We start from the raw sequence: 57,671 nt of genomic DNA, 5'->3' as shown, positions 1-57,671 counted from the left end.
CCCGGTTCGCCTTCCACAATCACCGTCGGCACATTGTTGCAGGACGACCGCCATCAGGCACCCGCACAACCGCAGCAGTCCGACACCGGTACCGCGGCGGCCGAGGTCTCGGACGACACGCCCGATCCCGATCGCACCGGTTCCGCTGACATCGTGGCCGCTGGCGACGTGGATCTTACCCCGGAAGTCGAACCCGATGCTGACCGGACCGCCAATCACCCGCAAGCGAGTGTCTCCGGCACCGCAACCGGTACAGGATCGACCAAACCGCAGCCCTCACATGGCGCTTCCCATTCTTCGGTGACGATCACGCTGAAGGAACTCCTCAGTATGAACGGGCATAGCGGCACGACGTCAACCGACGCTTCCCCTGCGTCTCAATCCGCCGCCCCGACCGACGATGCGGTGAATGACGATACTCCGGACAGTCTCGTTCAGCACGGAGCCTCGAGTGCCCAAACCACGGTGATTCCGCTGCTGGAGCGGGAAGAACGCGCTCTGCGCGATGCCCGTGCCGGGTTGGACGGGTATGACAGCGAGGGCAATCCGCTGGCCGAATCATCCGCATCATCCAAATAATGTCGTGTGCGGTGTTCCGCGCCACGCCGAGCGCGTAACACCGCACATGACGACGCAGACACGCGGCACAATAGAGTACAGAACCTCGGCCGGCGACGGCCACTTACCATGATGTTCGTCACAAAGACGGCAGAACAAGGAGCCTTATATGGATATCGAACTGGGCATTCAGAACGTGGCACGACCGGTGAACTTCAGCACCGACGAATCAGCCGACAATGTGAGCCAGGCCATCGCGCAGGCCGTGGCCGACAACGCGACGATCGATCTGACCGATGACAAGGGCCGTCGCATCATCGTGCCCGCCAAGGCACTCGGTTACGCGATCATCGGCTCCGAAACCAAGCACGCCGTCGGCTTCGGCACGCTGTGACCATGAATCGCGCATAAGCGTCCTTGAGCATTTTCTCGAGGACGCTTTTCTATTGCCGAATCACCGATATAGCGGAAGCACGCCGCGATGAACGATCTCTTCGACAGTGGCCTCATCGGTGAGGTTCTCCCCCAGTTTGTTCGGTTTGCCTTTGCCATGCCAGTCAGATCCACCGGTGACCAGCAGCTGGTGCCGGCGGCAGATGGTGAGCAGCCGTTCTCGTTGCTCCGGTGAATTGCCACGGTGCCATACCTCCAGCCCGTCCAATCCCTCGCTGATCAATGCCTCGATCTGGTCATCGGACAACAGTCTGCGGTTACGGCTCACGTCACCGGCATGGGCGATCAGAATCACACCGCCCGCTCCCTTGACGGCGGCCACCACTTCATGAGAGGTCGGCGAAGGCGTGGGAATATAGTATTTGGATGAGGCGCTGACCGCATCCGCAAACGCTTCCGAACGAGTCCGATATACGCCGGCACTCACCAAAGCATCAGCGATGTGAGGCCGGCCAATGGTGGTTTTGCCACCCTCTTTGACTTGGGCGAGCACGGATTGCCAGGTAATCGGATAATCACGAGACAACAATTCGACCATGCGCTGCGTGCGTTGCAACCGTGCGGCTCGAGTATCGGCGAACAAGTCCGTGATGTGCTGATTCATGGGATCATACTGGTAGCCGAGCATGTGTACGGAGACGTTCTCATCCGTGGCGGTGATTTCGGTGCCGCGGAGCAACGGCAAACCGACCCTATGGGCTGCGGCTTCGGCCTCCGGCCAGCCGGCGGTGGTGTCATGATCGGAAATGGCCACGCCCTTGAGTCCCAATGCCTTGGATCGTTCGGCCAATGTGACCGGCGTTTCCGTGCCATCCGAGAAGACGGTATGGCAATGGATGTCCCACCCGACGGCGGGCGGCTCCAAAGGCATCACATATCCAGTCATACCTTCCATCGTAACCTCATCTCAGCATTCCCACGCAAGGCGCAGACAGGTCGTCACCTTCTGCCAACGGCCAAGACCAGACATTCGGCACTCAGCTGACAACCGCAGAGGCTAATCTGGAGCGCAGCGCTATCGAAAGGGGCATGATGACTCGTAACACCGCAACCGACACATCATCCAGCACCACGAACACCACGCCGCTTGGCTTGGCGGAGGCGCGACCGTTGATTGGATGGCGCCACAGTGCCACTTGGACATATCTCATCATGCTGGTCGCCTCGGCAGTGGCATTGGGGGCCTCGCTCATTCTGTCCGCCGAGACTTTGCAGTTGGCTAGGCATCCGGAGTCCGCGCTCGGCTGCGATCTGAACTCGGTGGTGTCCTGTTCGGCGGTGGCCCAGTCCTGGCAGGCGGAAATCGTGAAGTTCGGCGGGCTGAGCTATCCGAACGCGTTCTTCGGCATCGCCGCCGAATCGGTGTTCATTACCATCGCGGTGATTGGTTTGGCGCGTGTGAAGGTGCCGCGTTGGTTCGCGACCTGCACGTGGCTGGGCGGACTGGCCGCTTTGGCCTACTCGTACTGGCTGAGCACGCAGTCACTGTTCGTGATTCACGCGCTGTGCCCGTGGTGCCTGACCCTGATGTTCTCCACCACCATCCAGTTCATGGCGTTGAGCCATGCGACCGTGGCCGTGCAGGGATTGCCGTCACGTAAGGCTGTGGCTGCTGATGATGGCGACGGTGAGGTTGAGGTCGCGGCGGTGCCGGCCGGACTCAATAAGTATTACCGCCTCAACATCGACCTCATGGTCGATATACTGTGGATCGTGGCGATCGTGGTACTCATCATCGTCACCGAAGGCGCGGCCCTGTTCGCTGCCTGATTCCTTTACAACAAATCGATATCGGCGACCAGCGTGGCCGCGCCGGTCAGCTTCACGTCACTGTCGGTGACGTCCACGCGCAAGGTGCCGCCACGTACGGTGATGTCCCAGTGGCTGATGCCGGTCTTGGCCCGCAGCACAACGCCTGTGGCGCATAGGCCGGTGCCGCAGGACAGGGTTTCGCCGCAGCCACGTTCGTTGACGCGCATCGTGGCTTCACCCACGCCGGTGTTCTGATCGATGTCGTCGACCCGCACGAATTCCACATTCTGGTCGGATTCGATGGTCGGGCTCACCACGGGCTTGATGACCAGATCCAGCGCCTCGACCACCGGCAGGGACGCGAAGGCGTCCTCGATTACCGCGACCACATGCGGGTTGCCCATATCCACGAACGTGCCGCGCGCCGAGCCCTCAGCGCCGGGGATGGTGACCTCGTAGGCGTCGGTTTCGCCGATCTTCCACTCCCCCATTTCGACCTGGAACACGTTGGCTCCGTACGGCCTCATATTGCCGCGTGGCGTCAGAATCTTGACGCCGGCACGGGTGCCGAGGCGGAACGGCTCGGTGGAGTCGGCCACGCCCTCGCGCTGAGCGAACAAGGTGATGGCGCGTGTACCGTTGCCGCACATCTCCGCCAACGATCCATCCGCATTGCGATAGTCCATGAACCATTTCGCGCCCCCGGCCAGTACGTCCGAAAGCTGATCATCGCTTAAATCAGACACGAAATCAGGCCTGGTCAGGCGAATCAGGCCGTCACCGCCAATGCCGAAGTGACGGTCGCACAGGAATCGGACCTCATCGGCGGAAGGCTCGAATTTGCCGGACTTGTCGAGGTACACCACGAAATCATTGCCGGTTGCGTGTGTCTTGGTTACTCGTTGCGGAAGACTCATGGCTTTCAGAGTACTCTAGGGAGCGAAACAACACCGCAAAACAATCGGCTTTGTGATCGGTCGCGGCAACATACGGTTGCAGGCATGGCTATAGGGAGGATTCAGGCATGAGCTCTTCGGCTCCAATCGGCGTATTCGATTCGGGTCTTGGCGGTATTTCCGTGGCTCGCCAAATCGCCAAGGATATGCCGGCCGAGCATGTGCTGTATTTTGGCGATTCGGCCAACGCCCCGTACGGCGTCAAGACGCCTGAGCAGGTGAGGGCCCTGAGTTTCGATATTGTCGAACGGTTCGTGCGTCAAGGCATCAAGGCCGTGGTCATCGCATGCAACACCGCCACTTCCGCCGCGGTGAACGATCTGCGCGAACACTACGATATTCCGATCATCGGCATGGAGCCGGCCCTGAAAGTGGCGTGCGACCGGGGTGACGTGCCTTCCGACCCGCATCATATTCCCCAGAGGGTGATTGTGGCGGCCACTCCCCTGACTTTGCGTGAGCGGAAGTTCGCCAAGCTGATGGATCGATTCGATTCCAACAACACGATTTTCAAGGAGCCTTGCCCCGACTTGGTGGAGATCGTGGAATCCGGGCGGCTCGGCGACCATGACCTGGTGATGCGCACGCTGCATGGCTACTTCGACCAGTACGACATGGAGCACATCGATTCAGTGGTGCTGGGCTGCACGCATTTCGTGTTCTACCGCGACTACTTCCGCGAGCTGCTGCCCGAACGGGCCGCCGTCATCGACGGCAATGAGGGCACCGTGCGCCATCTGGGCGTTGTGCTGGAGTCCCTGGGCAAACTGGCACCCGAAGACGCGACCGGCGGCGTGGAACTCGCCAATTCCGATCTGTCCGAACGTGTTACACGGCTTTCACGCGACCTGCTGAATGCGTGATCGGATGCATGATGATGAATAGGAGGCTGATATGGCACTGAAGACGGCAATGATTGATGTGGGCGGCGGGTTCCGCGCGATTTTCGGATGCGGCGTTATGGACCGCATGCTGGAGGACGGCATCGACGTGGACATGTGCTACGGCGTTTCCGCCGGCGCGGCCAATATGACCTCGTTCATCGCCCGCCAGCACGGCCGCAACCACACCTTCTACACCAGATACGCGTTCCGTAAGGAGTACGCGAGCGCGGAAAGCTTCTTCAGGAACCACAACTTCGCCAACCTCGACTACATCTATGGCACGCTGAGCAATCACGATGGCGAGAATCCGTTGGATTTCGCGGCGTTCGAGGCCAATCCGACCGGGTTCACCGTGGTGGCCTGCAATGCCGAGGACGGCTCGACCAAGTACTTCGACAAGTCACGCGTACGTTTTGATGATTTCGACATCATCAAGGCCTCGTCCGCCGTGCCGGTGGCCTGCGAGCCGTATGTGGTGGATGGCGTGCCGTATTTCGATGGCGGCATCGCCGATCCGATCCCGGTACAGAAGGCGCTGGATGACGGCTATGATCGCGTGATTCTGATTCTGTCCCGCTTGCGTGACGAAGTACGCAAGCAGCAGAAGGATCTGGCTCCGGCCCGCATCCTCGAACGCTCCCACCCTGCCGCAGCCGAGAAGCTGCGCATGCGCTACAAGACCTACAACGACGAACTCGAACTCGCCAAGCATTACGAGGCAGAAGGCAAAGTGCTGATCCTCGCACCCGAAGATTTGTACGGCCTCAACACCCTGAAGAAGAACTTCGAGGGTCTGGAGATGATGTACCGCAAGGGATACGCGGCGGCTGAAGCCATCCCGGCGTTCCTCGGGAAGTGACGGCACCGGCGAAGTACCCGTTCACGCCAAACCGTATAGCCGTTCCGCGTTGGCATGCGCGATGGCGTCGATAACCCGTTTCGCCTGATTCGCGTTCCATGCGCCATCCGATACCCAGTCGATGGCGATTCGCGCAATATACCTGCGGAACAGCACCGCGGCCAGATAATGCAATTCACTGATGCCGACGCCGTCCGACGCATAGAGCAACTTGTCAAATGCGCACCACGCCAGAACATTGCGCAGCACTTCCCTCACCTGCGCTCCCATATACGTATTGGCAAGGCTGACATCCATGTATACGTTGGCATGCACCGAGCAGAGAAACGCCGCTTCACGCTCGTATGGCACGCAATGCAGAAGCGGAAGTGTCAAGGTGCAGGCGCAGATCGCCGGACACGTTGAATTTCTCGTTTTCGGCGAACGAGTTGTCCGCGCCGAACACCACCCAGACCAGGGCGGCGCCCAATCCGTTGCGTTCGAAGGCTTCACGCCTGCGGGCGGGAACGGATTTGGCACGGGTCACGCCGGCATAGTCCACATAGGTGCCGGTGACGATGTCCACGGGCTTGCGTTCTGCGGAAACGGTGTTGGGAATGAAGTTGGACATGGCGATTTCCTTTACTGGTAAGAAGACAATGAATGGATTGTTAGTAAGTTATCGATATGAGTAGCTGAGGCGGAATGCGGATGGACGACAAGCCCGATTCAGGCGAAATACTCCTGAAGGTTCTCGCTGGCACCCAGCTTCTTGCGGAAGAAGCCGGTGCGAATCGCAATGATGATCAGGCCGACGACCAACCTCTTTCTGTGTTTCCCCAAACCATCGGGGGAGGAACGTTGTGGTCCACTGTAGTACCCGCGACCGGCTGATGGGGCCGTGTCTTTATTCGAAAATCATCGCTTCTGATATAAGGCGCGCCATCTCCCGGATATCCAACGCGACCCGCGCTATGATCACTCGCGCGAGCCTCGTCGGACGAATCTGTCGGCCGGCCACTGAGTTTTCAACAATCAACCGGATATGCCATCGAGCTCATTCGAGGCTGTCGTGTGCGAGCCGGGCGAAGGTGCCGTTGCGGTCGACCAGTTGACGGTAGGTGCCGGTTTCATTGACGTGGCCGTGGTCGAGGACGATAATCCGGTCCATGCCGGTTAGCACGCGGGGCCGGTGGCTGATGCCGATCACAGTGGTGCCCGCCGGACGGTTGGCGATCAGATCATGGTAGATTGCGGCCTCGGCGGTGGCGTCGACCGCGGCGGTCGGCTCGTCGAGTATCCACAACGGCTTGCCGGACAGGAACGTGCGGGCCAGCGCAAGCCGCTGCCATTGCCCGCCGGACAGGCCAACGCCGCCCCACTCCTGACCGAGCTGCGTATCCAAGCCGCCGGGAAGCCCATCCACGATGTCGAGCGCGCGGGCGCGACGCAACCCGTCACATAACTCATCGTCCGATTGCCGCAGAGCGGGATCGATGAACTCGCGCACGGTCACCTCGATGTGCGTGAAATCCTGGAACACCATGCTCGACGCGCCCAACCGTTCGGCCCACGACCCCAAGGTACGACCGTTCCCGCCGTCCGCGCCCGAGGGCAGGGTCACGGTGCCGTCCGGGGCGTCGAGGATGCCGGCGATGAGCTTGACGAGCGTGGTCTTGCCTGACCCGTTCTCGCCCACCAGTGCGACGATCGATCCCGCTTCGACATCCAACGACACGTCGTCCAACGCCGGAGTCTGAACGGCCGGAACCGACGCTGCCGACGCGTCATCCGCGTCATCGTCATGCTTTGCAACAGTCGGATACGCGTACGTCAGATGCTCCACGTGCACGCCGACCGGACCGGTCGTTTCGGGGATCGCGGGGTTCGCGCGCAGCAGGCCCATGAGCCGTTCGTAGGCAAGAATCATCGGCGTGGACGCCATGAGGTTGCCGAACGCCTCGCCAGTGGTGCGCGTGACCGACAATCCCGTCATGATGCCCACCAACGCGGCCGGGATGCTCGACACGGACGCATGGCCGGACGTCAGGATCAGCCAGAACGCGCCGCCCGTCAGCACGGCGAACACGAGCGAACTCACACCGGTCAACTGCACCGTGCGCCACGAGATACGCTCCCACATGCCGGCCATATTGAAATAGCGCACGCGCGCCTGCGCAGGGATGCCGAACGAACCGGCCGTGGCCGCGATCTCCGTGCTCGACGGTGGATAATCCAACAACCGCTCGAAATAGTTCGCCCGACGCGACTCCCTGCCGCGCTTGGGCCATAACTCGTTCGTGAGCTTCTCCACGCCGAACTGGGCCAACAGCTCCGGGACCATCGCCAACGCGATCATCAGCGCCGCCAACGGATGCATATGCCACAAGGACGCGGCCAGCATGACCATCGACGCCAGCGCGCCCACCACTGAGGTCGCGTCCGCGGCCTGCGAAGCCACGTTGTACGGGATCGCGTCGCGCGCGGCCCGCACCTGCGTCGTCACCTCGTCGTCCAACGTCTGCGCGGGAGTCAGACGCGCCAGCGCGTCGGTCAGATCGGACTGGTATTCGGCCATCAATGGCTCCTGCAACAAGTCACGCATGTTCTGCGCCAACGACGACGACACCGACATCAACACCGCGCCCACCGTCAGCACCGCCAGGATCACCGCGAACCGGCCCACGCCCAGCCCCGACCCCATACCAAGCCCGTCCGGGCCGCACGCCCAACCGATCAGCCACACCTGCAACGACGGCATCGCCATCATCACCAACATCGACAGCCACATCACCACCGTACGCACCGGACGCCTACGCAACGCATACGCACTCGTCCGCCACGACGTCGCCACCGCATCACAAAACGGCCGAAATCCCGCGACAATCGGCATTTACAACGCCTCCCCACAATAGCGAAACACAGATGTAATGATAGAACACTATGCTCTCGGCAAAGACACCACCCTACATACCGCAACTTTCCAATGACGCCTCATGACCAGCTCGGAACCGGTCCGACAACAGAATCGTTGAGCACCTCCTTATCGACCGCCATCACAAATATCGCCTGCATCGCACCACCAAGGCACCGATCACTCATTAACCAGCATCGTGAGCATATACATCGGCAAATATGTGACGCCTTCCTCTTGGAACACGTTGGTTTCCGCGAACACCATCGCCTTGTCAATGGTGTAGCCGTCAGCGCTCAACGCATTGTCAAGCGCCGCATGAGAACGGTAATATCTGCCCGACTTAATCTCCAGGGCCAAAACATCACCATCATCGGTCTCTATCAGGAAATCCAGTTCGCCAATTCCTTTTTTCGTAAAGTAATACAGATTGGTGAATCCATGCGCGGTAAGTTCCTGAGCCACGACATTCTCATAGACTCCCCCCATGTTCATCGCAGCCTGACCATCCAGTATGCCCAGTGCTGACTTTTTTCCATACGAGCTGGTCAGCAATCCAACATCGGAATAGAACAGTTTTAGCAATCGACGTTCTTTGCTGGCTCTCAGCGGGGCCACGGGGGCGGCAACATTAAATACGGGCAGCGCAACATTAGCACGGGTAAGCCAAAGGAATTCATCTTCAATCTGCGAGAATCGTTTGACTTCGGCAATAGAACTGACTTGGAATCTGCGATTTTGACTTTGCAGTTCACTAGGGATAAGTCGATACATTTCTTGAATGACCAGTCTCTTATCCTTCGGCGCATACTGCTTAATGTCATGCTCATAGTATGCGCGAATATTGGTCTGAATCGCACGCACTGGATCGATGACCTTGCTCTCAACAAACGAAGTCACTGCAGCCGGCATACCACCGACTAACAGATACCGGTGGAACAAATCCGTCAAACGCTGATGGACAAAATCAGGAACGGGTTTTACGGCACCGTAACTGTCACGAACAATGTCGAAGACGGTTTCCGACAGCCCCAGTGCCCAACAGAATTCTTCAAAATCCAGTGGATACATGATAAATTCATCCAAGTATCCGACAGGCAGGGAGCGCACATCCTCCAGTTCTACGCCCAATAATGAGCCGGAAAGAATATAGTCATAGTCTCCCCGGTCCACCAGTCCTTTGATAAAAGTGACAATCTGTGGGCATGCTTGAATTTCATCAATGAAGATAAGCGTCTTCCCTACAACCAACGGCCCTTGTGCAGCAACAGAAATACGCAGCATCAAATCATCGGGACTGGTGGCTTGCGCAAACGAACGACGCACGCTGTCGTCAAGCAATAGGTTGAACTCAGCCATATGCTCATACTCGTTCTGCCCAAATTCCTCAACCAGATATGTCTTCCCAACCTGCCGTGCACCGGTAATGAGCAATGCTTGGTTGGTCTTATGCTCTTTCCAGAAAGCAATACGCTGATATGCCTTGCGTTTCAACATGTTCCACCCCTTCGTTTCACACTCGTCTGATTTTGTAATATCCTGTATTTTACACTTATCGAGTTCTGTAAATGCCGTATTTTTGCATTCGTCACAATCTATAAGTAGATGATTCTCACACTCGTCACAATCTGTATACGGCCCATTTGCGCACTTGTCGGAATCAGCGCGGAACGCAGTGAAGCCCCTCGCTTGGAGGGGCTTCACTATCGATGGATGAGGATTTGCAAACGGGGTGATTACTTCGTCTCGGCCGCGGTGAGCATGGCCTTGGTGACCTGCTCGTAGAGGTCCTGGTAACCGCCGGGCGTGGAGGCGGGCAGCACCACGGTCTTGGTGTTGTTCGATTCGGACAACGAACGCATCACGTCAAGATACTGGTTGAACAGCACCACGTTGTTCACATCGTTGATGTCCATGCCCACGGCCTGCAGACTCTTGATCTGATCGACGATACCGTTGGCGATTTCACGGCGGTAGTTGGCCTGGCCTTCACCCTGCAGACGGGTTTTCTCCGCGTCGGCGGCGGCCTGCGTCTCGATCTGGATGCGCTGGGCTTCGGCACGCTGGCGGGTGGCCTCCTTCTCGCGCTGGGCGGCGTTGATGGAGTCCATCGCGTTCTTCACCTGTGGGCTCGGATCGATGGCGGTGATCAGCGTCTTGACCACGGTGAAGCCGAAACGGCTCATCTCGGCGCCGACGGTTTTCTGCACGTCGAACGCCACGTCGTCCTTTCGGGCGAAGGCGTCGTCCAAGGTCAGAGCGGGAATGGCGGAGCGCAACGCATCCTCCATGTAGCTTCTCAACTGACCGGCCGGATCGCGCAGCTCATAGTAGGCGGTGGCCACGTCGTTCGGGTTCACGCGGAACTGGGTGGAGGCCACGACGGTCACGAACACGTTGTCCAACGTCTTGGTTTCCAGCTGCACGTTAAGCTGGTTGACTCGCATGTTCGTCTTCATGGCGATGCTGTCGACGAACGGTATGCGGATGTGGATGCCGGCGAACTGGACCTTCAGGAACTTGCCGAAGCGTTCGATGATGTACGCCTGCTGCTGCGGCACGATGAACAACGAGGCGAACAGCAGCACGATAAGAACGACTAATAGAATCAGCACCAACAGCATGGTTCCGCCCAACATACTTGCGATGGTCATATAAAACTCCTCTCACAAGGGTCAAGCACGGCATATCGTTGTGCCGCGCCCCAACACCATCCATGCTACCAGCGCACGCCCGGTAACTGATAGCTCTCACAGGCAAGTCCAAGAAAGCGAACGTCAGATTTCATGTTCCATTCACTCCGGCAGCCACATCTTGTGCACTAATGCTTGAATCAGCCAAGTCGCACGTCAGGAACAACAAAGTCGGGCATTTCAACCAAGGAAACACCCGACTTGAATCAAGCACTGCCGCCATATAAACACATCAGAAGTGTTCGTTGAGCTTCTTCTCGCAGTAATCCTGAAGCCATCCAAGCAACGTGCAGAAGAGCAAGTAGATCAAGCCCACTTCAATGTATAGGACCAGCGGCTCGTAGTAAATCGCCACAATGCGCTGGGCCGTCATGAACATTTCCACCACGGTGATGTTCGCCGCGAGAGACGTGTCCTTGACCAATGCAATGAAGGAGTTGAACAATGCAGGGAAGGCGGAACGGAATGCTTGCGGCAGAATAATGCGGCGCATAATCGTCACATACGGCATGTTCGCCGCCAAGCCAGCTTCAAGCTGTCCCTTAGGCACGGCAAGAATCGCACCACGCAATGTTTCGGCGGCATAGGCGCCCACATTCAGCGAGAACGCGATTACCGCGGAAGGCAATGCCGGAATCGTAATGCCAACGGACGGCAATCCAAAGAAGATAACGAACAACTGCACCAGCAACGGCGTACCACGAAACACCCAAATGTAGAACCACGCGATTTGGGAGGCCACAGGTACTTTAGCCACACGCACCAGCGCCACCACAATCGCCAGTATCAAACCGAGAGCGAAGGAAATCAGCGTCAGCGGAATGGTCACAGTGATACCGGGAATCAGTAGCTTAGCAAAGGAATCTACGACTATTCCCCATACTCGTGCGTCCATTGGTCATCCTTTGTTGTGTGGTATATGTTGCGTCTGCTCGTAATCTTCACGAGGCCAGCTCATATTTCCCGGCTCCCCTAATTACAGGAGAGCCGGGAAACATGTCACTCCTGAGAGAAGTCCTCGCCAAAGTACTTTTCGGAGATCTTGGTCAATGTGCCATCCTTCTGCAGCTTGACAATGGCTTTGTTGACTTCCTTGACCAAGTCATCGCTGCCCTTGCGGAACGGCAGGTAGGCGGCCGGAGTCTTCTCGGACTTGGCGGCAATCTTGATGTCCGCATCCGGCTTCTGCTTCAGGTAGTCGAGCGCAGCAAGGCCATCGTTCAATGACACATCTGCACGACCGGACGTGATGGCATTGACCTGCTGACCGAAATCGTTAACCTGAACGATAGTAGCGCCCTTCTCCTGAGCGGTCTTGTTCCAGTTGGAGGTACCGGTTTCAGCGGCGCGAAGCCCCTTGACGTCATCGAACGAAGTGACGTTCTTCGGGTTCTCCTTGGAGGTAATGACGACACCGTAGGAGTAGGTGTATGGTTCGGAGAAATCATACTTGGCCTTGCGCTCGTCGGTGGCGGAAATCTGATCGGCAACCGTATCATACTTCTTGGCATCCACACCGGCAAGCAGGGAGTCGAAGCTGCCCTCGGCAAACTCGGCCTTGATACCGACCTCCTTGGCAATGGCCTTGGCCACCTCGACATCGTAACCGGTCAGCTCATTGGTTTTGGAGTCATGGTAACTGAACGGAGCATAGGTGCCCTCAGTGGCGAACACGATTTTGCCGGCCTGCTTGACCTGCTCCAATGCACTGGAGTTGGAAGCGGAAGCCGAACCGCATGCGGCAACCGAAACCAGCACGGCGACACCGGACAGCAAAGCCGCAGCCTTGCGAATCACTTGATTATTGAACATGACAAACCCCTCTCTTGATATTGTCACAATTAATTACAACAGCCGTGAAACGCCTCTACCGAGTCACCGGAATCATCAGCACATTGTTGGTTGAAGACAGGAACTCGACGGTACGCTCCTCCTGCGGATGTTCGAAGATCCGCTTCGGATCACCCTGCTCGACCACATGGCCTCCTTCGATGAACACCACATGATTCGATGCCTCATAGGCGAACCGCATCTCATGGGTGACCATCAGCATGGTCATGCCTTCGCTACCGAGTTGCTTGATGACCCCCAGCACCCCGTTGACCATTTCCGGATCCAATGCCGAAGTGGGCTCGTCAAGCACCAACAGCTCAGGATTCATAGCCACGGCGCGGGCGATGCTCACACGCTGCTGTTGCCCGCCGGACAGTGTGCTCGGATACCGATCATGAAAATCGGCAAGTCCCACACGATCGAGTTGCTCAATAGCGATCTTGCGGGCTTCATCAGGCTTGATTCCCTTGGAATACACCAACGGTTCGGTCACATTCTGCAATGCCGTCTTGTTCAAAAACAGGTTGTAGTTCTGAAACACGAACCCGATTTTCGAACGCACCTTGTGAATGTCGGCAGATTTGGTAGTGGTCAAATCCACAAGACCATCACCGAAATCGACGGTACCGGAATCCGCGTGCTCAAGGAAATCCAGAATGCGCAACAGTGTGGATTTACCGGAGCCTGAGGGGCCGATGACAGTAACCACATTTTGTCGAGGAATGTCAAGATCAAGCCCATCCAGCACGGTGGTGTCGGCAAAGCTCTTGCTCACTCCCCTAATCCGAATCATCCCGATACTCCCTTTTCGCTGCTGTTATGCACGTCAACGCTCGTTCGCGAAGCACAATCCCTTACCGTAGACGCGCTTGCTCACCTGTGTTTCGGCGTGGTTATATCCAGTGCCTATGGAGTGCTATTCACACCATACAACAACCCAAATTCACAACGCCTCAAGAATAACAGCGCAGGTTTTTCTCAGAACGAACAATTATCCGCATACGTAAGCGATACACGTCAGTATGCGTTGGCAATGGCTTGGTCAAGGTCCGCAATCAAATCATCGACGTTTTCCAATCCGATGGAAAGTCTGATGAGATTATCGCTGACTCCGGCGGCGATGCGCGCATCCAAAGGAACCTCGCGATGCGTGATGCGCGCAGGATCGACGATCAGCGAACGCGCGTCTCCGATGTTCGGCACATAGGAGAATACCTCGGTTCCGTCGAGGATGCGTCTCACGTTGTTCTCATCGCCGTCGACGAGGAACGACAGTATCGTGCCGATTCCTTTGGGGAAGTATTTGGCGACCAGATCATACTGACCCGTGTTGCCCAAACCGGAATAATTGACCTTGAGCACATGCGGCGCATGCGTGAGATGCTCGGCAATACGCATGGCCGATTCGACTTCCTGCCGTTCACGCACAGCCAGTGTCTCCAATCCCACCATCGACAGGTATGTATTGAACGGGCTGGGCACCGCGCCGAAAGTGCGCAGATATTTGATGCGTACACGGCGAATGAACGCCTCGCGGCCGAATCTGCTGGCGAAGCTGCGCGCTATTCCTTTGCGTTCATCGCTGACGACCAGTTCGGGAGTGGTGAACTGCGGGAATCTGCCGTTGGCCCAATCGAAGTTTCCGCCGTCGATAACCACTCCGCCGATGGCGTTGCCGTGCCCGGTGATGCCTTTCGTGGTGGAATGCACCACGATATCGGCTCCGAACTCGATGGGCCGGAAGAGGTACGGGGTGGGCACGGTATTGTCGACGATAAGCGGAATACCGTTGCGATGCGCGAGTTCCGCCAATGGTTCAATATCGGTGATTTCAGTGGATGGATTTGCAACGGATTCGGTGTAGATGGCGCGGGTGTCCGGCCCGATCTTCGAAGCGACCTCATCGAGGTCGTTGATGTCGCGCACGAAATCGGCATGGACTCCGAACTGCGGGAAGAAGGTCTCCATGGCATCGACGGAAGCGCCGTACAGGTTGGTCGGAGAGATGATGCGACCACCACCTTCGGCGGCACACAACAGCGCATACGACACCGCAGCCATGCCGGAGGCGACGGCCACCGCGCTCATGCCACCTTCGAGTTCCGCCAAACGACGCTCGAACACATCCACAGTGGGATTCGCCACACGCGAGTACGAGAAGCCCTCGGCTTCGCCGGCACCCAGCGCGTCACCATGCGCGGCGCTGACCATGTCAAACGCCGCACTGGCGTAAATCGGCGGGTTCGCCGCCTCACCGTGAGCCGCCCGGTCATAGCCGCCGTGAATAGCCGCGGTAACGAAATCCCTCGCCATGAATTATCCCCTCAATGTCATGCCGCCGTCCCTTAGGGAACACCGACGGACGCCCATACTGATACGGCACCAGTGTAGGAATCGAAGCACCGTAACACGTGCTTGCGGGTACAGGCATTTCTTATCGTTCGGTATCAACCGGAATGATAGGTGGGGTGCGTTCATCGTAACTCGTTGAGCGCTTTCTGCGCGATGGCCGTGAGAAAGCGTATGCCGTAGCCGATGGCGGCCGGATTCGGCCGGAACGTCGGCCCATGCGCGGCACCGGTCTCACCGGCACCGATGTGCACGAACAGGCCGGGCTTGCGATCAAGGTAATATGAGAAATCCTCTCCTCCCAGTTGAGGATGATCATCATCCGCGTGAAGCCCCTGCTCGGCGATGACTTCTCGTCCGATGCGGGTCCATCCGGCGTCGTTGAACACGGAAGGCGATCCGAAGAACCACGAGACATCGGCAGTGGCACCGTAGGCGGCGGCCGTGTTGTTGATGATGGCGATGGCGCGCTTCTTGGCGAGAACCCGGTCCTGCGGCTCGGTAGTGCGCACCGTGCCTTCGAAGAAGGCATCCTGCGGAATCACATTCCACGAATTGCCGGCTTCTATATGCGTGACGGACAACACCCGCGGATGGCGAGGGTCGAGATTGCGCCCAATGACCGCCTGCAACCCCTGCACCACGTTCGTCAGCACGGTGATCGGGTCGATGCCATCCTCCGGTTCGGCTGCATGCGCGCCCTTGCCGTGAATGGCAACCTGGAATTTGTCGACCGCGCCGGTGATGCCACCCTCACGTATGAGTATGGACCCAACCGGTCCGGCTGCATCGTGCGTGCCGAAAAACGCCTCGACATCGTCCAGCACACCCGTGTTCAGCACCTGCACGGAACCCGTGGGGCGCTCCGCGGTAGCACGACCTTCCTCTGCCGGCTGGAAGATGATCTTGACGGTACCAGGCAATGAGGCACGCCGTTCATTGAGCAGAATCGCCGCGCCCAACGCCACGGTGAGGTTGAAGTCATGACCGCAGCCGTGCATAACTCCGGCATTATCCGAAGCGTAGTCAAGTCCGGTATTCTCGGTGATGGGCAGCCCATCGATGTCACCGCGCAGGGCGATGACGGGCTTGGCGCTTGCGCCGCGCACGATGGCCACCACGCCGGTCCTGAGTCCCGATTCGAGGATTTCAACGCCATGCGATTCCAGAATCTCACGGATGCGCGCCGTGGTGCCGAACTCTTCATAGGAGAGTTCAGGATGACGATGGAACCAGCGGTACCATTCCTGCACATCAGCGTTCAGAGCATCGGGAAGTGCTACGAACGCCGTCGGGGATGCGCCCGATCGGGTTGTTGCTGCGGTCACCGGAACCTCCTTTGCGTGACGGCGATGACGGACGGATGCGAGGACGTCTCAATCCCTTCGGCTTCGCTCATTGTTTCACTCCTCCCAAATACGCCTCCTGCACCCGCTCGTTGCCGAGCAGGTCGCCGGCTTTGCCGTGCAGCCGGATACGTCCGTTCTGCAGCACATAACCATAGTCGGCGATCGAGAGAGCCAGCTCGGCCTGCTGTTCGACCATGAGCACGGAAACGCCCAATTCGTCACGCAGTCGCGCTATCTGTTCGAGTACGTCTTCGACGAGTTTGGGAGACAAGCCCATCGTCGGCTCGTCCATGCAGATGATCTTCGGGCGACTCATCAGGGCTCGCGCGAACGCCAGCATCTGCTGCTCGCCGCCGGACATCGTGCCGGCCTGCTGCATACGACGTTCCTTCAAACGCGGGAAACGATCGTACATGGCTTCCAGATCGCCGGCCACACCCTCCCCGTCGTGTCGCGTATAGGCGCCAGACAACAGATTCTCCTCCACCGTCATCTGCGGAAACACGCGCCTCGCCTCGGGCACGGCGGCGATACCGGCTTGGACCCGTCTGCGCGTGGACAGTCCGGTCACATCCTCGCCTTGGAACCACAGCGAACCGGTCTTCGGATGATTGATGCCCAAAATCGTCTTCATCGTGGTCGACTTGCCGGAAGCGTTGCCTCCCAGCAGAGAGACGATGGCCCCTTTGGGTACGCAGATCGACACGTTCTGCAACGCGTGGACCTGCCCGTAATACACATTCACTCCATCGAGCGCAAGCAGGGCATCCCCGCCATCATCCAACGTCCCGGTTTCATCTCGTCCGGTACCGGCACCGGTGCCCTCGACTTCGACGACGGCACCAATGGAGTTCTGCATCGCAAGCACATGCGACTGCCCGGCGACCCGGGTATGGTTCATCTCACGCCGCTTGCCGAGATACGCCTCGACCACCTGCGGGGCATTGCGCACATCATCCGGGGCGCCTTGCGCGATGACGCGGCCGCCATCCATCGCAAGCACACGGTCGGACAATGCAGTGACCAGATCGATCTTGTGCTCGACCAATAGGATGGTATGTCCCTGCGCTTTCAGATACTGCAGTTGACGAAGCACTTCGGCGGTCTCCGACTGGTTCATGCCGGCGGTCGGCTCATCGAGCAGCAGGATCTTCGGTTCGCTGATGTGGGCACGGGCGATTTCGGTACGACGACGATTCGCGTACGACAACGTGTAGGTGCAATCCCGTCGACGCGCGCTCAGTCGTTCACGGAAACGGTCGATCTCCCGATCCACGCGGATGTTCACCTCATCGGCTTCGCGCCGAGTCCGCGGTCCGGGAACCAGCGCCACGCCGGTCTCGGCGAGCAACGACAGCCAACGCGCGATCGGATACCTTTGCAGGCTTTTGAACGGGCGTGCCGCGACGAGTCGCCGGTGATATCCGAGATTGATGTTCTCTTCGACGGTAAGACCGCCGAACACACGACCGTTCTGGAAGGTGCGTAGCAGTCCCCGTTCAGACATGTCCGCAGGGCTCAGACCGGCAACCGGCTCGTCGGCAAGATCGATGAGCCCGGAATCAGGCTGCAGAAAACCGGAGATCAGGTTGATTGTGGTCGATTTTCCCGAACCGTTCGGGCCGATGATGGAAATGACCTCACCTTGATGCAGGTCGAAAGAGACCTTGTTGACGGCATGCAGCCCCTCGAAGGACTTGTCGAGCTCGCGCACGCGCAGCATCACCGGCGCGTCAAGGACGGCCTGGCGGTGTCTTTCGGAATATTCAGCCAGATCATCCGCGTTATCGAGGCATTCGTTGTCGATATCGATGCCGGTCACGGCGTCTACGGTGGAAAATACGGTCTCGGAATCGGTCATGGCGACTCAGCCTTTCCGGGCGAACAGGCCCTGGGGACGGAACAAGATGACAAGCACCAGCAGCACGCCATACAGCAGGATGCGCGCATCGGAGGCGAAACGCAGCAACTCGGGCGCTCCGATCAGCACTATGGAGCCAAGCACCGCGCCGAGCGGAGAGTTCATACCACCAAGCACGATGATGGTCAGGATGAGAATCGACATGTTCGAGTTGAAGATCGTCGGATCAATGTACGTGTACTGGTGCGCGAGCAACGAACCGGCGAGACCTGCGAAAAACGCGGCAAGCGCATACGCGAGCGCCTTATAGGCGCCAGTGCGGATGGACAGCGCCTCCGAAGCCTCGCGATCCGATCCCACGGCCTCGAACACGCGCCCCAGATGAGCGGTTCGGATACGCATGACGATGACCAGCGTGACAAGCAGCACGATCACGTCAAGCAGATACATCATCTGCTGCGTGTACAGCGTGACGCCGAACACCTTCGGGAACGGAATGCCCTGAATGCCAAGAGACCCCTTGGTCAACGGCTCGGCGAGGCGAATGATCGCCACCATCACCGCACCTACGCCGATGGTGGCGATGGCGACATAATGGCCGGAAAACCTCCATACGGGGAAGGTGAGCACCGAGGCGGCAAGCGCCGCGATCACACCTGCGGCGGGCAACGCCACCAGGAAGGGCCAATGCGCCTGCGTGGCCAGAATCGCGGAGGCATAGGCACCCACGGCGAACGGTCCTGCCATGCCCAGAATCGTTTGGCCTGCGGAGCCGGAAATCAACGTCAGTCCCACGGCGGCTATGGCATAGATGGCGACCTGAGTGCCCACGCCGGACAGGTAGTCATTGAAGAAGAACGGGGTGGATACGAGTGCCACGGCACCGATGAGATTACCCCACCAAGGCAGCGCGACCGCCCTGCCGCCTCCCAGGAACGTGCCGGTAAGCGGCTCGGATTTGACATCGGTCTTCGGCCCAAGCAGACCCTGCGGCTTCACGATGAGGATGATGATCAACGCGCCGAAGGTGATGAGGTCATGTGCACCGTCTCCGAATAGAGAGATGCCGAACGCTTCCACCACACCGAGCACAAGACCGCCGACCACGGCTCCCGGGATGGAGCCTAGACCGCCGATCGTGGCCGCCACGAACGCCGTCATACCAATGGTGCCGCCGTTCATCGGATTGATGTTGCCGTTGAACAAGCCCACGAAGATGCCGGAAACGCCGGCGAGTACGGCACCGATCACAAAGGAGAGGTTACGGATGGCCTTCACCGGGATGCCCATCTGCATGGCGGCTTCGGGATCCTGGGAAGTGGCGCGAATGGCCTGCCCCGCTTTGCCGAACTTGAGGAATGCCCATAAGCCAAGCATCGAGAGGACGGCAAGCGTCACCATCACGATGTCCGAAGTGCCGAAGCGCACGCCGGCGACTTGCAGGTTATAGGTCTGCAGCAGTTTCGGGAACGGTCGGGTCTGTGGCCCGAAAACGATCTGCAGACCATTGTCGAGCACCTGGCCGACGCCAATGGTGGCGAGCAGCGCCGCAATCGGTTTACGGCCTTCAAGCGGAGCGATGATCGCCACGTTCATGATCAGCCCCAGCAGTGCGGTAACCACGAGCACCGCCACGAATGTGGGCACGATTCCCCATCCCCATGACGAACCGAGCCACCAGGCGATCATCATGCCCACGGCCACGATGGAACCTTGGGCGAAGTTGGCCACGTTGGTGACGCCGAAGATCAGCGACATGCCGACTGCGACCAGCGCATAGGCGCTGCCGTGTATCAGTCCGGCGAAAAGAACATCAAACATTGTGTGCGTTACCTCGTTCGTGGTGTATGGGAAAGCCCGGGGAATCAACCTTCGTATTGTTCGAACTTGCCATCTTTGACGATGAGCAGAATCGGATCGATGTTATCGGCGCGACGACTCTGCCGATTGAATTTGAACGTGCCGCCATTGCCCTGGTAGAGCGGGAAATCCGTCACGGTCTGCAGCGCCTTCTGTATGCCTTCACGGGTCGGTTCGGTCTTGTTGGCGGCATAGGCCAGATCGATGATCGCCTCGTAGGCGGTCACTTCGAAATTGCCCGGGTTGTTGCCGTACTTGGCCTTGAAGTCCTTGACGAACTGCTGGGCCTTGGCGTCCTTGGTGCCGGTGGCGGAGAAGGATCCGGTGATGATCGAACCCTCGGCGTTTTTGCCGGCGAGATCGAGGAACTCCTTGGTTTCCTGACCACCGAAGTACAGGCCGTCGTACCCCAGCTTGTCGCGCAGGGTATTGATCACCAGAGCGCCGTCCGGCCCGTAGCCGATGTCGACCACCGCGTCAGGCTTGGCATCGCGCGCAGGAATCAGAATCGGCGACAAGTCGGTGGAATCGGGCAGATAGCTGGACTCGTACACAATCTGGGTACCGTTTTTCTCGGCCTCCTGCTTGAAGTACCGATAGGCCTGTTTGCCCCAGTCGTTCTCGATGTAGACCACCGCGATCCTCTTGGCTTTTTTGGCCACTATATCCGCGTTAGTCTTCTGATACTTGTCCTGACCGATTTGGGGAGTCCATACGTGGTCCCCGGTATCGGTAAAGGTGGGTGCCGAATTATTGAAACCGTAATGCACGAGGCCGGCCTGCTGGAAGATGGGCGACGCGGCCGAGGATGCGGGCGAGGCATAGTCACCCACCACGGCGATGATCGACTTGTCCGACACGATCTTGGGAGCCACTGCGGCGTCTTGCTTGGCATCGGACTGCGTGTCATAGTATCGAAGACCAAGCTTCTTACCCTTGACGCCGCCATCCTTGTTCACCTTGGCAACCGCCAGATCGAAGCCTTGCTGGAACAGTTTGCCGTATTGCGCATATTGCCCGGTCTTCGGATATATGACTCCGATGTTCACGGTGTCGTCGCTGGAACCGCTGGCGGCATCCCCGCCAAGGCCGCATGCGGAGACGCCAATCAGTGTTCCCGCAGTGACCACGGATGCGATCGCCGTACGGATGATTGTCTTGATGGTCATGATGTTCCCTTCTCTATTCGAATAATCATGAAGCGTAAATGGGGACCGGCTCAGCCCACGCGGATGTCGCTCAATGCCTGCAGCGCTTCGTCGCCCGCCGGGGTCGGAACCGTGCAGCTTGGTGCCAGCAAAAACGGTTTGCCCGTACGAAGCGCGATGGTCTTGGCCAATTCGCGGCGCACCTGTTCGACGTCACCGTCCGGCGTGAACAGGTCGTACGGGGCACCGGCGACCGGCACAGCCGTCAGGTCGGCATCCACCTGCGGGTTTCCCGGTTGATACTGATCCCACTGCAGCAGGTCCACACCCTTCACGTCGAACCAATTCGGGTGGGATTCAGCACGACAGGTGTGCAGCAGCACCACGGCGTCCGGGTTGGCGCGATGCACCGCGTCAATCACGATGCGATCGTATGGTTCGGAGAATTCAAGATAGCGTTGCGCGTCGAAATAACCCTCGCTCACTGTGCCGGTGAGCGCGTAGAACACGCCGTCGAGTCCCGCTCCGCCTTCGGATTCGGGACGAACCAACGCACGCGCATAGGAGGCGAGTGTGCGGGCGATGTTGGCGAGCGCCAGCTTGGCGACATCAGGCTGATTGAAGATCAGATCTTCGACGCGGAGCGTCGCGGTGGCGTAATCGTCACCCGGGTACAGCGGCAGATCGGCGATCTGCAGCAGGACGGACAATGGCGAAAAGACGGTCTGCAGCACGGCACGATCCTCAAGGCCATGCCGGATAAGGGCGGCGGCGGCCAGAGCCTCGGCGAAATACTCATTGTCACGAACGTCGAGTTCCTTGACTCCACGCACATCATCCGGTTCGGTGATCGCGGCGCCGATCTTCTTCGGCAGCACGAATCCGGCATAATCGTTGCGATCGTACCGAGAGCCCCAAGCCTCGGCATAGTATATGGCGCGCGGATTGATCTTCACCCATTCCCAATCCCAGCGATTGACGAAATCGATGGTGGCCTTGGCGAATTCCTCGGCACCGTATTCATGACCGACAAGATGCTGCCAGGCGCTAACCAGATACGGCGTCCGGGACTGATGATTGACGATGGCGTGGAAGTCGGCGCGACGATTGACCATATTGGGGTCCCTTCTTCTGATTCGCAACGTTATCCGTCATCGAAGCGCATCGGCGATGCCGATGTCAAGCGGAATGCCGCCCACGTATTACAGGCATTTCTTATAGCGTCTTATCCATCCGCGAAATCATTGCATCCTTGAAGTGCCTATCAAGAACACCTATATGCCATTTCGGAAGAAACGACGACGGTTCGGGAATCCATGCGGTATTACGGGAACTGACATACATCCGTATCCATCATCAGAAGAGGTGAACCGATGGGAGCGAACCTGTATTTCATCGGCGGAGGCAATATGCCGAGCGCCATCATAGAAGCGGTGCGACGTAAGGCCGCCGCATATCCGGTCGACCACATCTGGGTTGAGGAAATCTCACGGGAACGCGCCGAATATCTGGCATCCACGTACAACACCGAGACGGCGTCACCGACGGACGCCCCGGATGCCGACATCGTGGTAATCGCGGTGCGTCCGCAAGACGATGTCGCCGGCGTAGCCGCTTCAGTGGCGCGACGTTTCGACCCGGCGAAGACCACGGTGATCTCCATCGTAGCCGGCTATACCATCGCCAAGCTTGAGCAAGGGCTCGGCCATGGGTGGCGTGTGGCCCGCATCATCCCGAACACACTCACCACCGTGGATTACGGTTACAGCGGCGTGGCGCTGAATGGGGCCGCGGCACGCGAGGACGTGGATGCGTTCCTCAACACTTTCGGCAAAGTGCTGTATGTCGAGGAACGACTTATCGACGTAATCACCGGTTTTTACCCGCCGAACATCGTCTACCATTTCATCGACGCCTACGTGGATGCCGGTGTGCTGGCCGGTCTGCCCCGGGACGCGGCCAGAGCCATCGCGCTCGACACCATCATCGGCGGCACCGAATTCCTCAAACAGAAAGACGTGCTGCCTCAAGTGCTGCTCAATATCAACAACTCCCCCGGCGGAGTGGGAATCACCGAGGCATATACCCTGAACAAAACCGGATTCGCGGCATCCATACAATCCGCGGTGCTGGCGGCGGTCGAGCGCACCACGGCGCTCGGCGGCGATGCAAAGTAAAGGCGGGAGCCGATCATGACGCAACAATTCACCTGGGACCATACGGTCGAATTCGTGAATGACCTCAAGTCCGCCGAACGGACGTTCGCCGACGCAGGGCTGACTTCCCAATACGGCGGCAAGCATGTGGGGCATGGCACGGAGAACTCCCTGGCCTACTTCGCCGATAACTATCTGGAGTTCCTGGCATTGTACGACCGCGAGGAAGCCTTGTCGGAGACGCCGGACCATGGGCTGATATTCCATGAAGCCGGGGAGCTGCTGCCCGAGTATGTGGGATTCTATCGTCCGGCATTGCACGTGCATGGCATCGAACAGGCGGCCGAACGGCTCACGACCAAAGGCCTTGATCTTGGCCATATCGTTCCGGGCAATCGCACGACGGCCGCCGGTGAGGAGATACGCTGGCGGTTGCTATGGATCAAGGGCGATGATCGGGGCCTGCGCTATCCGTTCGTCATCGATTGGGGTGCGAGCGAATCCGAGCAACTGGCCCGCTACGAGAGCGGCGGACTGCTGCACCGGCATGCCATCGGCGAAGTGGACACCCGTCGCGCGATTTTCGCGGTGCCCGACCCCGCGGCGGTGGCCGCGCACTGGTCCGACGTGTTTGGTTTGGGTCTCACGGAAGGAGGGGACGCCGACCGGCCCGATGAGCACTATTTCGATCTCGATGTGGGAGGGCATCGTGTCTGGCGCTTCGTCCAGGGTCAATGCAACGCCATCACCGAACTGCAGTACGACGCCCCCGCCGGCAAATCCTTCGATGTGACCATCGGCCAGGCGCGATTCAGAAGCCTGTAAGTACGGTCCACACACAACCGCAACAACGCATGAGGCGTGTGCCACCAATCCAACGGTGGCACACGCCTCATGCCGTAAGAGGGCCCTGCCAATCAGTCAGTCAGCAGATTCAACTCCCGCAGCTTGTTCCTGATGTCCTTGGCGGAGGGCTCCACCTGGAAGGAGCCATCATCGTACAGCACCACCGGAATATGCTGCTGGCCGCTGATGGCCACGGCACGATCGGCGGCACCGTCCTCCTCTTCGATGTTATGCCAGATATACGCCGCACCCAGCTCATCCAACGTGTTCTTCGCCTGACGGCAATCTCCACACCATGTGGCGCCGTACACATCAATGGCCATGCCATGTCCTTTCTGCGCGCCGCGCTTCGTCCGCGGCTTCCCATCGCATCCATCGTAACGGCACATACGGCCATATCACGTCAAGCGAACACCTTCGGAGTCAATGCGCCAAGTACATCGGAGTCGATGTGGCGTTCCCTGTATCGGGCATAGGCGATATCGAAAGCCTGTCCGAGGTCTTCGATCAGATCGTTCGCATCCTCGATGCCGACGGCGAGACGCACCAGCTCATCGGTGATGCCGATCTTCAGACGCTCCTCCCGGGGCAGTTCGAAATGCGTCATGCGGCAAGGCAGTTCCGCAAGCGATTCCACGGCACCAAGGGACACAGCCAATCGGAAGATGTGCAGATTGTTGAGCACATCCGCCGGGTCCACACCAGGCACTACTTCAAAGCTCAGCACACCACCGGCACCCTTCAGTCCCTTGGCGGCAAGTCGCTGGTCACCGGCCCCCGGCAGGCCCGGGTAATGAACGGACTTGACCAGCGGATGCGCGAGCAGGTACCGCGCGATGGCATTCGCATTCTCCTGCTGCCGGTCCATGCGCAGGGCCAATGTCTGGATGCCGCGGCGCACCGAATCGCATTCAGTGGGCGCCAGTACCCCTCCAAGACGGTTCTGGGCGAAGTACACGCGATTGGCCAAATCCTCACCGGAGACGACCACGAGACCGGCGTTGACGTCGGAGTGACCGGCCAGGTACTTGGTGGCGGAGTGGATTACCACATCCGCGCCAAGGGAAAGCGGCTGCTGCAGGTACGGGGTCACGAACGTGTTGTCCACGATGGACAGCGCACCGTAACGGTGGGCTGTTGCGGAGATGGCGCGTACGTCGTTGACCTTGAGCAGCGGATTGGTCAGGGTTTCAAAGTAGACGGCTTGGGCAGGCGCGATGCCGTTCGCGCGGTCGCCCTTGACGGCGGCCTCCAACGCTGCAATGTCCTGGGTATTGACTGATTCGACCACGACGCCCCAACGGGTAAAGAACTCATTGAGCTGCGAATACGACCCACCGTAAATGTTGTCCCCTACAATAATACGGTCGCCGGGCTTGAAAATGCTGAGCACGGCATGAATCGCCGCCAAGCCGGAGGCGAACGCAAAACCGCGCGTTCCCTGCTCAAGCTGGGCGATCTGCTGTTCCAGGAAGTCACGTGTGGGATTGCCGCTGCGCGCATAGTCGTAACGGGGCATCGCATCGACCCTCTCAAAGGCATATGTCGTCGAATTGTAGATCGGCGGGTTCACGGCTCCGGTGTCATTGTCGTCAACCGGCAGTCCGTGGACGAGCTGAGTATTGAATCTGGTCATTGCGCACCCCCTTAAAATGTTGCGTCATCTGCGCGAAGCCGTTCCCGCGCGGCACGGTTACGACCTTAACGCAAAACGCCGGCCCGAAGGCCGGCGTTGCTATATGTGTTGGTTATGAAGCGATATAATCCAGTCCCCATCCGGTTCAAACGGCTGGGCGGAACCCGTCCGTCAGACCTCACCGCCTTCGACCACGATCTCGTCGGGATTGACCTCATCGCCGTACACCGGTGCCAGGGTCTCCTGATAATCCTTGTGGAAGAAGTCGTCCTTGCCGAGTTTGACGATCTCATCGTTCACGAAGTCCAGCAGTTCTTGGTTGCCCTTCTGCACCGCCGGGGCGATGGTGTCGTCGTCGCCGAGCCGAGTGATGCCGACCTTGAATCCCTTGTTGGCCTTGGCCCAGGCGAGCACCTCGGTGTTGTCGGTGGAGAAGGCGTCGCCGCGGCCGTCCAGCAGTGCGTTGTAGGCATCGGCGTACTGGTCGTACTTCTGCAGCTTGACGTTCGGTGCGTTCTTCTCGAACCAGGTTTCGGCCGTGGTGCCTTTGGCGATGATCAGGGTCTTGCCGTCCAGCTGGCCGACGTCGGTGATCGGCGCGTTCTGCGGGGAGACCACGCCGAGCGCAACCTTCATGTACGGCTTGGCGAAATCGACTTTGCCCTTGCGCTCCTCGGTGACGGTGAAGTTGGCGAGCACCAAATCGACCTTGTTGGAGGTGAGCACATCCACACGGGCGGCCGGATCGACCGACGTGTATTCCGGTTTCACACCCAGATCCTTGGCCAGTCGTTCGGCGAAGTAGACGTCATAGCCCTGGTACTTGCCGTCCTTGTCCACGTAGCCGAATGGTGCCTTGTCGGAGAAGACGGCAATCTTGATCTTGCCGCTCTTCTTGATCTCGTCGAGGCTGCGGGCCTTGGCGTTGGCGCTGGAGCTGTTGCCTGTGTCAGAGGACTTCGCTTCGCTCGGGGTGCCTGCGGACGGACCGCATGCGGCCATGGATGCCGCCATTACCAATGCCGCACCTGCGGCAATCAGTGCTTTGAATGATCTCCCAACCTTGATACTCATTGAGTTCTCCTTCTCTTGTTGTTATTGATATTTCTTCTCAAATACGTCGATATGGCACAATCGAATCACTCGAATTCGAAGGTGTGCAGGAACTGCTGCGCACGTTCGGTTTGCGGGTGTTCGAAGAATGCCTGCGCATCATACGATTCCTCGACGATGTGCCCGCCATCCAGCAAGATGATGTGGTCGGCGATGGCTCGCGCGAACTGCATCTCGTGGGTGACGATAAGCATCGTCTGCCCGGACTTGGCCAGTTCGAGCACCACGTCGAGCACTTCACGCACCATTTCGGGGTCGAGAGCCGCCGTGATCTCATCGAGCAGCAGTACTTCCGGATGCAGAACCAGCGCACGGCAAATGGCCACACGCTGGCGCTGACCGCCGGACAATTCGTGCGGCCAGGAGTCCTTGCGATCGGCAAGTCCCACACGGCCAAGCAACCGGATTGCTTCAGCCTCCACCTCGGCCTTGTCTCGCTTCTGCACGAGCACCGGCGCCATGGTGATGTTGCCGAGCACCGTTTTGTTCGGGAACAAATCATAGCTTTGGAACACCATGCCGATACGAGTGCGCAGTTCACTGGACCGGTCGGATCGTCCGGCTCGTTCCGTGCCGGGTTTTCCGGTATCGATCACCTGATCGTTGATGGAAATCGTGCCGCCCTGAATCGGTTCCAAACCGGCGATGGTGCGCAGCAGCGTCGACTTGCCCGAGCCGGAAGGACCCAGCACCACGAGCACCGAACCATGCTCCACCTTGAAGGAGATGTCGTCCAGCACCGGCTTGTCGGCATTCGCATACTGTTTGATCAGATGATCCACCTCGAAACCCTTGCAGGTCGTTTCGGGTTCAGTCATTCGACCACCTCTTTTCCAGTCGGCGGGCCACAATGGACAGCGGCCAGCACACGATGAAGTACATAAAGAAAATCACGCCATAAATCCACAAGGTTCCGGTCGGGAATTGGAATCGGTTCGCGTCGATAATCTGCTGGCCGACCTTGATGACCTCGACCACACCGAGCAGCACGGCCAACGATGTTGTTTTGACGATACGTGTCGCCAAGTTCACGGATGCCGGCAGCATACGGCGAACTGCCTGCGGCAGAATCACCCGGGAGAAAGCCTGCCACGGGCTCAACCCCAGTACGTAGCTCGATTCGTACTGCACTTTGGGAATCGACTGCAATGCGCCACGCACCAGATCGCCCAGCTCGGCGCCTCCCCACAGGATGAACACCAGCACGCAGGCACCGGTGGCATCGAGATTCCAATCGAACCATCGAGCAAAACCGTAGTAGGCAAGGAACAGTAACGCCAGCTGAGGCATAATGCGGATGAAGTCGAGGTAGATGCGCATCGCGGCCCGGATCACGGGGTTCTTCAGCGTCATCAGCCAGCCCACCAACAGGCCGACCGGGATGGACGCGCCTACGGATACGCCGGCTATCCACACGGTGACCCATAGGCCTTGCAGCAGACGTGGGAATACGCCCGGCTGGAGCAGTATTTCAGCGCCGTCCATAATCGAACCTCCTCTCCAGCCATGTGCCAAAGATGGAAATCGGCAGCAGAATCACCAGATACGCCACAATCAGCATGAACAGCGACTCATAGGTGCTGTAGTACATGCCGATCAGATCTTTGGCCATATACATCACGTCGGCGAGCGCAATGGCGGAGACGACGCTCGATTCCTTGAACAGGAAGATCACATTGGCCACTACGCCTGGAATGGCGGTGGACACCGCCTGCGGCAGAATGACTCGGGTGATGGTTTGCGTGGAGGTCAGTCCCAGTACGTATGCGGTTTCGCGCTGCACGTTGGGCACCGCTTCCAATCCGCCGCGCATCGCCTCGGCCATGTAGGAACCGCCCAGGAATCCGAGGCCGACTATCGCGCAGGTTTCGGCGGACCATACTACGCCGAGTTTGGGCAGGCCGAAGTACAGAAAGTACAGCTGTACCAGCAATGGCGTATTGCGGCTGAGTTCGATATAGATTCTTACGATTTGCCGGGCGACCGGAATACGCGCGATTTCCACGCCAGCGCAGACCAGACCCACCGCGACGGCAAGCAGTATGCCAAACACGGATATGAATAAGGTCATCAATGTGCCATTGACGAAGAAAGGCGCGTAACGCTGCACGAACGACCAATCGAATGTCATCGGGCGCGCTCCTTCCTTTGCTTCTCGTTTCTTCTCCTGCGCATAAACGGTCTTAGCCGCCCATGTACGATTTCGGGGGCGAACATACCTGCCACGGCCCCCTTGCCGTGTCATCGTAGAGTATCAGAACACGTGGCATGGCCGCTACGCTATATGCATTACTTATGGGACGTTACTCGATGGGCGAACATCAGGGCAATATTGTCGCCTAAACGGTGGATACACTGAGGCTATGAAGATTACCAAAGCTCTGACCCGTTTGACCGGTCCTGAAACCGCCCCGGTGTTCGTGCTGCTGCACGGCTGGGGATCCAATGAATACGATCTGCCCGATTTGCTGAACTATTGCGGTGCCGGTTCGGCTGATTACGCCAGTTTGCAGGCACCCATCGCCTATGGCATGGGATATACATGGTTCGGCTCGTGGACGCATGAGGGTGTGCCGGAGGGCGAATCGTTGGACAAGCAGGCGGCTGAGGCCGCCCAAGCCATTGATTCATGGGTCGCGGAGCATATTCCCGCCACTCGGCCGGTGGTTGCCATGGGATTCTCGCAGGGCGGCCTCTTGGCCGCGCATCTGCTGCGTTTCAATCCGAAACGATATGCCGCAGCCGTCTCCTGCTCTGGATGGCTGGCACCGGGGTCCGTTGCGGGCGATGCCGAATTGGCTTCGTTGAAGCCGCCCGTGTTCTACGGGCATGGTGCCATCGATGATATTTTCTCTGCCGCGCAGGTGGCGGCGATGGGTGAGTTCTGGCGCGAGCACGGCACGTTGACCGAACAGGTGTATCCGGGCATGGCCCATTCGATTAATATGCCGGAAATGCGCGATATTCAGCGATTCTTGGAGGCCAGCGGATTCATTCGTCCGCAGATTTGGTGATTCGACATCACATGGCGTAGTCTACGTGGGCGAATTCGGGGACTTTGTACCATTTGACGGGGTAGCCAGCACCGTGGGCGCAGAAGACCGAGTCGGGGGTGTTGTCCAGATCGGCTTCGGGATCGTAGGCGGCGGCTGCGATGACCTGTTCGGCGTCATGGCATGGCTTGTAGCCGCCGAAGGTGGCGGAGAAATGGCCATGGCCGTGCGTGTACTGGTTCACATCCATCGCATAGTCGCGCATTTCGGACACCGGCGCCTCGCCTTCGATCACGGCGTATTCGCCATCGGTGACCGGGGATTCGAAGGTGCCGGCCATGCGCTGGATGTCGCTCATGGCACGGCCGATCATGTCTGCGGGCACTTCGAGCCGGAATCGGTACCACGGTTCCAGCAGTCGGCAGTTGCCCTCCCCTGTGGTGTCCGGCCGGCTCTCGACCGGCGTCTCGGGCCGGCCACTGACTCCAGCTCTGGCTTCCATGAGCCCCTGACGAATTGCACGATAGGTGGCTTGGCGGAAGTCGCCGCCTTCGGTATGCTTCAGATGCGCGCGGCCAGCCACCAAAGTCATCTTGATATCGGTGAGCGGCGCGCCAACGAGCACACCGAGATGCTCACGCTCGGTCAGGTGGGTCAGAATCAGCCGTTGCCAATTGCGGTCCAAATCATTTTCGGACAGGGCCGAGCCCACAGTGACTCCGCTGCCCGGCTCCCCTGGTTCCAGCAGGATATGCGCTTCGGCATAATGACGGAGCGGTTCGAAATGACCTGCGCCTTCGACCGGCGCAGTGATGGTCTCACGGTACAGGATGGAGCCGGGGCCAAAGGACACATCCAGACCGAACCGGTCGTGCAGGGTCTGCTGGATGATTTCCAGCTGGACTGCGCCCATCAATTGCACATGAATCTCGGCCAGCCGTTCCACCCACACCACATGCAACAACGGGTCTTCGTCTTCCAGCTCACGCAATGCGGTGATGACCTTATGCAAGGTCAGATCATCGAACTGGGGAAGGGCCGGCGAGCTATTGTCCGTCTCTGCGTCTTGGCCGGCAGTGTCGTTCTCCTCATTGCGGCCGGTTCCCGACTTGGCGGCATCATGCTCGGCATCGTCCCGATTCACGCTGTCATGGCCAGTGCCACCGCGTTTGGCCGCTCCCGAGGTGCCGGCCGTATCGGATTCAGCTCCGGCGGGCAACACCGTGTAGGTCAACACGGGTTGCAGCGACGGCGATTCGGCGTCCGGTTCCGCTCCCAGCCCTTCGCCGGGGAAGGTCCGCGTCAGTCCGGTCACCGCGCATACCGAGCCGGCCGGCACTTCGGTGACCGTCTCGAATTTGGCGCCATTGTAGATGCGCACCTGATCGACTTTCTCGGACCACGCCATGCCATCATCCTCCTGCGCTGGCGACGGTGTCGACGCCGCGGCGCACGAGGATGAGGAGACGATCTCCTTGGCTTTGAGCGCACCGCCGGTGACGCGCAGCCACGTCATACGGTTGTGCTGGCCGTCGTGGGCGATCTTGAACACGCGTGCGGCGAAGGCGGCCGGCCATTCACGTTCGCGGGTGAACGTCTCCAGCCCGTCCAGGAATTCCTCGACCCCTTCGAGTTTCAATGCCGAGCCGAAATATACGGGGAACAGCTCACGTACGGCGATCATCGATCGCAATCTGCCCACGGACAGCACGCCATGTTCCAGATAGTCGTTCATCGCCTCCTCGTCCAGGGTGGCGATGTCTTCGGCGAACGCGTCCAACGGTACCGCGCTGCCCTCAGTGAACTGTTCCATTGCCGGCAACGGATATATCGCATCGCTCAGGCGTTTGCGCAACTGTGTCAGAATGGCCTCGCGGGCGAATCCGGCGGCGTCGCACTTGTTGACGAAGATGAACGTCGGCACACCGTATCTGGCCAGCAGACGCCACAGTGTCTCGGTATGGCCTTGCACGCCATCCGTGCCGGAGACCACAAGAATCGCGTAATCAAGCACGCGCAGCACCCGTTCGGTTTCGGCTGCGAAGTCCACGTGCCCCGGCGTATCCAGCAAGGTCAGTCGCAGGTCGCCGTGTTCAACCAACGCTTGGTGCGCGAAGATCGTGATGCCTCGCGCCTTCTCCAAGGAATTGGTGTCCAGAAACGCATCGCCGTGATCCACTCGCCCCAATTTGCGGATCTCACCGGTGCGGTAGAGCAGCGCCTCGGACAGCGTGGTCTTGCCCGCGTCCACATGCGCCACGATGCCTGCCACTATCTGTTTCATCAGCTGTGCTCCCTTCCCGATGCGCCGCGCAATTGCCGGCCGCCTAACCAATATATCCGAGAAAATCCGGGAGGGAAAAATTGTATCGCCAGACCGGGCTGCCGGTACAATAAGTCACCGAACACCGACTGATATGAGGAGCCTCCGTGACCACTTCCGGCATTACCGTTTTCGGCCAACCATCCCAGCCCAATCATGGTGCCGGCGGGCGAATCGCCATGGACGATGCCGTCTTCCCCACCGATTATGTGGCGCTGGATTTGGAGACCACCGGCTTTTACCCGAACAGTTGCGCCATCACGGAAATCGGTGCCGTGCGCGTGCGGAAGGGGCATATCGTCGATCAATTCCAGCAGCTGGTGAATCCCTTGCGGCCGATTCCGCGTCAGATCACCACGCTGACCGGCATCACCGATGCGATGGTGGCCGACCTCGATCCGATTGACGAGGTGCTTCCCCGATTCATCGCATGGCTCGCTACCCCGGCTGCCAGTCCCGCCGTTGAGCCGATTGTCGGTCATAACGTCAGCTTCGATCTGCGATTCCTGGATTACAACACCCGGCATATCGCCGGCTGCGGCTTTGCCTGCGCGGATTATGACACGATGCAGATCAGCCGCGCCCTGTTCCCCGCGCAGCGGCATCACCGTCTGGCCGACCTGATCGTACGCTTCGGCATCGCGGACAATGAGGAGCACCGCGCATTAAGCGATGCCATCCAAACCCAGCAGTGCTTCGAATGGATGCGGCATTATGTCACCGAGCATCACGAATCCGAAGCGATCCGTTGGAAGCAGGCGCCGGCCAGAAACAGCACCGAAATTCTCCACCAGCAGTTGGTGGTAAAGCGGTAGTTTACAGCCCGTATTATTCGCACATAGAGGAAAAACTATTAGTCGCTGGGCTAGAGTCCTTATAGTGGACGGATTCCTCTCGCATATCGGAGAAATGCGGGATACCACACGGTTAGCGGCCAATTTGGGGCCGGCGTCCCGCAACCGTGCGGGACGCCACGCACGTCAAACGATGCACACGGCTGGCATCCCGCACCCCATTCCACAGAACCATTGGAATTCTGCCAATCCCACAAACCGGCGACGGCACCGTACATCAGGTTCTGTGGGACGCCAGAGGAAAAACACCCGAAATCCGCTGGCATCCCACACCATGTCACACCGCACCTGCAGCATCGCACCACACCACATCACGCCGACACCTATTCGTGCCCCCATTTGCATAATTCGACGTTTTTGGAAGATGGCGCACACATGCATGTGCCCCATTTGCATATCAAACAGTTGACGCAACAATGGTGGCGCATGCCCCTTTGTATCGGTATGAATCAGTCCCTGCCGTCAGGCTCTCCCCCTATTGTGAGGGCCGACTGGCAGGGACTGAACACGCATAATCACATGAGCACGCCATGCCAAGCATGGACATCTCAGTACGAACAGAACCTATTCGCACACGTTACAGCCCGTATTCCTTGGCGATGACGGACCAGAGGTCGGCGGCGGCCTGATCGACGGTTTCGTTGACGATGGTGACGTCGAATTCGTTTTCGGCGGCGAGCTCCACTTTGGCGGTTTCCAGGCGACGGGCCTGCTGTTCGGCGGTTTCGGTGCCTCGGCCGATCAGACGGCGCTTGAGCTCTTCAAAGCTCGGCGGCGCGATGAACACGTACACCACTTCCAAGTCGAGTTCGGCGGCGCGCTGCTTGACGCGGCGGGCGCCCTGCAAATCGATTTCCAGAATTGTTGGCACGCCGGCAGCCAGATGCTCCTCCACCGGAGCCAGCAATGTACCATAGTGGGCCATGCCGTGCACCACGGCGGTTTCCAGGAACTCCCCCGCCGCTTCGCGGGCCAGGAACTCGTCTTCGGTGAGGAACCAGTAGTTGACGCCATCAACCTCGCCGGGGCGCGGAGCGCGCGTGGTGGCGGAAACGGACACCCACACTTCGGGGTGGTCGGCGCGCAGCTTGGCCTCCACAGTGCCTTTACCTACTGCGGTGGGGCCAGTCAGGACGATTAGACGGCCGGCATGGGTGTTTTCAGTCATGGGTTCCTCCGGAGATGATGTGGTGTGCAGCGATTATGAATCCAATGTGGTAACGGCTCACCGGCGAGATGACCGGTAACTGTTACAGCCCCGACGAACAGGGAAGAATATGAATCGTGATGCGATGTACGCGATGAGATACACACGTACGCATGCCGCGACATCTGATTCCGTTCTGATCACTGATTCTCCGCGCCTTCGGCGGTGGCCTCCATCAGGGCCTGGCGCACGTCGAGCGCAATCGACTCGGTGGCCTGGCTCAATGCGGCGATATCCGGCCCGTGCGAGGCGATGAAGCGGGACACGGTGACCAACACGTTGCCGCGCGTACCGCGGAACACGGTTTTCAGGTCCTTGGCCTCGGCGCCCTGCCAGCCGTAGCCAGGGGAAAGAATCGGGCCGGTGAACTTGGAGGGGTCCACGCCGGAATCCTGCGTCCATTGGCCGATGGTGGCGCCGATGATAAGGCCCACCGAGCCCATGCCTTCGATATCCACGTTGTGCTTCTGTGCGGTGGAGGCGATGCCGTAGGCCACAGTGCGCCCCTTGTAGTCGCCGCTCTGGCGCAGCGCGGTCTGCAGACTCATGCCTTCCGGATTGGAAGTCAGGGAGGCGATGAACACACCGCGTCCGTTTTCCAACGCTTCGGTAATCAAGCCGTTCAACGAGCGCGCGCCATAGTACGGCAGCAGGGTGATGGCGTCGGCCAGCATCGGGGCGCCGGGTTTGAAGTAGGCGTCCGCGATGGCGGAAATCGTGGTGGACAGGCCTCCATGCAGGCAATCCACGATGGTGATGACGCCCATCTGGCGTGCCGCGTACAGCACGCGTTCGAGCGCTTCGAAGCCCTTGGCCCCGTAACGCTCGAACATCGGCGTCTGGAATTTGACTGCTGCGGCGCGCCCGTTGGCGGCCTGCAGCATACGCATGGAGAAGAGTTCGGCGCCTTCGGCATCGACGTTGTATCCCCAGTCGGTGAGGAGCTTGCGATGCGGGTCAATGCCCACACACAGTGGCCCGTATTTGGCCATTGAATTGCTTAATCGCAGACCGAAATCCGAACGTTGTGCCTGCAATTCCTCACTGCTGGGTGTAGTCATCAGAACTCCCGTCGCTCCAATTCGAACAACTGCTTCGAATGCTCCTGAATGCTCATGATCTGATAATCATTATGCTTCACGGCCTCGATAGCGAGCAGTGCGGCCTGGAACTCGGTGATGGTGGTGAACTGCGGCAGATCGGCGGCAATGGCGGCGGCGCGGATGGAATACCCGTCGGACCGGGAGCCGCGCGAGTTCGGCGTGTTGAGGATCATGTCGATCTTGCCCTCCTCGATGAGATCGACCACGTTCTTGCCCACGGATCCGGCGGCGTGATGCACTTCGACCGGCGCCTCCGGATCGGTGTCCACGCGGGTGCTGATCTTATCCACGATGTTCGACTCGATGCCGTACCGGCTGAGCACGGAGGCGGTGCCCTCGGTGGCCCAGATCTTGAAGCCGAGTTCCTCGAGACGCACGGCAATCAACGGCAGCTGACGCTTGTCGGTGTCGTTCACGGAGATGAACACGTTGCCGTGGGTCGGCAGGCCACCGTCGTAGGCGGCGAGCTGGCTCTTGGCGAAGGCGTGCGGGAAGTCACGGTCGAAGCCCATGACCTCGCCGGTGGAACGCATCTCAGGTCCGAGCAGGATGTCGACGGTCTTGCCCACCGGGGTGCGGAAGCGCTTGAACGGCAGCACGGATTCCTTGACCGCGACCTGCTGGCCGGGGTGGATGTCGCCGCCATCGCCCTTGGGCAGCAGCAGACCGTTGGCGCGCTGGTCGGCGATGGTCTCGCCGGCCATGATGCGGGCGGCGGCCTTGGCCAGCGCCACGCCGGTGGCCTTGGAGGCGAACGGCACGGTACGGGAGGCACGCGGGTTGGCCTCGATCACATACAGCGTGTTGGCCATGAAGGCGTACTGCACGTTGATCAGACCCTGCACGTGGCAACCCTTGGCGATGGCGTAGGTGCCTTCGCGCAGGCGGCGGATCTGGTCGTCGGACAGGGTGGACGGGGGCAGGGTGCAGGCGGCGTCACCGGAGTGGACGCCGGCCTCCTCGACGTGCTCCATAATGCCGCCGATGTACAGTTCCTCGCCGTCGAACAGGGCGTCGACGTCGATCTCGATGGCGTCCTGCAGGAACTTGTCGATGAGCAGCGGGGAGGGCAGGCGGCCGGAGACCACGGTATCGGCCTTGGCTTCGGCAAGCGCGCGGTCCACGTACTTGGTGAGCTGCTTGTCGTCGTAGACGATTTCCATGCCGCGGCCGCCAAGCACGTAGCTCGGGCGCACGAGCACCGGGTATCCGATGCGGTGGGCAGCGTCCATGGCCTCTTCGAGGCTCAGGGCGGTGCCGTAACGCGGGGCGTTCATCTCCGCCTTCTTGAGCACCTCGCCGAACAGCTCACGATTCTCGGCCAGATCGATGGATTCCGGGGTGGTGCCGAGAATCGGCACGCCGGCGGCCTTCAGACGCGCGGCCAAGGACAGCGGGGTCTGGCCGCCGAGCTGGACGATGACGCCCTTGACCGGGCCCATCTTCTTCTCGGCCTCGTAGATCTCGAGCACGTCTTCGAAGGTGAGCGGCTCGAAGTAGAGGCGGTCGGACATGTCGTAATCAGTGGACACGGTCTCCGGGTTGCAGTTGACCATGATGGTGTCATAGTCCTTGCCAAGCTCCTGCACGGCGTGCACGCACGTGTAGTCGAACTCGATGCCCTGGCCGATGCGGTTCGGGCCGGAGCCGAGGATGATCACGGCCTCGCGCTCGCGCGGGCGCAGCTCGGTTTCGTCGGCGTAGCAGCTGTAGTAGTACGGCGTGGCGGCGTCGAACTCGGCGGCGCAGGTGTCGACGGTCTTGTAGACCGGGCGCAGACCGTAGGTCCAGCGCAGCTCGCGGATGGTGTTCTCGCCTTCATCGCCCAAGCCACGCAGGTGGGCCACCTGCACGTCGGACAGACCGGCGAGCTTGGCCTTCTTGAGCAGCTTCGGGGTCAGGGTCTCGGCCTCGCGCACCGTCATGGCGGTCTCGTTGATGAGGAAGATCTGCTTCAGGAACCACGGGTCGATCTTGGTGGCCGCGAACACCTGCTCCAGCGTGGCACCGCCCCAGATGGCGCGCATGAGCTGCAGGTAACGGTGTTCGGTCGGGGTGTGGATGGCCTCAAGCAGTTCGGCCACTTCCTCGGCGGACGGCTTTTCGCCATCCCAGTTGAAGCCCATGTGGCGCTTGTCGATGGAACGCATGGCCTTGCCGAGGGACTCCTGGAAGTTGCCGGCCAGGGCCATGGCTTCACCCACGGACTTCATGGAGGTGGTCAGGGTGGGGTCGGCGCCCGGGAACTTCTCGAAGGCGAAGCGCGGCACCTTGGTGACCACATAGTCGATGGTCGGCTCGAATGAGGCCGGCGTGGACTGGGTGATGTCGTTGCGAATCTCGTCGAGCGTGTAGCCGAGGGCCAGCTTGGTGGCGATCTTGGCGATCGGGAAGCCGGTGGCCTTGGAGGCCAGTGCGGAGGAACGGGAGACGCGCGGGTTCATCTCGATGACGATGAGGCGGCCGGTCTTCGGATGGACGGCGAACTGGATGTTGCAGCCGCCGGTGTCCACGCCCACGCCGCGGATGATGGCGATGCCGATGTCGCGCAGCTTCTGGTATTCGCGGTCGGTCAGGGTGAAGCAGGGGGCCACGGTGATGGAGTCACCGGTGTGCACGCCGACCGGGTCGACGTTCTCGATCGGGCAGACGACCACGACGTTGTCGTTGCGGTCGCGCATAAGCTCGAGCTCGAATTCCTTCCAGCCCTCGATGCCCTCTTCGATCAGGACCTCGTCGGTGGGCGAGTAATGGATGCCGGCGCCGGCGATGCGGTGCAGCTCCTCCTCGTTGTGGGCGATGCCGGAGCCCAGGCCGCCCATGGTGAAGCTCGGGCGCACAACCAGCGGGTAGCCGAACTTCTCGGCGATCTTGTCGACTTCCTCGATGCTGTGGGCGATGTCGGAGCGGGCGGATTCGGCGCCGGCCTCGTCAACGACCTTCTTGAACAGTTCACGGTCCTCGCCACGGTCGATGGCTTCCAGGGAGGCACCGATCAGTTCGACGTCGTACTTCTTCAGGACGCCGGCCTCGCCCAGCGCCATGGCGGCGTTGAGTGCGGTCTGGCCGCCCAGGGTGGGCAGAAGCGCGTCGGGGCGTTCCTTGGCGATGATCTGCTCGAGGATCGGAGTGGCGATCGGCTCGATGTAGGTGGCGTCGGCCATCTCCGGGTCGGTCATGATGGTGGCCGGGTTGGAGTTGACGAGGATGACGCGGATGCCTTCCTCACGAAGGACGCGGCATGCCTGGGTGCCCGAGTAATCGAACTCCGCAGCCTGACCGATCACGATCGGGCCGGAGCCGATGACCATCACGGATTTGATGTCGGTGCGCTTCGGCATATCACTTACCTTCCTTGGAGTTGTTCTTCATAAGTTCGCAGAAACGGTCGAACAGGTAGGCCGCATCGTGCGGGCCTGCTGCGGCCTCCGGGTGGTACTGCACGGAGAATGCGGGGATGTCCACGCACTGCAGGCCTTCGACCACGTCGTCGTTCAGATCGATGTGGGAGACGAACACCTTGCCGTACTTGCCGTTTTCAAACGGCGCGTCGACCTGCTTGCCGATCGGGGCGTCGACCGCGAAGCCGTGGTTGTGGGCGGTGACCTCAACCTTGCCGGTGGTCAGATCCTTGACCGGCTGGTTGATGCCACGGTGGCCGAACTTGAGCTTGTAGGTGCCGAAGCCGAGCGCGCGGCCAAGCAGCTGGTTGCCGAAGCAGATGCCGAAGAACGGGTAGCCGGCGTCGAGCACCTGGCGCAGCAGCTCGATTTCGGGGCCGGCCTGTTCCGGGTCGCCCGGGCCGTTGGAGAAGAAGACGCCGTCCGGGTTCAGGTTCTCGATTTCGGCGAAGGTGATGGTGGAGGGCACCACGTGCACGCGGCAGCCGCGTTCGGCCATGCGGTGCGGGGTCATGCCCTTGATGCCGAGGTCCACGGCGGCCACGGTGTACAGCGGCTCCTTGCCTTCGTACTCGCCGCACGGCTCGATGGTGTAGGTCTCCTTGGTGGACACTTCGTCGTACAGGCTCAGGCCCTGCATCTGCGGTGTGTTCTTGACGTCTTCGAGCAGCTGCTCGATGGTCTTGAGCGCGCCGGTGGCCTGGTCGGTCAGGGCGTCGCCGGAGAAGATGCCGGCGCGCATCACGCCTGCGGAACGCAGGTGACGCACCAGCTTGCGGGTGTCGATGTGGCTCAAGCCGACGATGCCGTTCTTGGCGAGGTCGTCATCAAGGCTGCCTTCGGCACGCCAGTTGCTCACGTTCGGAGAGGGATCACGCACAATGTATCCGGCAACCCAGATGCGGGAGGACTCAGGGTCTTCGCTGTTGACGCCGGTATCGCCGATGTGCGGGAACGTCTGCACAACGATCTGGCGATCGTAGCTCGGATCAGTGAGCGTCTCCTGGTATCCGGTCATACCGGTGGCGAAGACGATCTCACCGGTCGTCTCACCGAGGGCGCCGTACGGCTCCCCCACATATACCTGTCCGTCTTCCAAAACGAGGACTGCATCGTCCTTGTCATACATCGGAATTGCGATGGTCCCGGACTCGTTCTGGCTCACCAAAACCCCCTTATGTTTTTCGGGTATTCGTACCAAGGTTAACGGCCAGCGCAGACTCACACGCCGTTGGGCGCAAAGTCTCACCCCGCTGGCGGGGCTGTCGGCAAGGTGCCGACTTGAGAATGTACGGCGACACAAGTGTCCGCCCATGAAAAAGCCTCCCGAATGGGGAGGCTGAACAACAAATGACTAATCGACCGTCGGCTGAATCTCAGCGGACGGGGCAGCGGGCTCGTCGGATGCACCGGACGAATCGGAAACATCGCCCTCATCGGTCGGATCGGATGCGGCGGCATCGGAATCGGACGATTCCTCATCGGCCTCTTCCGTCACGGACTCCGGTGCCGGTGCTGCGTTCTTGGCGGTGCACACCGCAGACAGCAGGCCATGGATGAAAGCGGGCGAATCGTCATCGCACAGGGTCTTGGCCAATGCCAGAGCCTCGTCGATAGCGACCTTGTCCGGCACATCATCGTTGAACAGAATCTCCCAAGCGGCGATACGCAGAATGTTGCGATCGACCACTCCCATACGGCGGACCTTCCAACCCGTGGAGTGTTCGTCCAGGGTCATGTCGATCTGACGACGGTGCTCGGCCACGCCCTTGACGATTTCAATGGCATAGTCGGGAAGCGGGGTCTGGGCACCGGGATGTGCGATGCGTTCGTCAAGCAGGGAGAGAATATCCTGGCTTTTTTCGTCGGCTTCGTACAGGGTGTTCAGAGCCCTTTTGCGCGCGGTGGAACGTGCCATACTGCTGCTGTCCTAGTCCTTTATACGGTCGGTCGTCTGTTGAGGATGCGGAGATCAGTTGTTCTCGCGGCCGGTGTAGGAACCATCCTCGGTGTTGATCTTGACGCGGTCGCCCTCATTGATGAACAGCGGGACCTGAATCTCGGCTCCGGTCTCAACGGTGGCCGGCTTGGTGCCGGCGTTGGAGCGGTTGCCCTGCAGGCCCGGCTCGGTGTGGGTGATGGTCAGGACCACGGAGCCCGGCAGGTCAACGCTCAGCGGGGTGCCGTCGTGGAAGGAGACCAGGCAGTCGGTGCCTTCGAGCAGGAACTTGGCCTTGTCGCCCAGAAGGGTCTTCGGAACCATGATCTGATCGTAGGTGGTCATGTCCATGAACACGAAGTTGTCGCCGTCCTCGTAGGAGTACTGGAGGGTGCGGTTGTCGACGGTCTCGAATTCCATCTTCATGCCTGCGTTGAAGGTCTTGTCGACGATCTTGCCTGAGAGCACGTTCTTGATGGTGGTGCGTACGAAGGCGGGGCCCTTGCCCGGCTTGACGTGCTGGAACTTCATGACGGTCCACAGCTGGCCGTCCAGGTTCAGGACGGATCCGTTCTTGATGTCGTTAGTAGTCTGTGCCACGTTATTCACCTATTTCAAATTCAAACTAGCTTAGGCAAAGCCCAAAAATTGCCTTGGCTATTATGCCACACCGGGTATACAGGAAGTGAACGCTGGGGTTTCCCACGTGACCCCGACTAGACTGGATGAATATGCGATCCTTCTTCGAAGCCATATCCGTGTCCTGCGTCGTTCCCGCGCAATCGCCGGCGGACAACGAACGCACGGTGTTCGACAACCTGTCCTTCAGCATGGAACGCGGCGAGATCGTCGATCTGGTGGGACCGTCCGGCTCCGGCAAATCGAGTCTGCTGACCGCATGCGCCCGACTCAACCCGCATGCGCACGGCACGTTCGCCCTTGAAGGCAAGGGCAGCGGCGAGTTCACGCCGCAGCAGTGGCGGCGGGATGTCGCCTACCTGCCGCAGAAGCCGATTCTGACGGGCAAGAACGTGGCCGAGGCGATCCGCCTGCCCTGGACGCTCGCGATTCGCGGCAAGGGCGGCAAGGCCGAGCAGCTGCTGCCCGACGAGCGCATCCGCACGACGTTGGACGCGATGGGCTGCGAGGACATCGATCTGGAGCGCGCCCCGCACGACCTGTCCGGCGGCCAGGCAGCCCGCGTGGCCCTGGCCCGCACACTGCTCACCGATTCGAAGGTGCTGCTGGCCGATGAGGTGGACGCCGGTCTCGACGACGACAACGCGGCCAAGGTGGCTACGATCATGGCGGATGCCGCCACACGCGGCATGGCGATCATCCGCATCCGCCACCGTCCGCCGGACGGACGGGCCACCCGCACGCTGATGCTGGACAAGGGGCGGCTGACCGAACGCGAGATGACGGATTCGGCGGCGCAGGACGCGAACGCGGTGCCTGCCGGCGCCGATGAGAATGAGGAGACGCAGTCATGAGCGGCGATCTGGGCAATTCCTACAACATCGATATCTGGGGTCTGCTCATCGCGCTGGGCATGGTGGCCGTGGCGGCCATCATCAGCGAACTCATGCATATGGGCATCGGCAGGACCCTGATGTGGTCGGCATGCCGCGCCCTCGTGCAGCTGTGCGCCATGGGATTCATCATCAGCTATGTGATTCGTTCGAACAGCGTGTGGATGGTGTTCGCTCTGATGACGGTCATGCTGGTCGCGGCGGTGCAGATCGTGATATCCCGCGCGCGCGGCATCCCCAAAGGTCTTGCCGGACCGATCTTCCTGAGCCTGGTCATCACGATGCTGCTCATGCTGGCGTTGGTCACCGAACTCATCGTGCGCCCACACCCATGGTATGCGCCCCAGCTGGTGGTGCCCCTGACCGGCATGCTGCTGGGCAACACCGTTTCCGCGCTCGCTGTCGGGCTGAGCCGATTCTATGAAAGCATGGAGGAACGCCGCGACGAGGTGGATATGATGCTGGCCTTGGGGGCGACGGCATGGGAGTCCGCCCGCCCATCCGTCATCTCGTCGATTCGGCTGGGACTGCTGCCCACCACCGCTTCGCTGGCCTCCAGCGGCATCGTGACCATCCCGGGCATGATGGCGGGCCAGGTAATCGCCGGCGGAGATCCGCTGAACGCCGCCAAATACCAGTTCGTGGTCTTCGGCGCCATCGCCGCGCTGACCTTGCTGGCCGACGGTCTGATCATGGCCATGGTCTATCGCACCTGCTTCACCACCGAGGACCAGTACGCGCGATAGCGAAGGCGGGGCATGGACCCCGCCTTCGGTCATGCTCCTTACAGAGCGCCCCTACGCAGAATGTCCGCGAAAGACCACACCACGTGGGCGATACGTGCGAGCTCGGCATGCCGTCCGACCGACAGCCACTGTGCGCGATACCGCTCGAACCACAACTCCAGATCGGCGGCGAGACGATTCGCCCCGCTGCCGACGTCCTTGCCGTCGGCCAACGCCAGCAGTTCCTCGCCAAGTTCGTTGAACAGTCGCTGCCCGTCCAGCATCACCGACAGGAACTCCGCGGTCAGGCCTCCCTTGTCTAGACCGGCGAACGCGTCGCCGCAGTCAAGCAGCACCTGATCGCAATCCCGACGCCGTTCGATACGCTCGCGGTTCCACTGGAGCATCCGCCGGCGCGCGTCATCGCATCCCAACGTGCGGTCCAGCGTGAGACTCCCGCCGCTCGAACGTTCCATGCACGCCGCCACATCCATGTTCAGCGCACCGGTGCCGGAACCATATTCCAGCTCCAGCACCTGCACGGCAAGATCCCAGGGGAACGATACCCCATCGGAGTCGATGCGGGCGAGGCAATCCATGATGCGACCGGACTCGTCACCATACACCAGAGCGGAGATTCGACGGTTCATCTCATGCGCATCGATCTCGATCGGATTCCACGCGTTCTGAGCGCCATAGCACAGGCCCGGCACGCTCAGACGCGGATCGTTGACATGGCCGTAATCACCCCAATCGGTGACCACCATGCCCTCCGCATCGTACTTGGTCCCCGCCAACGCCATGTGATATGTGTTCAGCCAGGCACCCGCATAATCGGGGAAGAACCGGCTCCAAGCCCGCACCGCGGGGCACACGAACTGTCGACGGCCCTGCGCGGCGATGGTCTGGATCTTGCTCTCGTCGATCTGCGGCTCGTACATCCAGTTGAGCATCGTGATGTCGCCGGGCAGCAGATCCATCGTGCGCGGGCTTTCGAGCGCGATGTCCGCCCACAACATCGGTTGCCGACCATGGCGGGCGAGCGTTTCGCACAAATCCCTGACGAAACCGGCATACAGTTCATCGCGGCCGGCTTCCGGCGCATCCTGCGCGGACCTGCCACGCCCCAAGTCGAACGTCTCATCGCCGCCGATATTGAAGGACTTCGAACGGAACAGCGGCGCGTATTCCTCAATCAGGCGCGAGGCGAAATCATGGGCCTTGGGATCGGCGGCGTTCAGCGTGTGATGTTCCATGCGTTCGATGAAGCTGAACGGGCGGTCGGCGTCTTCGGGGAACTCACCCAGCCCGCGATGCTCACGGGTGCGCAGATTCATGTACATGTGCCCGAACGTGGCCAACGACGGCACCAACTCGATGCCGCGACGCGCGCAGTACTCGTCCAGATACGTGATGTCGGCGGCCGTGAGCGGATCGGTGCCACGCCACGCCTCGCTGAGCTCGACGAACGCGAAGGCATGCTCGACATACAGCTGGAACTGATTGTATTTATATAAGGCCAGCTGGTCGACGAACCAGGTGAGGAACTCCATCGTCGGCACTCGTCCGCGTGTCACGTCGAGACTGTAGGCGCGCACCGGGAATGCGGGCTTGTCCTGGATATGCAGGCAGGGGATGGCACGCGAGGTCTGCCCGATGATCTGCCGCAGCGTCTGCAGACCGTACCGCAGCCCGCTTTCGCTGCCGCCACGCACACGGATGCCCTCCGATTCGGACACATCCAACGTGTATTCGTCATGGGCCAGCCGTGAATCCAGGCCCAGGGATATGACGGTGCCGTGTGTGCGGCGCCTCAGGACGGTGACGCCGTGGCGGTGCCGAAGTTCATCGGACAGCTGCTCGATCGGCAACGTCTCCCAAGACTGATCGGCATCCTCGATCGTCACCAGAGGACCAATCAAAGCCGTGCCATGGGTGTACTCCAATGTCACCGGAGCGGGAATCAGGGTAAGACGCCGCGTTGCGTCGTCGGCCTTATGTTCGGAAGTGGGCACAGCTACTCCTTTCATGTGGTTTTTGTCACGCAAGAGGATATTGTACGACACCGGCGAATAGGCGCGAAGAGAACCGTTCTCTATTGGCCGATTGGCACCGCTCCTGGACCATCACCCCTTAGCACCGCTCCAGCAGACGCTCGGCCAGTCCCCGAAAGACCTGACCGACGCCATCCGTGCGCAAGGCGCCATCGACATCCAGCACCGCGGGACGACCCGCCTCGCCGATCTCGCGCACTTCGGGATCCAGCGGCAGTTGGGCCATCAGCGGCACGTCATAGCCAAGCGCCGCGCTTAACTGTTCAGACACGCGCTGACCGCCGCCGGCACCGAAAATCTCCAGCTTCTCGCCCTTGTGCTCGTAGTAGCTCATGTTCTCCACCACGCCACGCACCTTCATCGGCACCTGCAGGGCCACGAGTCCGGAGCGCACGGCGATGTCGGAGGCGGAGGGCTGCGGGGTGGTGACCACCACGAGTTCGGCGTTGGGCAGCGCCTGGGCCACGGAAATCGCCATGTCGCCGGTGCCGGGAGCCAAGTCGAGCAAGAGGACGTCCGGCTCGCCCCACCATACGTCAGACAGGAACTGTTCCAAGGAGCGCTGCAGTCGCGGCCCACGCCACAGAATCGCCCGGTCAGCACCGGCGAACATGCCGATGGAGATCAGTTTCACGCCCCACGCGGTGACCGGCATGAGCATGCCATTCAGATTGGTGGGCTGTGTATGCACGCCGAACAGGCGCGGCAGTGAGAAGCCGTAAATGTCCGCGTCGATGGCGGCCGTGTCGAAACCGAGGGCCGCAAACGTGGCGGCCAGGTTCGCGGTAACCGAGGACTTGCCGACGCCGCCCTTACCGGAGGCGATGGCGAAGATGCGGGTCTTGACACCCGGTTTGCTGAAGGGGTTCCGCTTGCGTTCGGCCTTGAGGTTGGCGACCAGATCGGCCAGCTTGTCACGGCTCATCGAACCGACTTCGATATGAGGCAGCAGCTGTGCGCCCGGATAGGAGCTGACCGCGCCATTGATCTGGTTGGTGATGGTCTCGCTCAGTGGGCATCCGGGAACCGTCAGCTCAACGTGCACGGTGACGTCGTAAGTGCCGGCGTCCGACGATGCGGGCGCGGCTTCGATGGCGGCGATCATGCCGAGGTCGGTGACCGAACGACCGAGCTCGGGGTCGATGACCTTGCTCAGGCGTTCGTAGATGTCGGCTTCGATCTGACGTGCGTCGCTCATAAATCCGTATCCTCCTTTAGGGCCTGTTCTACCCTAGCGTGTGATGCGGCGGCATGCCAGAGGGAGTGGAGTAAGTCACACTGCGCACGCGCTGCGGATGTACCTCTCCCATTCCCGCATCCGTTTTGCGGGCGACTACTTCCCTCAGTCACACAAGGCGACAGCTCCCCTCAGAGAGGGGAGCCAAGTCAGTCGATGCTACCGGTTTCTAGGAGCTGGGCGAATTGGGCTTCGCCCAGCATGGGGATGCCGAGTTCCTCGGCCTTGATGGCCTTGGAGCCGGCGTTTGCGCCAATCACCACGTAATCGGTCTTCTTGCTCACCGAACCGGCCGCCTTGCCGCCACGCTCGATAATCGCCTCTTTGGCGGAGTCGCGCGAATAGCCTTCCAACGAACCGGTGACCACCACGGTTTTGCCGGCCAGCGTCTGCGGCAACGAACTGGTCTCGGCCTCGTCGACACCCACGCCGGCGGCCTGCCAAGCACGCAAAGTCGCGCCGCGCCAGTCGCCGGGTTCGCGGGTGGCGGCGAACCAGTTCACCACCGATTCGGCGATTTCCGGGCCCACCCCGTCGATGGCCGTCAGATCTTCAATCGTGGCGTTTTCGATGGCTGCCAGCGAGCCCATCGCCGAGGCAATCAGGCGTGCGGTAGGCGGACCGAGCCGGCGAATCGACAACGCGACCAGCACACGCCACAGGTCGGCGTGACGGGCCTTGTCCATTTCGTCGAACATCTTGCGCGTGTTTTCGCCGGGCCGAACGATCACCGGTACATCCGTGACGCCGGTGCGCGTGGTCTTGTGGTCCACGCGCACGATGACCGCGTCGGCCGGCACGTCATACTCGGGATAGGAGGCTGCGGCAAAGCCCGGCATAGTACCAAGTGGAGCCTCAGCCCCGGTAGGTGCGCCGGTCGTCTCGCTGGCGGCACCTCCCTGTGTTTCGGCAGATTCGATTGCGGCCTCCCTTTGCGCGCGTTCGGCCAGCTGCTTGGCCGTGAGCTTTTTGGCCGGCGTGGGCGCGGTCCAGAAGGCGGGCACCTGATGCCACAGGCCAGAGCCGCCGACACGCTTACGCACCTTTTTCTTCTTACCGTTCGCACCGACCGTCTCATGCACCTCGACGATTGCGGCTTCACGCCACACGCGCACGTCGCGCAGATCGGCGGCGGTCAGGTCGAACAACCCGGATTCGTTGGACAACACCGGCTTCTGCGCGGCCGGCAATTCCAGCCCCTCCACCGGCTCGTACGGTTCGGGCTCTTCGCCGGGGGCGACCAGCACCTCGGTGATGTTCGGCGCGTAGGTCGCCACCGAATCAGGCCGGTTCTCCTCCGGGTTGGTCAGAGCGATGGCCGATTGTTCGCCCAAGTGCTCGATGTCGAACGCCTTGCGTGAGGCCAGCGAAATCACGCGCTCGGTCAACTGGGCCGGGCAGCTTTCCACATTCGGGCAGCGAATATCCTTGTCACCCTCCTTGGCGGGTGACAGTTTCGAGCCGCATGAAGGGCAGAACTCGGGCATAACGAATTCGCGCAGCTGGTCCTCACGCCCTTTGCGCCGTTCAAGCACCGGGCCGACCAGTTCGGGAATCACATCGCCGGCCTTGCGCACCACCACGGTGTCGCCGATCAGAATGCCCTTGCGTTTGACTTCAAATCCGTTGTGCAGCGTGGTACGAGCCACGGTGGAGCCGGCCACGTAGACAGGTTTGAGCACGGCGACCGGCGTCACACGGCCGGTACGCCCCACCTGCACGGTGATGTTGAGCAGTTCGGTGTTGACCTCTTCGGGCGGGTATTTGTAGGCGATGGCCCAGCGCGGCGCGCGCGAGGTGGCACCGAGGGTGCGCTGCAGGCCCAGGTCATCGACCTTGACGACAATGCCGTCGAGCGCGTGCTCGATGTCGCCGCGATGCTCGCCGTAGTACTCGATCATGTCCAAGATCTCCTGGAATGAGGTCACCGCACGATTATGTGGGGAGACCGGCACGCCCCACCTGGTGTATAGATCGTAGGCCTGCGACTGGTCGGCGACCACATCATGGGTGCCGCGCGGATGGTCCGCCCCCCAGGTGAGCTGCCCCAGACCATGCGCATAGAAGCTCAGGCGACGGGTGGCGGTGATGCGAGGGTCTTTTTGACGCAGCGAGCCGGCGGCGGCGTTGCGCGGGTTGGCAAAGGGCGCTCGTCCGGCGTCCTCCTGCTCGTTGTTCAGGGTGTGGAAGTCATCCCAGCGCATGAACACTTCGCCTCGGATTTCCACGAAGTCCGGAACGTCTTCCTTGGGGCCGCCGAGGTTGGCGGGAATGGAGCCGATGGTTCGCACATTCAGGGTGATGTCTTCGCCGGTAACGCCGTCGCCGCGCGTCAAGCCCTGTTCAAGCACGCCGTTGCGATAGATGAGGTTCAGGGCGAGGCCGTCGATTTTGACCTCGCAGCTCATGGGCAGGGGCTTGGATTCGGGCCAATCGAGGTCGCGAATCACCGAATCGTACCAATCCTTGAGCTCTTCGATGGAGAAGACGTCATCAAGGCTCATCATGCGGCTGGGGTGGCGCACGGAGACGAAGTCGTTGGAGAAGGAGCCGCCGACGCGATGGGTGGGCGACTGCGGATTGTCCAATGAGGGGAACGCCGCTTCGAGTCGTTCGAGGCAACGCATGCGCGCGTCGTAGGCGGCGTCGGAGCTGACGGGTGAGTCGTCGATGTAGTAGGCGATCTGATCGGATTCCACCCATGCGGCCACGCGAGCCCACAGGCGGGCGGCGGCCTCAGCGGTCATCGTGTTCACGTCGAAACGGTCGAGGCGTATCGCGTCGTCGTCAGTGGGCTGCAGTGCGGCTATCCATTGTTCGGAGCCAGGGGCAAAACGTGCAATACCGGTATCAGGCCGGACCTCGGCCACATCCCCATCGTCGAAATCCCATGCCAGTTGTTCGTTCGTGCTCATGGTTGTCTATCCTAGCGGGCTCGGCTCCCCTCGGCCGGCTATACCGTCAACTCCCCTCAGGCGGCTACGCGGATAGCGAGCGCAGGAACTGGGCTTGGATGATGTCGATGTTGTCGCCTTCACCGTCATTCATGCGGGCCACGGCCACCGAGAGCGTGCGGGCCGGCACGAACATGCCTTCATCCACGCACACGCGGGCGGCGTCACGCACGATGTCAGCCACTTCGATATGCGGCCAGACCGGCAGACCATGCATGGCAAGCACATGGGCGGCCGTCTCCACCGATTCAGGCACCGGCATGCACTGCGAGTCCGCACGGGAAACCAGTTCCTGCAGTTCGCTTTCCAGCGAACCAATGGCCCCGGGAGCGATGTGATCGCTCATAATGTAGGCCGCGGCGGCTGTGTCGAACCGGTCAAGCATCCATTCGGCGTACGCGAACCGGTAGTAGGCGAACGCGGCATCGTCGCGGTCCAAGGCCACGCGCAGAGCATTCAGGCAGGCGGCGCGTGCCGAATCCCAATCCTCATTGCGGGCCAGTTGGATGGCGAGCTTCAGATGTGAGAGCGGGTAGGCGGGCGCGTACGCCACCATACGGTTGAGGTGCGGGATGGCCGCCTCGGCACCCTTGATCTGGCTCAACACGTCAGCCAGCTCCATGTGTGCGTAGAACAGATTGTCCGGGATGAGCACCGTACGCTCGTCCAATGTGGCGAACAGCCGGTTGTAGACCACGCGCTCGGCATAGGAGTTGAAGTATCGAGGTACGCCATGGCCTGCCGCATACACCTGATCCAGATGGGACACGGCCGCTTCGGCCGCTTCGATGGCCTGATCGGCTTGGCCCGAGAACAGCATGTCTCGGGCGCGCAGACGCTCCTTGTCAAGATCGTCAGCAAGCGTGAACGTGAAGTCCGGTGTGTCCTTGCCATCGATCAACGCACTGGTGACCTGTGAGGCCAAGCCGGTCAGTTCGGGATCGCATATCGATTCGATGACCTGCATGGCTCGCTGGGCCTTTTCCACGGAGCCGAGCGACGTGTTCCTGGCGATATCGTGGAATTCGTTGACGCCATGCTGCAGTAGGCCCACTCGCTGGATAGCCAGTCCGGCACTATTCTGTGCGCCCAGCACGTGAGCGGTCGCCGGGCTGAATTGACGGTCGGCCAGTTCGGGCTCCTCCTGGGATCCGGTGGGAGAGAACCGGCCGTCCGCCAAGTCGAAGTCGGCGCTGATGGGTTTCAGGCCGCCTTCGCCGTCCACGTCCATCACGGCACCGAACATGCGGTAGGTTTCCTCGGGATTGTCGAGCCCAGCGGTGTCCAGTCGCTTGAGGAAGGCATCACGGGTGAAGGTGACGGTGACCATATTACGCACGGTGGGATTGCGGCGCAGCACGCTCATCGGATCATCGTCCACGCCGGCGGCCCCATCAGCACCGTCAGTGCCGACGCCCTCGCCGCCGATACCGCCCAGGTCGTCGCCTGCGCCGGTATCGTCCGGCATGCCGAACGCCATTTCGTCGATATCGACGCCCTTCATCAGGTCTTCGAACTGCGAATCGATGGACGCGGCGCCATCGGCGTCAGCGGATTCGACCGAGGCCTGATCCGTAGCATCCGCAGACGGTCCGGTACCGTTGCCGGTTCCCCCGGTCGTGCCGCGTTCGTCACCGGACGCCATCTGCCCGAACGTCTCCTCATGGGTGATGGGGCGGGTCGGGTCGCCATGGAAATCACCATCTTTGGGGTCGGCTTTGGAACCCACACGCCCCAAATCGCCACTGCGCAGATGTTCAAAAGCGCTTAAAGCCTCGCTCATCATCGCCTCGATGGCGGAATCCTGTTCGGCAATCGCCTCTTCAAGACCAATGGAATCGATGTGCAACGACACCTGGCGTACGGATTCGCTGGTGCCGAAACTTAGCGCGGCCATCATCAGGCCGACACGCAGGTTGTAGGCGGCGCTCATCGACGCGCGTTCGGCGCTGCTCAGCGCACGCCACGTACGTCGAGTGGTGTCATACCGGCTATCGGGCATCATCGAGGTGCCGGCGGTGGTGAAGCCAATGGCCACTTCACCCGAATCCAAGCACGACCGGAACTCCACATCAAACCGATACGGCAACCGTAACCGGCGCAACAGTGAGGAGAGGGTCTGACGATACACCCATTCGTCGCTCCTCGCCGGCGAATACGAAGGCCGAACGGCTTGAGTGTTGGTGTCGCTCCTATCAGCCCGCTCTACAGCGCCCTCAGTACTTCCAGCGCCCGCAGCATTCGTCACACCCGAATCCGGCACGTTCTGCTGGGTCAGCACAACTCGAGGATCGGGGAATTCACTGCGAATCTGTCCAGCCGTGCGGGCGGCGATATCGACCAGGCTCAGCACGGCCCGACGCTCCTGCTCGCCATCATACGGGTCAAGCGCCATAATCGCAGGGTTTTCGATGAGTTTCATGTCAATTTGCGCGGCCTCGGCACGGGTCACCGTATCTTCCGTAGGGTTGCGTCCCAAGGAAGCGTTGCGCTCCAGCCAAGCGCTCACCGCAGCGAATCGGTTGAGGTTGCCTTCGATCTTCAGGGATTTCAGCGCCTGCCCGAATGCCAAGGACTTATCCCACGCAAAGAAATAGCCGCTCGAATACGTCGAGGTGTACAGGTGCAACGGTTCGGCGCCATGCACCGCTTCCAGCCCCGGCGTGGTGTCGAGAGCGCCGGCTTCGCGCATCAGATCGGCGAAGTGATCCTCCAGACCGGAGGCCCGCATGCCGTGGGCACGTGCCGCCAAAGTGTCACGCACCGAACGGCGAATCGCACCTATCGGCGCCTCACGGTTGAGACGGCGGAAGATATTGCCGGAACCGAATCCGATGAGCAGACCATTGATCTGCGGCAACATATACGTGGCGAAGAACGCGATGGTAATGGCATCGCGGTATTCCAGATCATGACGCATCGCAGGCGGCAGATTGGCACGCATCTGCTCAAGCGTGTACCGGTTGCCGGCCTTGAGCCATGAGGCGAGCCATGTCATGCGTCCGGTGTCGTCACGTCCCACCACGCCACCGGTAATGGCCTTCACACCGTCAGCACCATGACCAAGGCCGCGCCCCAAACCACGCCCATGATGCAGTGCATTTCCCAGGCCACGGCCTGCACGGGAGAAACCGGAATGCGAACGCGGCTCGTCGCTTTCGCCCAGCCGCTCACCGTCCGGCAAAGTCACTTCTTTTTCCTTGCCGAACATGAATCGCGCCTGCATATCCTGCACGTCCATGTTGGGGTCGGCGCCCACGAATACGCGGCCATGCGTATCGGCGAACGCCACCTGCGCAAAATGATCGCGGTCGGGGAAAATGCCAAGCGAAAAGCCACGGCCTCTGGTGGAGGGCAGCTGCGCCCATCCAAGCACCAGCCCTTCCGGCACGTTCTCCAATTCAGGGAAGGTGCGTCGCTTGATTACAGGACTCAGCGCCACTGCATGGCGAGTCAGTTCGTCGATAATGCCGCCTTTACGCTCACTGGTCTCCTGCAAGGCATCGCCGAACGGATTCGTATCGTGCTTCTTCGGCTTGGACAGTCCCAGATCGGCCGCGAGCGCGTTCATCGAATCCTTCAGCCCGCCCAGCAGTGGCGCGCGGTTGTGCTTCCCATGGTCCGATGTACGTTTTGGCATGATTCACATTGTCTCTTGTTTGCCCGACATCAAGCCCGAATAAAGCCTATAGAATAAAATGCGTGCATTCCATAGACCACACTCGCGCAGACCGTCCGATGCCGTCGAAACATGAACGGCATCTGACCAGCCGTCCGGCTACCCGGCACCGGCTGCGTTTGGCGCGCCTGCTGATCGCCTTGCTGGCCGCCGTCGCCGCCATGGAGTGCATCGTGTTCAACCTGCCGTTCTGGCGTACGCTCGGAGCGAGCACGGATACGAACGCCGTGCATAACACACTGGGTTCGGGTCTCACGCGCCGGAATGATGGCATGTTGACCGTCACCGATCCGACCAAGGCCTATCTTGAACTGACCGCGGACGGCACGTCGGATTACCTACGCATCGATACCGCGAGCGGCAAGGTCATCGATAAGGCCCGTGAGCAGGCCGAGGCCGAATCCGAAGCGAACGACGATAAGGAAGTCTTCAAACCGCTGGCGACCATTCATGTGCGCGCGGATGTCGATGGCATCACCGGCCAGGCCCAGTCGATGAATCCCGACGCTATTCGCAGCCATTATGTCAAGGCGCCGGGTGCCGGCATCGTGCGTATTTGGATTCAGGAAGAGCGCGGCGCGATCGTACCGGTCACCGACGCCCGCGCCAACGTGCGCGTACCGTTCGTCATCAATTGGATGCGCGTGCTCGCCATGGCCTTGGTGTTGCTGATGATTGCCGTCTGGAGGCCGGGATCGCGCCTGTGGCGTATCACACTTGACCCGTCCAGCACTCGGCAACGACTTGCTTTCGTGGGGCTTATGGCGATTCCTACCCTGCTTATCGGCGCATCCATCATCCGCGAACTGTGGTACGCGTCTCCGCTCGTCTTCCACGTTTCCGGCGATTACACCTATGATTTCGACCAGTATGGGCATGTGGCCGATGCGCTGGTCGCCGGCCGGCCCTGGCTCGACTTGCCGGTTCCCGAACAACTGGCCGCCACCGAGCACCCCTATGACGTAGCCACACGTGCCCAGCTACTCGCCAATGGAGCCAGTCCGCTCTACTGGGATTACGCGTATTATGACGGTCACTGGTATTCCTATTTTGGCGTGTTGCCCGCAGTGCTGCTGTTCGTCCCCTATCGTCTGCTGACCGGTCATAATCTGCCGACATCCGTCGCCGAGTATATTCTCGTGCTGCTGTTCATCATCTTCTTCTCCTTGCTGTTGCTGCGCGTCATCCATCGCTTGATGCCGAAGACTTCGGTGGCGGCCGCGTCGTTAGTAGTGGTCTCATCGTTGGCGAGCGCGCAAGTGGAGTATTTGCTGTATCGCACGAACTTCTATCAGATACCGTTCGCCGCATCGCTGACGTTGACGTCGCTGGGACTATGGCTATGGCTCGGCGCGGACACGTCCCGCCGCCCGCTGAGACCATCGGACCGATGGCAGGCGGGCGATGCCAAGCCTCTCTCCCTGCCACGACTGGCCTTGGGCGCCTTGTGCATTGCGGCGAATTTCGGATGCCGACCGACGTTCACCTTGGCCGCATTGCTTGCGTTCCCCCTGTTCTGGCCGCAGATTCGCGCGCTGGGCAACGGTCTGCGCACACGCCGTATCAAGCCGTTGCAGGCGTTGCGCGCGCCGCTTGCGGTAATCATCCCCGCCATTCTCGTCGTGACGCCTCTGATGGCGTGGAACATGGTTCGGTTCGATTCCCCGTTCAATTTCGGTAATGCGTATCAGTTCTCCGTATCCGATATGACCCGGTATACCACCCCGTCCGCGGATATGCCCGCCAACATCTGGTATTACCTGTTCCTGCCGCTGCGCTTCATGGATCGTTTCCCGTGGCTGGCGGGCTCTCCCGCCCCGATGCCGCAATGGGGCTATTACGAGGTGATGGTCGGCGCGATTTTCACGGCCACACCACTGACCGTGATGGCTTTGGCGCTGCCCCTGCTGCGCAGATTGGAGACGCACGGCATGCGGCCATGGCTGATGTCTTGCTTGGCCGTGGCGGCGGCGCTGATCGTGTTCGACAGCCGTGTCGGCGGTCTGGGATGGCGGTATTCCGCCGATTTCGGCTGGCTGATCTCACTGGCGTCCATACCGGGGCTACTGTGGCTGGTCAACGGGCGCGAGCCGGGACGTTCATTGGCGGGTGCCAACGACGCCGTTTCGGACGATGGCATCGCCCGGGTCACCCCGTGGCGTTGGCTGATGCGCTGGGTCGTGGTGCTGGCCGTATTGTGGGCGCTGGGCATAGCCGTGCTGGGTTGCTTCGTGCAGGCGCGCGACGACGCCATGATCGTCAACGATCCGACGCTCTGGCATCGGGTTCAGGCATGGTTCACGATGCTCTAGTCTCGTATCGGCGGCGAATCAGATCCTCATAAAACGCCACAGCCTCAGCCGGCGCTCCGTCAAACACGACCGCGTGCTCGTCCAGCACCAGTACGCGGTCGATGGCGTATTCGGGCCGGCGGATCATATCCGTGTCATGCGTGGCGAAAATCACCTGCTTGTTGTAGCTGAACAACGCCTTGGCCACATGCGCGGTGCCAATCTCATCCAATCCCTTGCTCGGCTCATCCGCCACAATCGCACTCGGCTCAAAGCTCAGCGCGGCCGCAATAGCCAGCAGGTGCCGTTTCTCGGAGTCCAATTCGCCGGCCTTGGCCTTGGAGACCTGCGCCAAATCAAAATGCGCGAACAGATTACCGATGCGCGCATGACGTTCTGACTCGGGCACCTTGTGCTTTTTCAACGCTTCGGAAACAGCCTCGGAAATATTCGCCGCTTGGTAGAAACTGTTCGGAATCTCCTCGCGGCGAACTTTGCCGACCAGATTATCGATGCGCTTCGCGTCCTTCTTCACAGCCGGGTCAAGACGTTCCTCACCGCCCGCAATGGTCACCGTGCCGGCGTTGGCCTTCAACGAACCGTCCAGCAGACCCAGCAATGTGGATTTGCCTGCGCCGTTCAGTCCGATCACGGCCACCCGCCGCTCGCTGATGGTGATGTCCGTGGGAGCAAGTCCCACGTGCCCATCATCATACGTATGCCCGGCCTGTTCCAAAGTGAACGTCAGCGATGCCGGGTGTGGCAGTTCTTTCGGTCTAAACAAGAATCCCATGCCGCCATTGTACGTGGAGTACAGGTGCGGTGACGGCAAACACCGGCCTATCGCAGCAAAGCGGCGACGGTATTGAGCACGGCGCGGATGCCACGCTCGAATTCGTCCGGTTCGGGCAGCAGGGAAACGGCCAGGTATCCATTGGAGGTCATGTCGAAGAAGTAGCCGGGCTGTCCGGTGAGTTGGTGCTCGTCAATCAGCCGCAACACCATTTCGTTCTCATCGATGACTGAGGGCACTCGTAGCAGCACGTTCCAACCGCCTTCGGCCCGTAGCACGCTGACCAGCCCGTTGGGATCGGCATTGAGCAGCGTATGCAGCTTGGCAAGATTATCGCGCACACGCTCCCTCACCCGTCTGGTCTGTGCAGGCGCGGCGTTCAATAATGCGGGAATCCGTTCGGCGGTGATGTCACTCATCGGCAGATAATCATCGGCGATGACGTCCAGTCGACGCTGGGCCTCGGCAACGTCCTCGTCGGGTCCGGACACCTGAATCCATCCGACTTTGGCGTGCGGCGCGGCCAACATCTTGGAGAATCCGTCTAGGGCGAAGGTGAGCACGCCGCGCTCCCCCGCAAGCCGTGCGTTGTCGGGGAAAGGTTCGAGAGAGTAATCGAAGAACACTTCATCGGCGATAAGGGCGATGCCATGTTCACGGCACAATGTCACGATACGTGCACGCTCGGTTGGTTTTACGTACGAACCGGTCGGATTGTTCGGGTTGATGAGCACCAATGCTCTGATGCGTTCGCCACCGGGCTCGCTGAGTAGCCGCTCGAGTTCGGCGATGTCGATGAACCAGGAGCCGTCGAATTGCAACTGGTATTCGACCGTGTCGACGCATTCAAGCCGTGCAATCGACTCGATCAGCGGATAGCCGGGTTTGGGTGCCAGCACCGCGTCGCCGGCATCGCAAAGTAACTTAATCAGCCACGAATACGCCTCGGACGTGGAGCTCAGCAGGTACAGGGCGTCCGGGTCAACGCCCTCGATGGCGGTATTCACATTGGTGAAAGCGGCATGGCGCTCGTTCCCGCCCTCGCCGGCGGCGGGCGAAGCCAACTGAGGGCTGCTTGCGTCTACCACGTTTGCCGTATTGAGGAATGCGGCCAATGATTCTCGTGCCGCACGCGGTCCACGCGGGTCGGCCGTATACACGCTCGGCACCAATTCGGGTGCCAACCCGTGGCGGGTCGGATTGGAATCGTTGAGTTTGCTGAGTGCGATGCCGTTTGCCTTGGCTGCCGCCTCGGCCGCCGCAATGGGATTCGGCGCAGAAATATCCACACGAGAAGAGAAATGCACGCTCATACCCTCCACGATAAAACCACCCCTGCCGAGCCAGGTATATCGAGGCCTCATATCCACCAGCATCCAGCACTACG

At 60.4% G+C, this 57,671-nt stretch carries 48 protein-coding genes (1 of these 48 only partly in view); 13 read left to right on the top strand and 35 right to left on the bottom strand.

The features are described 5' to 3' along the window. Nucleotides 1-579, top strand: partial view of a phosphotransferase gene (locus FYJ31_RS07225; protein WP_154536371.1) — the final stretch only. The gene continues 1,077 nt to the left of window position 1, outside the view; 579 of the gene's 1,656 nt are visible here — the last part of the coding sequence; its start codon lies off the left edge, out of view; the stop codon is at nt 577-579. Nucleotides 580-727: 148 nt separating this feature from the next. Then, on the top strand, nt 728-952 hold the full coding sequence (locus FYJ31_RS07220; RefSeq protein WP_007054042.1) for a DUF3107 domain-containing protein: 225 nt from the start codon (nt 728-730) through the stop codon (nt 950-952). A gap of 60 nt (nt 953-1,012) precedes the next feature. On the opposite strand, the gene FYJ31_RS07215 is transcribed toward FYJ31_RS07220, so the two are convergent. Next, on the bottom strand, nt 1,013-1,906 hold the full coding sequence (locus FYJ31_RS07215; protein ID WP_154536370.1) for a PHP domain-containing protein: 894 nt from the start codon (nt 1,904-1,906) through the stop codon (nt 1,013-1,015). A 137-nt stretch (nt 1,907-2,043) separates the two neighbouring features. On the opposite strand from FYJ31_RS07215, the gene FYJ31_RS07210 reads away from it, so the two are divergent. Next, nucleotides 2,044-2,781: a vitamin K epoxide reductase family protein gene (locus tag FYJ31_RS07210; RefSeq protein ID WP_154536385.1), complete on the top strand. Its 738-nt coding sequence runs from the start codon at nt 2,044-2,046 to the stop codon at nt 2,779-2,781. A 5-nt stretch (nt 2,782-2,786) separates the two neighbouring features. Here FYJ31_RS07210 and dapF read toward each other — a convergent pair whose 3' ends face one another. Next, complete coding sequence (gene dapF / locus FYJ31_RS07205) at nt 2,787-3,680, bottom strand: diaminopimelate epimerase (protein ID WP_154536369.1); 894 nt, start codon at nt 3,678-3,680, stop codon at nt 2,787-2,789. Between the two features lie 107 nt (nt 3,681-3,787). On the opposite strand from dapF, the gene murI reads away from it, so the two are divergent. Next, nucleotides 3,788-4,582 carry a glutamate racemase gene (gene murI, locus FYJ31_RS07200; RefSeq protein WP_029680188.1) on the top strand — a complete coding sequence of 265 codons (795 nt, stop codon included), beginning with the start codon at nt 3,788-3,790 and terminating at the stop codon, nt 4,580-4,582. Nucleotides 4,583-4,613: 31 nt separating this feature from the next. Further along, complete coding sequence (locus tag FYJ31_RS07195; protein WP_195839471.1) at nt 4,614-5,462, top strand: patatin family protein; 849 nt, start codon at nt 4,614-4,616, stop codon at nt 5,460-5,462. Between the two features lie 21 nt (nt 5,463-5,483). On the opposite strand, the gene FYJ31_RS07190 is transcribed toward FYJ31_RS07195, so the two are convergent. From FYJ31_RS07190 to FYJ31_RS07180, 3 genes are all read right to left on the bottom strand, one after another. Beyond that, nucleotides 5,484-5,759, bottom strand: a complete 276-nt coding sequence (locus FYJ31_RS07190) for a hypothetical protein (RefSeq protein ID WP_229773908.1) — start codon at nt 5,757-5,759, stop codon at nt 5,484-5,486. A 37-nt stretch (nt 5,760-5,796) separates the two neighbouring features. Beyond that, on the bottom strand, nt 5,797-6,072 hold the full coding sequence (locus tag FYJ31_RS07185; protein ID WP_141676189.1) for a hypothetical protein: 276 nt from the start codon (nt 6,070-6,072) through the stop codon (nt 5,797-5,799). Between the two features lie 426 nt (nt 6,073-6,498). Beyond that, the gene (locus FYJ31_RS07180; protein ID WP_229773906.1) at nt 6,499-8,046 is read right to left on the bottom strand and encodes an ATP-binding cassette domain-containing protein; all 1,548 of its coding nucleotides are present in this window, start codon (nt 8,044-8,046) and stop codon (nt 6,499-6,501) included. Here FYJ31_RS07180 and FYJ31_RS12780 point away from each other — a divergent pair. After that, nucleotides 8,045-8,356 (top strand): hypothetical protein, encoded by a 312-nt coding sequence (locus FYJ31_RS12780; RefSeq protein ID WP_229773902.1) that lies wholly within the window; start codon nt 8,045-8,047, stop codon nt 8,354-8,356. The genes FYJ31_RS07180 and FYJ31_RS12780 overlap by 2 nt on opposite strands. 179 nt (nt 8,357-8,535) lie before the next feature. On the opposite strand, the gene FYJ31_RS07175 is transcribed toward FYJ31_RS12780, so the two are convergent. The 11 genes from FYJ31_RS07175 to FYJ31_RS07125 all read right to left on the bottom strand — a co-directional run bounded on the left by FYJ31_RS07175 (nt 8,536) and on the right by FYJ31_RS07125 (nt 22,563). Next, nucleotides 8,536-9,852 (bottom strand): ATP-binding protein, encoded by a 1,317-nt coding sequence (locus FYJ31_RS07175; protein ID WP_143723558.1) that lies wholly within the window; start codon nt 9,850-9,852, stop codon nt 8,536-8,538. Nucleotides 9,853-10,091: 239 nt separating this feature from the next. Then, nucleotides 10,092-10,979: an SPFH domain-containing protein gene (locus FYJ31_RS07170; protein WP_406795425.1), complete on the bottom strand. Its 888-nt coding sequence runs from the start codon at nt 10,977-10,979 to the stop codon at nt 10,092-10,094. A gap of 301 nt (nt 10,980-11,280) precedes the next feature. Next, nucleotides 11,281-11,943, bottom strand: a complete 663-nt coding sequence (locus FYJ31_RS07165) for an amino acid ABC transporter permease (protein ID WP_008782666.1) — start codon at nt 11,941-11,943, stop codon at nt 11,281-11,283. A 104-nt stretch (nt 11,944-12,047) separates the two neighbouring features. Further along, complete coding sequence (locus FYJ31_RS07160; RefSeq protein ID WP_013141051.1) at nt 12,048-12,860, bottom strand: transporter substrate-binding domain-containing protein; 813 nt, start codon at nt 12,858-12,860, stop codon at nt 12,048-12,050. 55 nt (nt 12,861-12,915) lie between these two features. Beyond that, entirely contained in the window at nt 12,916-13,674 is a 759-nt protein-coding gene (locus tag FYJ31_RS07155) for an amino acid ABC transporter ATP-binding protein (protein WP_008782668.1), read from the bottom strand. A 224-nt stretch (nt 13,675-13,898) separates the two neighbouring features. Continuing rightward, the gene (locus tag FYJ31_RS07150) at nt 13,899-15,194 is read right to left on the bottom strand and encodes an O-acetylhomoserine aminocarboxypropyltransferase/cysteine synthase family protein (RefSeq protein WP_144098990.1); all 1,296 of its coding nucleotides are present in this window, start codon (nt 15,192-15,194) and stop codon (nt 13,899-13,901) included. Between the two features lie 161 nt (nt 15,195-15,355). Next, nucleotides 15,356-16,558 (bottom strand): amidohydrolase, encoded by a 1,203-nt coding sequence (locus FYJ31_RS07145; RefSeq protein ID WP_077424469.1) that lies wholly within the window; start codon nt 16,556-16,558, stop codon nt 15,356-15,358. Nucleotides 16,559-16,625: 67 nt separating this feature from the next. Next, the gene (locus FYJ31_RS07140; RefSeq protein WP_144098991.1) at nt 16,626-18,440 is read right to left on the bottom strand and encodes an ATP-binding cassette domain-containing protein; all 1,815 of its coding nucleotides are present in this window, start codon (nt 18,438-18,440) and stop codon (nt 16,626-16,628) included. 6 nt (nt 18,441-18,446) lie between these two features. Continuing rightward, nucleotides 18,447-20,261, bottom strand: a complete 1,815-nt coding sequence (locus FYJ31_RS07135) for an ABC transporter permease (RefSeq protein WP_065474464.1) — start codon at nt 20,259-20,261, stop codon at nt 18,447-18,449. A gap of 44 nt (nt 20,262-20,305) precedes the next feature. Continuing rightward, nucleotides 20,306-21,469, bottom strand: a complete 1,164-nt coding sequence (locus FYJ31_RS07130; protein WP_065474467.1) for an ABC transporter substrate-binding protein — start codon at nt 21,467-21,469, stop codon at nt 20,306-20,308. 50 nt (nt 21,470-21,519) lie between these two features. Beyond that, complete coding sequence (locus tag FYJ31_RS07125; RefSeq protein WP_154536365.1) at nt 21,520-22,563, bottom strand: uroporphyrinogen decarboxylase family protein; 1,044 nt, start codon at nt 22,561-22,563, stop codon at nt 21,520-21,522. Nucleotides 22,564-22,821: 258 nt separating this feature from the next. Between FYJ31_RS07125 and FYJ31_RS07120 the strand changes: the two genes are divergently transcribed. Together FYJ31_RS07120 and FYJ31_RS07115 are read left to right on the top strand one after the other, a co-directional pair. Then, on the top strand, nt 22,822-23,625 hold the full coding sequence (locus FYJ31_RS07120) for a pyrroline-5-carboxylate reductase family protein (protein WP_012577140.1): 804 nt from the start codon (nt 22,822-22,824) through the stop codon (nt 23,623-23,625). Nucleotides 23,626-23,640: 15 nt separating this feature from the next. After that, nucleotides 23,641-24,429 (top strand): VOC family protein, encoded by a 789-nt coding sequence (locus FYJ31_RS07115; protein WP_154536364.1) that lies wholly within the window; start codon nt 23,641-23,643, stop codon nt 24,427-24,429. A gap of 92 nt (nt 24,430-24,521) precedes the next feature. Here FYJ31_RS07115 and FYJ31_RS07110 read toward each other — a convergent pair whose 3' ends face one another. From FYJ31_RS07110 to FYJ31_RS07085, 6 genes are all read right to left on the bottom strand, one after another. Further along, nucleotides 24,522-24,773: a mycoredoxin gene (locus tag FYJ31_RS07110; RefSeq protein ID WP_012577138.1), complete on the bottom strand. Its 252-nt coding sequence runs from the start codon at nt 24,771-24,773 to the stop codon at nt 24,522-24,524. An 80-nt stretch (nt 24,774-24,853) separates the two neighbouring features. Then, nucleotides 24,854-26,086 (bottom strand): trans-sulfuration enzyme family protein, encoded by a 1,233-nt coding sequence (locus FYJ31_RS07105; RefSeq protein ID WP_154536363.1) that lies wholly within the window; start codon nt 26,084-26,086, stop codon nt 24,854-24,856. Between the two features lie 171 nt (nt 26,087-26,257). Beyond that, nucleotides 26,258-27,160 (bottom strand): cysteine ABC transporter substrate-binding protein, encoded by a 903-nt coding sequence (locus tag FYJ31_RS07100; protein ID WP_154536362.1) that lies wholly within the window; start codon nt 27,158-27,160, stop codon nt 26,258-26,260. A 65-nt stretch (nt 27,161-27,225) separates the two neighbouring features. Beyond that, nucleotides 27,226-28,017 carry an amino acid ABC transporter ATP-binding protein gene (locus FYJ31_RS07095; RefSeq protein ID WP_012577135.1) on the bottom strand — a complete coding sequence of 264 codons (792 nt, stop codon included), beginning with the start codon at nt 28,015-28,017 and terminating at the stop codon, nt 27,226-27,228. Next, nucleotides 28,010-28,684, bottom strand: coding sequence for an amino acid ABC transporter permease (locus FYJ31_RS07090; protein ID WP_012577134.1), 675 nt, complete (start codon nt 28,682-28,684; stop codon nt 28,010-28,012). The genes FYJ31_RS07095 and FYJ31_RS07090 overlap by 8 nt, the downstream gene beginning before the upstream one ends. Then, nucleotides 28,671-29,330 carry an amino acid ABC transporter permease gene (locus FYJ31_RS07085; RefSeq protein ID WP_012577133.1) on the bottom strand — a complete coding sequence of 220 codons (660 nt, stop codon included), beginning with the start codon at nt 29,328-29,330 and terminating at the stop codon, nt 28,671-28,673. The genes FYJ31_RS07090 and FYJ31_RS07085 overlap by 14 nt, the downstream gene beginning before the upstream one ends. Nucleotides 29,331-29,562: 232 nt before the next feature. On the opposite strand from FYJ31_RS07085, the gene FYJ31_RS07080 reads away from it, so the two are divergent. Next, nucleotides 29,563-30,213, top strand: coding sequence for an alpha/beta hydrolase (locus FYJ31_RS07080; protein ID WP_154536360.1), 651 nt, complete (start codon nt 29,563-29,565; stop codon nt 30,211-30,213). Between the two features lie 7 nt (nt 30,214-30,220). Here the strand turns inward: FYJ31_RS07080 and FYJ31_RS07075 are convergent, their stop codons facing one another. Beyond that, the gene (locus FYJ31_RS07075) at nt 30,221-32,476 is read right to left on the bottom strand and encodes an elongation factor G (RefSeq protein ID WP_154536359.1); all 2,256 of its coding nucleotides are present in this window, start codon (nt 32,474-32,476) and stop codon (nt 30,221-30,223) included. A gap of 146 nt (nt 32,477-32,622) precedes the next feature. Between FYJ31_RS07075 and FYJ31_RS07070 the strand changes: the two genes are divergently transcribed. Continuing rightward, entirely contained in the window at nt 32,623-33,330 is a 708-nt protein-coding gene (locus tag FYJ31_RS07070; RefSeq protein WP_060620787.1) for a 3'-5' exonuclease, read from the top strand. A gap of 616 nt (nt 33,331-33,946) precedes the next feature. Here the strand turns inward: FYJ31_RS07070 and gmk are convergent. From gmk to efp, 6 genes are all read right to left on the bottom strand, one after another. Then, entirely contained in the window at nt 33,947-34,537 is a 591-nt protein-coding gene (gene gmk / locus FYJ31_RS07065) for a guanylate kinase (RefSeq protein ID WP_154536358.1), read from the bottom strand. A gap of 179 nt (nt 34,538-34,716) precedes the next feature. Further along, on the bottom strand, nt 34,717-35,637 hold the full coding sequence (gene pyrF, locus FYJ31_RS07060; RefSeq protein ID WP_032745346.1) for an orotidine-5'-phosphate decarboxylase: 921 nt from the start codon (nt 35,635-35,637) through the stop codon (nt 34,717-34,719). Then, entirely contained in the window at nt 35,637-39,020 is a 3,384-nt protein-coding gene (carB, locus tag FYJ31_RS07055) for a carbamoyl-phosphate synthase large subunit (protein ID WP_154536357.1), read from the bottom strand. The genes pyrF and carB overlap by 1 nt, the downstream gene beginning before the upstream one ends. A 1-nt stretch (nt 39,021) precedes the next feature. Next, nucleotides 39,022-40,209: a glutamine-hydrolyzing carbamoyl-phosphate synthase small subunit gene (gene carA, locus FYJ31_RS07050; RefSeq protein ID WP_044581069.1), complete on the bottom strand. Its 1,188-nt coding sequence runs from the start codon at nt 40,207-40,209 to the stop codon at nt 39,022-39,024. A 225-nt stretch (nt 40,210-40,434) separates the two neighbouring features. After that, on the bottom strand, nt 40,435-40,998 hold the full coding sequence (nusB, locus tag FYJ31_RS07045; protein WP_013141067.1) for a transcription antitermination factor NusB: 564 nt from the start codon (nt 40,996-40,998) through the stop codon (nt 40,435-40,437). A 54-nt stretch (nt 40,999-41,052) separates the two neighbouring features. Further along, nucleotides 41,053-41,619 carry an elongation factor P gene (gene efp / locus FYJ31_RS07040; RefSeq protein WP_007056944.1) on the bottom strand — a complete coding sequence of 189 codons (567 nt, stop codon included), beginning with the start codon at nt 41,617-41,619 and terminating at the stop codon, nt 41,053-41,055. Between the two features lie 125 nt (nt 41,620-41,744). Here efp and FYJ31_RS07035 point away from each other — a divergent pair, with 125 nt between their 5' ends. Both FYJ31_RS07035 and FYJ31_RS07030 read left to right on the top strand, forming a co-directional pair. Then, nucleotides 41,745-42,512 carry an ABC transporter ATP-binding protein gene (locus tag FYJ31_RS07035; protein WP_032745353.1) on the top strand — a complete coding sequence of 256 codons (768 nt, stop codon included), beginning with the start codon at nt 41,745-41,747 and terminating at the stop codon, nt 42,510-42,512. Beyond that, nucleotides 42,509-43,297, top strand: coding sequence for an ABC transporter permease (locus FYJ31_RS07030; RefSeq protein ID WP_154536356.1), 789 nt, complete (start codon nt 42,509-42,511; stop codon nt 43,295-43,297). The genes FYJ31_RS07035 and FYJ31_RS07030 overlap by 4 nt, the downstream gene beginning before the upstream one ends. A gap of 38 nt (nt 43,298-43,335) precedes the next feature. Here the strand turns inward: FYJ31_RS07030 and FYJ31_RS07025 are convergent, their stop codons facing one another. The 4 genes from FYJ31_RS07025 to FYJ31_RS07010 all read right to left on the bottom strand — a co-directional run bounded on the left by FYJ31_RS07025 (nt 43,336) and on the right by FYJ31_RS07010 (nt 53,161). Then, nucleotides 43,336-45,291, bottom strand: coding sequence for a beta-N-acetylhexosaminidase (locus tag FYJ31_RS07025; RefSeq protein ID WP_326831193.1), 1,956 nt, complete (start codon nt 45,289-45,291; stop codon nt 43,336-43,338). Nucleotides 45,292-45,409: 118 nt separating this feature from the next. Continuing rightward, on the bottom strand, nt 45,410-46,528 hold the full coding sequence (locus tag FYJ31_RS07020) for an Mrp/NBP35 family ATP-binding protein (protein WP_032745356.1): 1,119 nt from the start codon (nt 46,526-46,528) through the stop codon (nt 45,410-45,412). A 188-nt stretch (nt 46,529-46,716) separates the two neighbouring features. Continuing rightward, a complete protein-coding gene (gene ligA, locus FYJ31_RS07015; RefSeq protein ID WP_154536354.1) occupies nt 46,717-49,482 on the bottom strand; it encodes an NAD-dependent DNA ligase LigA in 2,766 nt (921 codons plus the stop codon). A gap of 64 nt (nt 49,483-49,546) precedes the next feature. Next, nucleotides 49,547-53,161, bottom strand: a complete 3,615-nt coding sequence (locus FYJ31_RS07010; RefSeq protein ID WP_195839469.1) for a tetratricopeptide repeat protein — start codon at nt 53,159-53,161, stop codon at nt 49,547-49,549. Between the two features lie 98 nt (nt 53,162-53,259). Between FYJ31_RS07010 and FYJ31_RS07005 the strand changes: the two genes are divergently transcribed. Next, a complete protein-coding gene (locus FYJ31_RS07005) occupies nt 53,260-55,512 on the top strand; it encodes a hypothetical protein (protein ID WP_154536353.1) in 2,253 nt (750 codons plus the stop codon). On the opposite strand, the gene FYJ31_RS07000 is transcribed toward FYJ31_RS07005, so the two are convergent. Beyond that, nucleotides 55,499-56,284, bottom strand: a complete 786-nt coding sequence (locus FYJ31_RS07000; protein ID WP_195839468.1) for an ATP-binding cassette domain-containing protein — start codon at nt 56,282-56,284, stop codon at nt 55,499-55,501. The two genes, FYJ31_RS07005 and FYJ31_RS07000, sit on opposite strands and share 14 nt — an antisense overlap. A gap of 47 nt (nt 56,285-56,331) precedes the next feature. After that, on the bottom strand, nt 56,332-57,597 hold the full coding sequence (locus FYJ31_RS06995) for a pyridoxal phosphate-dependent aminotransferase (protein WP_154536351.1): 1,266 nt from the start codon (nt 57,595-57,597) through the stop codon (nt 56,332-56,334). Nucleotides 57,598-57,671 lie beyond the last annotated feature (74 nt).

The sequence above is a fragment of the Bifidobacterium sp. WCA-178-WT-4B genome, from assembly GCF_009696495.1.
Classification (GTDB): domain Bacteria; phylum Actinomycetota; class Actinomycetes; order Actinomycetales; family Bifidobacteriaceae; genus Bifidobacterium; species Bifidobacterium infantis.
Note: the sequence above shows the minus strand (reverse complement) of the source record. Positions and strands in the feature narration are given on the sequence as shown.

What these genes read in the sequence shown, in the direction of transcription:
- FYJ31_RS07195 (WP_195839471.1), top strand. Translation starts at nt 4,614, where the DNA reads ATGGCACTGAAGACGGCAATGATTGATGTGGGCGGCGGGTTCCGCGCG.
- FYJ31_RS07155 (WP_008782668.1), bottom strand. Translation starts at nt 13,674, where the DNA reads ATGATTCGGATTAGGGGAGTGAGCAAGAGCTTTGCCGACACCACCGTG.
- FYJ31_RS07125 (WP_154536365.1), bottom strand. Translation starts at nt 22,563, where the DNA reads ATGGTCAATCGTCGCGCCGACTTCCACGCCATCGTCAATCATCAGTCC.
- FYJ31_RS07100 (WP_154536362.1), bottom strand. Translation starts at nt 27,160, where the DNA reads ATGAGTATCAAGGTTGGGAGATCATTCAAAGCACTGATTGCCGCAGGT.
- FYJ31_RS07005 (WP_154536353.1), top strand. Translation starts at nt 53,260, where the DNA reads ATGCCGTCGAAACATGAACGGCATCTGACCAGCCGTCCGGCTACCCGG.
- FYJ31_RS07160 (WP_013141051.1), bottom strand. Translation starts at nt 12,860, where the DNA reads ATGTTCAATAATCAAGTGATTCGCAAGGCTGCGGCTTTGCTGTCCGGT.
- FYJ31_RS07030 (WP_154536356.1), top strand. Translation starts at nt 42,509, where the DNA reads ATGAGCGGCGATCTGGGCAATTCCTACAACATCGATATCTGGGGTCTG.
- FYJ31_RS07020 (WP_032745356.1), bottom strand. Translation starts at nt 46,528, where the DNA reads ATGAGCGACGCACGTCAGATCGAAGCCGACATCTACGAACGCCTGAGC.
- FYJ31_RS07175 (WP_143723558.1), bottom strand. Translation starts at nt 9,852, where the DNA reads ATGTTGAAACGCAAGGCATATCAGCGTATTGCTTTCTGGAAAGAGCAT.
- FYJ31_RS07085 (WP_012577133.1), bottom strand. Translation starts at nt 29,330, where the DNA reads ATGACATTCGATTGGTCGTTCGTGCAGCGTTACGCGCCTTTCTTCGTC.
- carB (WP_154536357.1), bottom strand. Translation starts at nt 39,020, where the DNA reads ATGCCGAAGCGCACCGACATCAAATCCGTGATGGTCATCGGCTCCGGC.
- FYJ31_RS07215 (WP_154536370.1), bottom strand. Translation starts at nt 1,906, where the DNA reads ATGGAAGGTATGACTGGATATGTGATGCCTTTGGAGCCGCCCGCCGTC.
- pyrF (WP_032745346.1), bottom strand. Translation starts at nt 35,637, where the DNA reads ATGACTACACCCAGCAGTGAGGAATTGCAGGCACAACGTTCGGATTTC.
- nusB (WP_013141067.1), bottom strand. Translation starts at nt 40,998, where the DNA reads ATGGCACGTTCCACCGCGCGCAAAAGGGCTCTGAACACCCTGTACGAA.
- FYJ31_RS07075 (WP_154536359.1), bottom strand. Translation starts at nt 32,476, where the DNA reads ATGAAACAGATAGTGGCAGGCATCGTGGCGCATGTGGACGCGGGCAAG.
- FYJ31_RS07000 (WP_195839468.1), bottom strand. Translation starts at nt 56,284, where the DNA reads ATGGGATTCTTGTTTAGACCGAAAGAACTGCCACACCCGGCATCGCTG.
- FYJ31_RS07135 (WP_065474464.1), bottom strand. Translation starts at nt 20,261, where the DNA reads ATGTTTGATGTTCTTTTCGCCGGACTGATACACGGCAGCGCCTATGCG.
- FYJ31_RS07105 (WP_154536363.1), bottom strand. Translation starts at nt 26,086, where the DNA reads ATGACCAGATTCAATACTCAGCTCGTCCACGGACTGCCGGTTGACGAC.
- murI (WP_029680188.1), top strand. Translation starts at nt 3,788, where the DNA reads ATGAGCTCTTCGGCTCCAATCGGCGTATTCGATTCGGGTCTTGGCGGT.
- FYJ31_RS07110 (WP_012577138.1), bottom strand. Translation starts at nt 24,773, where the DNA reads ATGGCCATTGATGTGTACGGCGCCACATGGTGTGGAGATTGCCGTCAG.
- FYJ31_RS07150 (WP_144098990.1), bottom strand. Translation starts at nt 15,194, where the DNA reads ATGGCGAGGGATTTCGTTACCGCGGCTATTCACGGCGGCTATGACCGG.
- FYJ31_RS07190 (WP_229773908.1), bottom strand. Translation starts at nt 5,759, where the DNA reads ATGGATGTCAGCCTTGCCAATACGTATATGGGAGCGCAGGTGAGGGAA.
- FYJ31_RS07090 (WP_012577134.1), bottom strand. Translation starts at nt 28,684, where the DNA reads ATGGACGGCGCTGAAATACTGCTCCAGCCGGGCGTATTCCCACGTCTG.
- carA (WP_044581069.1), bottom strand. Translation starts at nt 40,209, where the DNA reads ATGTATGACAAGGACGATGCAGTCCTCGTTTTGGAAGACGGACAGGTA.
- FYJ31_RS07170 (WP_406795425.1), bottom strand. Translation starts at nt 10,979, where the DNA reads ATGCTGTTGGTGCTGATTCTATTAGTCGTTCTTATCGTGCTGCTGTTC.
- FYJ31_RS07035 (WP_032745353.1), top strand. Translation starts at nt 41,745, where the DNA reads ATGAATATGCGATCCTTCTTCGAAGCCATATCCGTGTCCTGCGTCGTT.
- dapF (WP_154536369.1), bottom strand. Translation starts at nt 3,680, where the DNA reads ATGAGTCTTCCGCAACGAGTAACCAAGACACACGCAACCGGCAATGAT.
- FYJ31_RS07140 (WP_144098991.1), bottom strand. Translation starts at nt 18,440, where the DNA reads ATGACCGATTCCGAGACCGTATTTTCCACCGTAGACGCCGTGACCGGC.
- FYJ31_RS07185 (WP_141676189.1), bottom strand. Translation starts at nt 6,072, where the DNA reads ATGTCCAACTTCATTCCCAACACCGTTTCCGCAGAACGCAAGCCCGTG.
- FYJ31_RS12780 (WP_229773902.1), top strand. Translation starts at nt 8,045, where the DNA reads ATGTTCTGCGCCAACGACGACGACACCGACATCAACACCGCGCCCACC.
- FYJ31_RS06995 (WP_154536351.1), bottom strand. Translation starts at nt 57,597, where the DNA reads ATGAGCGTGCATTTCTCTTCTCGTGTGGATATTTCTGCGCCGAATCCC.
- FYJ31_RS07210 (WP_154536385.1), top strand. Translation starts at nt 2,044, where the DNA reads ATGACTCGTAACACCGCAACCGACACATCATCCAGCACCACGAACACC.
- FYJ31_RS07115 (WP_154536364.1), top strand. Translation starts at nt 23,641, where the DNA reads ATGACGCAACAATTCACCTGGGACCATACGGTCGAATTCGTGAATGAC.
- FYJ31_RS07165 (WP_008782666.1), bottom strand. Translation starts at nt 11,943, where the DNA reads ATGGACGCACGAGTATGGGGAATAGTCGTAGATTCCTTTGCTAAGCTA.
- FYJ31_RS07220 (WP_007054042.1), top strand. Translation starts at nt 728, where the DNA reads ATGGATATCGAACTGGGCATTCAGAACGTGGCACGACCGGTGAACTTC.
- FYJ31_RS07130 (WP_065474467.1), bottom strand. Translation starts at nt 21,469, where the DNA reads ATGACCATCAAGACAATCATCCGTACGGCGATCGCATCCGTGGTCACT.
- gmk (WP_154536358.1), bottom strand. Translation starts at nt 34,537, where the DNA reads ATGACTGAAAACACCCATGCCGGCCGTCTAATCGTCCTGACTGGCCCC.
- ligA (WP_154536354.1), bottom strand. Translation starts at nt 49,482, where the DNA reads ATGAGCACGAACGAACAACTGGCATGGGATTTCGACGATGGGGATGTG.
- FYJ31_RS07080 (WP_154536360.1), top strand. Translation starts at nt 29,563, where the DNA reads ATGAAGATTACCAAAGCTCTGACCCGTTTGACCGGTCCTGAAACCGCC.
- FYJ31_RS07095 (WP_012577135.1), bottom strand. Translation starts at nt 28,017, where the DNA reads ATGACTGAACCCGAAACGACCTGCAAGGGTTTCGAGGTGGATCATCTG.
- FYJ31_RS07180 (WP_229773906.1), bottom strand. Translation starts at nt 8,046, where the DNA reads ATGCGTGACTTGTTGCAGGAGCCATTGATGGCCGAATACCAGTCCGAT.
- FYJ31_RS07010 (WP_195839469.1), bottom strand. Translation starts at nt 53,161, where the DNA reads ATGCCAAAACGTACATCGGACCATGGGAAGCACAACCGCGCGCCACTG.
- FYJ31_RS07120 (WP_012577140.1), top strand. Translation starts at nt 22,822, where the DNA reads ATGGGAGCGAACCTGTATTTCATCGGCGGAGGCAATATGCCGAGCGCC.